A 57,671-nucleotide genomic window follows, 5' to 3' on the forward strand; every position below is an offset into this window, starting at 1 on the left:
CACGACGCCCGCCCGGCGCGTGGCTTCCCGCAAGACGATCGCGTCGGGGCCGCCTTCGCGCGCGAGTTCGATTCCCGCATCGATCAGCGCGCGTCGCAAATCGCCATGTCGATAGGTGCTGCGCGGCTTGCCATTTGTCATTTTGATTCGTGTGACTTCGATTATGTGGACACTGTTCATTATCTCTGCTACTTTTTGTGGACGGTGTACACAACACAAAAAATAGTTCTGCATCGGTGTTTGCCGTTGCATTGTCACGACGCGGCGGCATCGTATGCGAAAGGAGGTTCGCATGGCGAATACAAATGATCGTACGGATCCGCATGACGATATCGCGCGCATCCGCGAAATGATCGAGGCGTGGCGGCAGGCAGTGCTGGCGAAAGACGTCGATACGCTCGTCAGCCACTACGCGCCGGATGTCGTCGTGTTCGACGTCGTGCCGCCCGCGTCGATCAGGGGCATCGAGCACTATCGCGAGAACTGGCGGCGCTGGTTCGACAGCATGAAAGCCCCGCTCTCATTCGAAATGCGGGAAGTGGAAGTCGCCGCGAGCGGCGATCTGGCTTACGCGCACTCCGTCAACCGCGTCGCCGTGGGCGAACAGGAGGACATCGTGCGCGCGACCGTGTGCTTCAGAAAGATCGATGGCGACTGGCGTGTCGTGCACGAGCACGCATCGGTGCCGCTCATGATGGATATGGACCCTGACGAAACGTCATAACTCAAGGAGCAGTCATGCAAGTGCAACCCTATCTGTTTTTCGAAGGCCGCTGCGAGGAAGCGATCACGTTCTATCGCGAGAACCTGGGCGCGCAAGTCGTCATGATGATGCGCTTCAGCGAAAACCCCGACGCCGGCAAGGCCGAAGCCGCGAGCGGTTGCGGCGTGCCGTCGGGATCGGAAAACAAGATCATGCATGCGGCATTCACCATCGGCGATTCAATGGTGATGGGCTCCGACGGCATGTGCAGCGGCAACACCGAATTCAAGGGCGTATCGCTTTCGCTCACGGCCGATGACGAACAGCAGGCGGAAAAATACTTCAACGCGCTATCGAACGGCGGCCAGGTGCAGATGCCGATGACGCAAACCTTCTTCGCCAAGCGCTTCGGCATGGTGACGGACAAATTCGGCGTCAACTGGATGGTGCTCGGCGGCGTCGAAGGTCAGCCGCAATAAGCATGCGACGACCGTCCGGCTGGAACGCGGCTTGCGCGCCTTTCATCGCATCAATTCGAAAGGAGGCGCACCATGAGCAACTACGCCGGACGTTCTCAGGAAGACCGTATCGCGCAACGCAAGGGCAATAAGCAGACAGCGCAGGAACAGCCGGGCGGGAACATGGCCGAACCCGGCACGGAGCCGAACAAGGACCATAGCAGCGGCGTGCTGACGGAAGAAGGCAAGCAGGTGTGGCGCACGGGTTCGGGCATCGACGGTGGGGGAAAGACCTGACATCCGTATCGGCCTTCTGAAACGTGAAACAATGGCGGGGTGCCAAAAATATCGCATGTACTATTTGCACCTTGACTCATAGGAGCTTTCGATGAGCGCCCCGCGCAAAAACAATCTTTCAGGTTCGGACATGCCTGCTGATGGAGCCGATCGTCCGACCCGCGAGGAAGCCGAAGCCGCTGTCCGTGTTCTGTTGCGCTGGGCGGGCGACGATCCGCGCCGCGAAGGCCTGCTCGATACACCGGGCCGCGTCGTGCGCGCATATGAAGAGTTTTTTGCGGGCTATACGCAGAATCCGCATGACATCCTCGCTCGCACGTTCTCGGAAGTGCAAGGCTATGACGAAATGATCGTCCTGAAGGACATTCGTTTCGAGAGCTATTGCGAGCATCACATGGTCCCGATCATCGGCCGCGCGCATGTCGCTTATCTGCCGAACAAACGCGTCGTCGGCATTTCGAAGCTCGCGCGTCTCGTCGACGCCTTCGCGAAGCGTCTGCAGATTCAGGAGAAGATGACCGCGCAGATCGCCGATACGCTGAACGAAGTGCTGCAGCCGCTCGGCGTCGGTGTCATTCTGGAAGCCGCGCATCAATGCATGTCGACGCGAGGCGTGCACAAGGCGGGCGTGTCGATGGTCACCTCGCGCATGCTCGGCTCATTCCGCGACGATCCATCGACGCGTCGCGAGTTTCTTGCCATCGTCGGCAATCAGAATGCGTTCAGCGTGTCGAATACGTAAGGCCGCCGCAAGCAAAGCGCACGCGCGAACGCAAACGCAAACGCAAGCAAACAAAAAAGGGCCTCGCGGCCCTTTTTTCATGCGCCGAATCCGTTGCCCGGCGTGCCCGGTCCCGAACCTTCGCGAATCTTCCCCTGCGATACGTTGCTGCCCGACGGCACGCTATGCGTGAGCCACACATTGCCGCCGATGACCGAGCCTTTGCCGATGGTCACGCGGCCGAGAATTGTCGCGCCCGCGTAGATGACGACATCGTCCTCCACGATCGGATGCCGTGCGTTGCCTTTGACGAGCGCGCCATCGCTCGTCGAAGGAAAGCTCTTCGCGCCGAGCGTCACGGCTTGATAGACGCGCACATGCTGGCCGATCACCGCCGTCTCGCCGATCACGACGCCCGTGCCGTGATCGATGAAAAAGCTCGGCCCGATGGTCGCGCCCGGGTGAATGTCGATGCCCGTCAGCGAATGCGCGATCTCGTTGATGAAGCGCGCGAGCAAGGGCACGCCGAGCTTGTGCAACGCATGCGCGAGACGATGATGCGTCATCGCCCAGACGCCCGGATAACACAGCAGGATCTCGGTGATGTGCTGCGCCGCCGGATCGCCGGTGAAAGCAGCTTGTATGTCGCTTACGAGCAGCGCGCGGATATGCGGCAACTGCGCGCCGAACTCGCGCGCGATCGCGAAGGCTTGCGCGGAGAGATCGGCTTCGCTCGTATCGCGATGTTCGGGCAGGAAGCGCAGCGCGCGGCGAATCTGTTCGCGCAACAGACGCAAGTTGGTTTCGAGCGTTTGCCCGACATAGTAGTCGACGCTTTCGTCGGTCAGATCGGGCGCGCCGTAATGCGTGGGAAAGAGCGCCGAGCGCAGGCCGTTGACGATCCCGACGATGGCCTCGCGTGAAGGCAGTTCACGTATGCCGAGCGGATGCCGCGTGCGATGAAGCTCTTCGCGCGACTGGCGCAAGTCCGCGACGATGCGGGCGAGGCCCCATTCCTGAGGCGTGTCGAGCGCGGTGTCGCGGGATGTTTCGAGCGGCGGTACTGCGCCGAACGTGGGCATGTTCTGCATGTCGGGCAAGAAGCGAGGGACGGATTAAACGACAAGCGTAACCGGTTTTGCGAAAGCCTGCCGTCCGGCCGATCGCGCACCCGCGTCCCCGATGCTCGCGCGGAACATCGCTCAGGCTGTGACGTTGCTTGCGTCGATCCAGCGCACGGCCCAGTCGCGCGCGTGCGCGATGGCTTCGCCTTCGTTGCGGAATCGCAGCTCCGAAGGAAAGAATCGGTTCGCGACGAGCTCGCCATCGCTCGATCGCGAGATCACCACGTACGGCTGGTAGCTGCCATCTCCGGCCCGGGCGGGCGCGCAGTTTAGAAGGTAGCCTCGATGTGAAAAGGCTGCATCGTGTTGCATGAGTCACCTGTGTGAAAGTGCCCTGCTCGTTCGAATCGCATTGCTCTTTTTCGACGGCAAGGTAACGCGCCCTCCTGATTGCTCGAGTTTCGCGTATTGCGCTTTGCCGCCGACAGGTTCCAAATAATACTTGCAGGAAATCGGCTTGGGGTCGAAAAAAGGCCTGAAATTTTAAGTATCTCCGAAGGCGCTCTCCGGCAAGGCTCGCGGTTCCGTCGCCAAATATCCGGAACGAGTCTTGCGTGAGGGCTTGGTCAATTCAGGTCCAACTGCAACGGAGCAATGCGATGAACAACGCTGAATCAAACGATCCGCAGAACAAGCAGAAGGAGCAGGTCGCCGACAGTCCGATCAAGACGCCCGGCGCGGAAACCGCTCACGTGAAGATGAGCGATGCGAACAAGGCCGCAGCGGGCGGCGAAGCGCACGCGGGCGCGGGCGCCGGTGCGAAGACGGAGACGACGAAGGCAGGCATGCATGTCGGCCCGCAAGGTCTCTATGAGAAGCCGCCGCGCGGCGTCGATGTCGCCAACGACGACGGACTCGACGACACCGTCGATGCCGACGCGAAGAGCATTCATGCGCGACGCGAAGCGGAAATGCTCGCGCGCGAGCCGGATTCCGTCATCACTTCGAATGCGACGACCGTGAACTTCGTACCCGAACCGGGCGATGGTCTCGGCGGCTTCGACAGCCGTCCCGGCCGCAATGGCGTGTTGCTTGCGCTGGAGCGGGGCTATCGCCTGATCGATCGCGGCATGGTCGCGCCGACGGTCCCCGAGGTCGAAGACAAGGTGCGTTTCGAAGGACGCGATCCGCACGGCCACACCTTGCGCGGACGCAAGCACTACGCGCTGAATCATCTGCGTCCGTCGCGGCTCTTCGAGCTCGAACGGAAATGAGCACGACCGCCGTCGCGCATAAGCAAAGAGCCGCATGGACTATGCGGCTCTTTTTACTTGCGTGGGCTTCGCGCGTTACTTTTTTTCTTCCTTCTCGTCATCGGTTTCGATGCGGGTCACGCCGCCCGTTGCAGGCGGATCGCTCGCGGGAAACGTGTCTTCGACTGCCTTGTCGAGATCTTCGTCGTCACGTTCCGAATGCGGATTCTGTTCCTTCAGATTGCCCATCGTCTGCTCCTTTGCTCGTTGCTAATCGACGTAATGCGAAGCAACGCGCGTTCCTTGAGCGTGGCACGGCGTATGCTCAGGGACACGGCGAACGAAGCGCCGCAGCGCAACATACATCGCCGGCGCACGAGAGTCGATAAAGGGGAAACCACATGACGACCCACGCATACGACGGTTACACGCAAGAGACCGAAGAGACCACGCAACTTGAACCGGCTACGCGCCACGCCGTTACGCCCGAGCAGCGCTTTACATCGGCGATCGCGTGTCTCGGCGCGGCCTGGGCGCTGTCATGGGCCGAGTTCGCATTGACGCTCGCCATCGGGCTTCCAGGCGATGCATCGAGCCATCCGCTCGCCGCGATGGTCGCGTCGCGGGTGCTCGTCGGCCTGCTCTATGTGTGCGTTGCATCACGCCTGCAATGGGCGCGCTGGCTGACCGTCGTGCTCGGATTCGTGTCCGTCGCCCTCGTCGCGCCGACCCTTGCGCTGCAATGGCATATCTTTCCGGCGGCCGCGTTCGTCTGCGGCGTCGGACTCGTCTGCAAGTTCGCGGCGTCGCTCTATCTTCTTTCGCCGATGCCAGGACGCCTCGCGACGCACTAGCCATTCGTAACTCGCGGTTTGCAATCCTTGAAGCGGACGCGGCTTTTTCGCGCGTCCGTCCGCTCGCACAATGCATGACCACCTTCAACGTCATCCATGCGAGCCCGATCATGAAAATCGCTGTCATTGGTGCAACCGGCACGGTCGGCCAGGCGGTCGTCGCCGAATTGAAAGCCCGTCACGAAGTCATCGAAATCGGTGCGACGCGCGGGGCGCATCGCGTCGATCTGCTCGATCTCGACAGCATCAGAAAGCTCTTCGAAACCATCGGCAAAGTGGATGCGATCGTCGCGACCGCCGGTCACGTGCACTTCGGCCCGCTCGTGAAGATGACGCCGGAGCAATTCCGTCTCGGTCTCAACGACAAGCTGATGGGCCAGGTCAATCTCGTGCTCACCGCGCGCGATTACCTGAACGACGGCGGCTCGTTCACGTTGACGAGCGGCATCGTCGGCGCGGAGCCGATTCGCGAGGGCGCGAGCGCGGCGGCGGTCAACGGCGCGATCGAAGGCTTCGTGCGCGGCGCGGCGATCGAACTGCCTCGCGGCCTGCGCATCAACGTCGTGAGTCCGACGATGCTCGAAGAGGCGCGCGAAAGCTTCGGCCCGTATTTTCGCGGTTTCGAGGCCGCGAGCGGCGCGCGCGTGGCGCTGGCGTACAGCCGCAGTGTCGAGGGCGCGGAGACGGGGCGCATCTATACCGTCCACTGACACTTGCGCGCGCGAAGTGTGCATGGAGCGCGACGCATCGATCGCTTATGCTCGGCGCTTCGAAAAACTCATGGAGCGCGCGATGCAATGGACCCGGGACGGCTATCGGCTGAGCACGGACATCGACGAATTCGACTTCGATGTCGTGCATCGCTATTTGAGCGAAGTGGCGTACTGGTCGCCGGGCATCGCGCGAGAAAAGGTCGAGCGCGCCGCGCGTCATTCGCTCGCGTTCGGGCTCTTTCACGGCAACGCGCAGATCGGCTATGCGCGCATGATTACCGACACGACGACATTCGCCTATCTCGCGGATGTGTTCGTGCTGCCCGAGCATCAAGGCGCGGGCCTCGGCACATGGATGATGCAATGCGTGATGGCGCATCCCGATCTTCAGGGGCTGCGCCGCATGATGCTCGTCACGTCCGACGCGCACGGGCTCTACGCGCGCTTCGGCTTCGCGGCGAGCCAGCATCCCGAGCGCATCATGGAGAAGATCGGCAAGGCTTAACCGCCTTTCACGCCTTGCGTATTGACGTAAAGCGCATAGAGCCCGTGACTCGCCGCCATGAACAACCGGTTGCGATGCCGTCCGCCGAAGCACACGTTCGCGCAACGCTCGGGCAAGTCGATGTGGCCGATCGCTTCGCCTTGCGGCGTGAAGACGCGCACGCCGTCGAGTTCGGCGTCGCCCATGCCCCAGCCGCACCACAGGTTGCCGTGAATATCGACGCGAAAGCCATCGGGGGTGCCGGGGCCCGCATCGATGAGCGGGCGCGCCTCGCCTAGCCTGCGGCCGCCGTCGAGCACGTCGAACGCGTAAATCTTGCGCGGCGTCGCGCGCGATTCCACCACATACAGCACCGATTCGTCCGGCGAGAACGCGAGACCGTTCGGGCCCACGAAGGCGTCGATCATCATCGTGATTTCGCCGCTCTGGCCATCGACGCGATAGACGCAGGGCTTCAGTTGCGCCTCGTTCTTTTCGCCTTCGTAGAAACCGTCGATGCCGAAGGTCGGATCGGTGAACCAGATCGAGCCGTCCGACTTCACGACGACATCGTTCGGCGAATTGAGCGGCTTGCCGGCGTAGCGATCGGCGATGACGGTGATCGAGCCGTCGTATTCGGTGCGCGTCACGCGCCGCGTCAGATGCTCGCAGCTTACGAGCCGGCCTTCGCGATCGCGCGTGTTGCCGTTCGCGTTGTTCGACGGCTTGCGAAACACGCCGACTTCGCCGCTCTCTTCGTCCCAGCGCAGGATGCGATTGTTCGGGATGTCGCTCCAGAGCAGATAGCGGCCGTCGCCGAACCAGACCGGCCCTTCGGACCAGCGCGCGCCCTGATACAGACATTCCACCGACGCCGATGCGATGCGCAGTGCATTGAAACGCGGGTCCAGCACGCGCACGGCGGGGTCGGGATAGCGGCGGTCGGGGTGGGTCATCTTTCTTGTCTCCGGTTGGGGGTTGTCTTCACGGTTCGCCGGCGGCCACGCCGGTCAACTCGGCGATCGATCTGTTCAGCCCATCGAAGATACGCTCGGCGACCCGAGGCGGAAAATCGCCGGGCAATTGCGCTGTCACTTCGTCGATGACCGTCGGCGCGCGTTCGATGATGTGCCGGATGGTCGGCTCCGCGCTGTCGCCGAAACCGCATCTCTGCGCCATCGCGTCGAAGTGCCGGCGCTTGATCTCGCGAAACGCGTAGCGCCTGCTCGCACCGGGGATGGCCATCGCCAGCTTCGCCTTGTCCCACGACCATTGGTTGGCGCCGTCGCCTTCCACTGGCCGGATCGACATGACGTCATAGAGCGGCGTGAGGCGGTATTGTCCGCCCCTCGCCAGAAGAATGCTGAAGTTCTTCGCGTGACCGTCGGGCGCGGCCAGCAGCCAGAACAGGATCTGCGCGCTCACGAGCGTTTGCACGTCACGGCGCGCTTCGGTCGACTGTTGCAGCACGCGCGCGAGATCGCGTCGGCGTCGCGCCATGGGGCTTGAGCCATCGTCCGCCGTGCCGCAGCAGCGCGGTCTTTTCCTGCGCGCCCGCGAGCGAAATGCGGAAGTCGTGGTCATGGTCGGTGCCCAAGGGCATGCCGCCGGCCACCTGATTCAGCAGGCTTTCGACGTCATCGTCGCTGAACGGCGTTCCTTCGATGCTTTCGATGTCTTTCGGCGCTTCGTCGTCGGCAAGCAGTTGCACGGCACCGACACAATCGCGACCGATGGCCCGCAGCAAGTCGAACGCATCGGCGCTGTCGGTCTGGAAGCGCTGTGCGATGCGGCGGCGAATCGGCTCGCTGTCGGGCGGAAGATTGTCGAAGTAGTTGAGCACGGCGTCGCCTTTCAGCGGCGCGCCGTCGAGACCGATCGGCAGCGACAGCGAGAGCGGACGTGCCTCGTCCGAGCGAATCCACTCGGTGTCGTATATGAGTTCCGCCGGTCCGCGCGTAGGCAGATTCCACGTTGCCACGCGCTTTCCGTTGGCCCATTCGGACAACGCGCGGGAATGAAGCCGACGCCCGGCCATTACCAGTCGGCCTCGTTTGCTTCGATCAGCGACGTGTCGGGCCGGGCCTGCACCAGCAACTGGAGGCCGTAGACGCCGAACATCGCGAGGAGTTGATCGAGCGTCAGCGAGCTTGAATCGCGCTCCAGGGTAGAAAGCCGGCTTTGGCTGATGCCGAGGCGCGCCGCCGCCTGCGTCTGCGTCCGTCCGGCCTGCTTGCGGCCGGCCGCGAGCACATGGCCCATCTGCGCGACTGTCACGATAACTTGTTGCATGGCGCGAAATATCTGTGTGGCGAATAAAAGCAGTTTATTCGCCACACAGATAATCGGCCAACTACAAACCAGAGCGAGTATCTGCGAGAAGAATAAATACCGTTTATTCGTCCCGCAGATATTCGATGCCGGCGCTCAGTTCGGCCCCAGCTCTCCATCCCTCAGACGCCACAAGTTCAATGGATTGTCGTCCGCCAGCGCAGCCGGCAACAGCGCCGCCGGCAGATCCTGATAGCACACCGGGCGCAGGAAGCGCTCGATCGCCATCGCGCCGACCGACGTGGAACGGCTGTCCGATGTGGCCGGGAACGGCCCGCCGTGCACCATCGCGTAGGACACTTCGACGCCCGTCGGAAAACCGTTCGCGAGAATCCGGCCCGCCTTGCGCTCGAGCACCGGCAACAAGCGCCGCGCAAGCTCGACGTCGCCCTTTTCCATCAGCAGCGTCGCGGTGAGTTGGCCTTCGAGATGGCGCGCGACGGCGATCATCTCGTCCTCGTCGCGGCAAATGACGATCACCGACGTCGGTCCGAAAATCTCGCCCGACAGTTGCGGCTTGGCCAGAAATTCCTCCGCATTCACGCGATACAGCACCGGCAGCGCGCCGCTCGGTGCGTCGCCCTTCACGCCGGTCGCGATATTGCGCGCGCCGGACGCGTCGCGTTCCTGGATCCCGCTCGCGTAGGCCGCGGCGATCTGCGCGGTGAGCATTGTCTGCGTTTCCTTCTTCATGATCGCGGTGGCGGCCAGATCGATGAAGTCGTCGAGATCCGGCCCCTCCAGCGCGATCACGAGGCCCGGATTCGTGCAGAACTGGCCGACGCCGAGCGTCACCGAATCGATGTAAGCCGCCGCCAGCGTGTCGCCGCGCGCTTCCAGCGCGCCCGGCAACGCGAAAACCGGGTTCACGCTGCTCATTTCGGCGAAGACGGGAATCGGCACCGGGCGTTTCGCCGCGATATCGACGAGCGCGAGCCCGCCGCGCCGCGAGCCGGTAAAGCCGACGGCCTGAATCGCCGGATGCGCGACGAGCGCCTCGCCGATCGCATTGCCCGCGCCGACGACGAGCGAAAACGTGCCCTCGGGCAAGCCGTTGTCGGCGACCGCCTTCTGCACCGCGCGGCCGACGAGTTCGGATGTGCCGAGATGCGCCGGATGCGATTTCACGACCACCGGACAGCCCGCCGCGAACGCCGAGGCGGTATCGCCGCCCGCCACCGAAAACGCCAGCGGAAAATTGCTCGCGCCGAACACGGCGACCGGGCCGAGCGGAATCTTTTGCAAACGCAGGTCGGATCGCGGCAGCGGTTTTCTGTCCGGCTGCGCGGAATCGAGCGTCGCCGAGAGCCAGCGGCCCTCGCGCACGAGCGATGCGAAGAGCCGCAACTGCCCGACCGTGCGGGCGCGCTCGCCTTCGAGACGCGCCTTCGGCAGCGCGGATTCGGCCATCGCGCGCTCGATCAGCGTATCGCCGAGCGCGATGATGTTGTCCGCGATCGCTTCGAGAAACTGCGCGCGCGTTTCGAACGGCGCGTGGCGATAGTCGTCGAACGCCGCTTCGGCCAGCTCGCATGCGCGCGCGACTTCCGCCGCGCCGCCGCCGCCGAACTCGGGTTCGAGATCGGCGTTGCGCGCGGGGTCGAACGCGCGGAGCGTGGCATCGGTGCCCCGCACGGCCGATGCCCCGATCAGCATCTCTCCGGTGATCTTCATTTCAGCTCCTCATCTCTTGTTGGCGATGGGCGGCGAGCGCTAGGCGCGGCCGCCCGCTAAAGCGAGTGACCCGCGCCCCGCGCAAGCGTTCCGCGCGAGGCGTGCGAGTGGTCATCGAGAGCGGTGAAGCAAATGCGGTGCGCGGTCGAAGCCGAAGCGAAAACCGGTCTTGCGTTGACGCCAGAAACTATAGGCGCGACGCACCACTTGCGAAAGGAAGCGCCTCAGGTTTTGGCGACGGGCGTCGCGGACTTCCTGAACGTGATGTGCGCGATGCGCCGCACCAGCAGCGCCGCCACGAGCGCGGCGACGGCCGTCAGCAGCACGCCGATGTGGATCGACTGCACGAGCGCGTCGCGGGCGGCATCGAAGAGCGCGGGCCCGTCGAGACCGGCCGCGCCCAGTTCGGCGAGGATGCGCTCGCGCAACGCTTCATCGACGAGAATGCGCGGATCCGACAGCCGCGGCAGCCACTGCGCCGACACCGACGGCCCGAGCACGCTCACCGTGCGCGCCACGACGCTCGCATAGTGATGCGCGACGATCGTCCCGACGATGCTCGTGCCCATCATCCCGCCGACCATGCGCGTCGATTGCAGGAGCGCCGTCGTGATGCCGAAGCGCTCGCGGCCCGCGATCTCCTGCCCGAAGATATTCATGTTGTTGAGGATGAAGCCGAGGCCGATGCCGGTCGCGGCCATCGGCAATTCGATCCACACGTGCGGCGTCGATTCGCGCGCGAACGCGAGTCCGACCGACGCGATCAAAAGCAGCGTGAAGCCGATCGACAGGATATTCACCGGCTTCTTCATGTGAATCACGATGCGCGTGTTGATGAAGCTGCCGAGCGCGATGCACGCGGCGATGGGCGTCGCGAGCAGACCCGCGGCCTGCGGCGACAGGCCGAAGCCGCCTTGCAGCAGGAGCGGCGCGAAGAAGATCAGCGAGAACATCACGAAGCCCGCGAGAAACGAGAGCGTGAAGAGCGTGTTCATCTGCGCGTCGCGGAAAATGTCGAGCGGGATGATCGGATGCGTCGCGCGCCGCTCGCAGATCAGGAGCGCCACCGCGCACACCGCCACGCCGATGCCGAGCGCGACATTGGCGGCCGTCAGCCCGTCCTGCGGCAGCGCCTCGATCAGCGCCTGAAAGCCGCCGAGCACCAGCGCGACGAGCGCCGCGCCCGTCCAGTCGATCTTCACGCCGCCCTCGCGCGGCCGATGCAGGTTCGGCAGATGCGCCCAGATGAAATACAGCGCCGCCGCGCCGACCGGCAGATTGACGAGAAACGTCGAGCGCCAGCCCCAGTGCTGGCTCATCCAGCCGCCGAGCGACGGCCCGGCCGCCGTGCCGATGCCGTAAGCCGCCGCGAGCACGACCTGCCAACGCACGCGGGCGCGCGGATCGGGGAACAGATCGGGAATCGACGCGAACGCGGTGCCGACCATCATCCCGCCGCCGACGCCCTGCAGCCCGCGCGCGAGCACGAGGAACAACATGCTGGGCGCGAGGCCGCACAGCACCGACGCGACCGTGAACGTAATCACCGCGGCGATCACGAAGCGCCTGCGGCCGAAGTAGTCGCCGAGCCGCCCGAACACCGGCACCGTCACGACCGACGCCAGCAGATACGCGCTCGCGATCCACGCGTAGAACTCGAAGCCGTGCAGCTCCGCCACGATCGACGGCAGCGCGGTGCTGACCACCGTCTGATCGAGCGCGACGAGCATGTTGACGAGGCCGATGCCGAGCATCGCGTAGAGAGCGGTTCTGAACGGTAAAGCAGGCGGCGATTGAGTCACGGTCGGGCGGGCGGGATGGAGAAGTGCTAAAAAGAGATCGCGCCGCCGTTTGTTAAGCGGACGCTGATGTAGAAGAACCACGAATTGTACGGCCTGCCTTGCGCCAGATCGACCTATCGCAAAAAAGCATCGGCGCTGATTCCGTCGACCATTGGCGATCTCGGTAAAAAAGCAACCCAGTAAGGTAAAAAAGTTTGACCGATGCCGTGCCCGCGTCAATTTTTCACGCGGGCCAATGGTTGCCCTATGGGAGAATCGTTTTGTCATTCATCAACAAAACGAAGCCCAAAATGTCCGTCGTGTCCGAACTTTCCCGTGCGCGCCGCAATTCGGCGCACTGCTCCACGTGCGCGATGCGTCATCTGTGCATGCCCGAAGGCCTGTGCGCGAACGACATCGCCAAGCTGGAGAACATCATTTCGGTGACGCGCAAGGTCAAGCGCGGCGACGCGCTCTTTCGCGCGGGCGACCGCTTCGATGCCCTGTTCGCCGTGCGCTCCGGGTCGATCAAGACGGTCATCACGCACGACGGCGGCCGCGAGCAGGTGACGGGGCTGCTGCTCGCGGGCGATGCGCTCGGTTTCGAAGGCATCGAGGAAGGCGAGCATACGTGCGATGCGATCGCGCTCGAAGACAGCTCCGTCTGCGTCGTGCCGTATTCGCTTTTCGAGCGCATGTGCCGCGAAACCGACGCGCTGCAAAAGCGCCTGCATCGCATGATGAGTCACGCGGTGAACCGCGAGGCGAATCACGTCGTGCGGCTCGGCATGCTGCGGGCCGACGAGCGCGTCGCGCGGCTGCTGCTCGATCTTTCGTCGCGGCTGTCGAAGCGCGGTTACGCGTCGTCGGAATTCACGCTGCGTATGACGCGCGACGACATGGGCAGCTATCTCGGCATGACGCTCGAAACCGTGAGCCGCACCCTGTCGCGTTTCGACAAGGCGGGCCTCATCGAGACGCAGGGCAAGTTCATCCGCATTCGCGACTTCGACGCGCTGCGCGCCGTCTGACGGGACATCGTCTGCGATTATTGCGTCGGCCCGAATAATCGCCGCCTATTTTTCTGTTGGCATGCGCTTCGCTACGGTTTAGTCTTTTCGATTCGACCGACGCGCGCTACGGCGCGCGTTTTGGTCGATTGCGAAGCCACTGGCCAGCCACGGAGATTGGGCGACATGAACCGCGAACCTTCCCTGCGTCATCCGCTGCTCGAGCGCCTCGCCGAAGCGCGCCGCGTCACCGACGAGCTTTTCAATGTCGTCAAGCCCGAGCACCTTTACGACAGGCCGATCGCCGAGCGGCATCGCATCGTTTTCTATATCGGGCATCTCGAAGCCTTCGACCGCAATCTGCTCGATCAGCGGCTCTTCGATCTGCCGAGCCCGAATCCCGCCTACGACCAGCTTTTCGCTTTCGGGATCGATCCGGTGGACGGCGGCCTGCCGACCGATCAACCGTCCGACTGGCCTTCGCTCGACGAAGTGCGCGCGTATCGCGACACGGTTCGCGCCGAGATCGACGCGCATTTCGATCCGATCAGGATCGCCGCGGCGCCGCTTTCGGCAGACGAGCCGCCCGCGAAGCTGCTCGAAGTGGCGATCGAGCATCGGCTGATGCATGCGGAAACGCTCGCGTACATGCTGCATCAATTGCCGGTCGATAGAAAAATCGCGCCATCGAATGCGTTTTCGGAACGTTCGTCGGATCGCGATCTGTCACACGAAAGCGTGCGCGTGCCGGCGGGCAGCACGACGCTCGGGCTGACGCGGGAAAGCGGCCTGTTCGGCTGGGACAACGAGTTCGGCGAGGAACGCATCGAGGTGCCCGCGTTCGAGATAGACCGCCATATGGTCACGAACGGCGACTATCTGCGTTTCATCGATGCAGGCGGTTACTGGAATCGCGATTACTGGGACGACGCCGACTGGGCGTGGAAGGAAGAGCAGCGCATCGCGCACCCGGCGTTCTGGATTCCCGGCGACGACGCGAACGCATGGCAGCTACGCACGATGTTCGACGAAATCGCGCTGCCGCCCGACTGGCCCGTCTACGTGAGCTACGCCGAAGCGAAGGCGTACGCGCGCTGGGCGGGCAAGTCGTTGCCGACCGAGGCGCAATGGCAGCGCGCCGCATCGGGCGCGCCGCATGTCGCGGAAGGCAACTTCGATTTCCGCCGATGGGACCCGGCGCCGGTGCAGGCGCATCCGGAGAATCGCAGCGAGTTCGGCGTCGAAGGGCAATTCGGCAACGGCTGGGAATGGACGTCGACGGAATTCGGCCCGCTGAACGGCTTCGAGCCGTTTCCGTTTTATCTCGGCTATTCGGCGAATTTCTTCGACGGCAAGCACTTCGTGATAAAGGGCGGCTCGGCCCGCACGGCGGCGTGCATGTTGCGGCCGAGCTTCCGCAACTGGTTCCAGGGGCATTACCAGTACGTCTATGCGGGATTTCGCTGCGTGAAGAACATCGATTGAGCGATCACCGCGCGCAACTTATCGTGCGGTCACATCCTTGGCCGGGACGTCGATGGTCGCCGTTGCATTGGCGGCCGGCGTCGCACTTTCGCCCACGCCATCCTTGAAAGCCTTGACCGCGCCGCCGAGATCGGAACCGACGCTACGCAGCTTTTTGGTGCCGAAAACGAGCGCGACGATAGCCAAGACGATGAGCCAATGCCCGATGCTAAGACTTCCCATATCACCTAACCTCACAGAGATAAACGTTGAAACCGGGCGGAATGCGCAAGATTTACTCGACGCCCCGCTCGCACTTTGCGTATTCTGTCATAAAAATCAACAACTTATGTGACCCCGTTTTGAACTGCGCTCGGTAAACGGCCGGCTCCCGAGTATTTATTGCCTCGGCCCCCAAAATGGAAACGCCGCGCGTCCTCACGAACGCGCGGCGTTTTTCGCTTGCTATCGACGCGATCAGAAATCCGTCGTCACCGACAGCAGCACCGTGCGCGGCGCGCCTTGCGTCAGATAACCGCCGATCGTCGAAGCCCAATACGACTTGTTCGCGACGTTGAGCACGCTCGCGCGGAACGTCGTCGGCTTGCCATAGATCACGGTCGCGTAACGCGCGCCGAGGTCGAAGCGGTTCCAGTGCGGAATCGACAGCGTGTTGGTCGTGTTCAGATACTGCGACCCGGTATAGATCCAGCGGGCCGTCAGCGTGAGGCCGTTGAGCATCGGCACGTCGTACTCCGCGTTCACGTTGAACATGAACGTCGGCACGCCGATCGGCTTATTGCCGTCCAGGGAGGCGTCGCCGAGACCGTATTGCGTCGCGTGGATATACGTCGCGCCCGCGATCAGGCGCACGCCGCGCACCGGCTCGCCGAACACCGACGCCTCGATACCGCGATGGCGCTGCGTGCCGTCCGAGACAAAAACGTTCGACGTGTTCGTGTAGGTCAACGGCTTTTCGATCTGGAACGCCGCGATCGACGCGCCGTACTGGCCGTTGTCATATTTTGCGCCGACTTCCCATTGCTTCGACTTCTCCGGCGGCAGCAGTTGCCCGGTGTTGACCGCGGTTGACGGCGCCGCCTCGCCTATCGTCAGCGCTTCGCTATGGTTCGCGAAGAACGACACGTTCTGCCACGGCTTCACGACGAGACCGAACAGCGGCGTCGTCACCGAGTCGTTGTAGGCCTCGGTCTGAACGCCCGTGTAGTCGAAGTTGTTCGCGTGGATGTCCTGATGACGCACGCCGACCGTGAACAGCACGCGGTCGTTGAGGAAGCCGAGCGTGTCGGAGATCGAGACGCTGCGCAGCAGGCTGAGCGACGTGGTTTGCGGATCGGCGAGATTGCCCGCCTGCCCGATCGTCGCCGGATACGGCACCTGCGGCGTGTCGTAGATGCTCGACGCCCAAGAGCCGCTGTACGTGTACGCCGACCTCGAATCGACGCGCACGATCGACGCGCCCGCCGTCACGAAGTGCGACACCGGACCGGTGTTGAAGTGACCGCGCACGCCGGCTTCGGCGGAAGTGCCGTCTTCCTTGTGCGGCACGCCGAGACGCGATTGCGTGACGCCCGTCGTATTGATGCTCGGCGACGAATACTCGCCGTGCTCGTCCGTATGACGCGCGCCGCCCGTCACGTAAGCCGTCCAGCCGGGCAGGAAATCGTATTCGGCGCGCAGGATGCCGACCGTGTCTTCGATCGAACTGTAGTTCCACGACTGCCCGTAGTTGTACGACGCCGACGGCGGTTCGGGAATGTAGTTGGCGTAGTCGTAGACCGTCGAGCGGCCGCCGTTCACGCGCTGGCGCTGATACAGGAAATCGGCGTACAGACGCAGTTTGTCGCCGCGCCAGTCGAGCGCCACGGCGGTCGTGTTATCCCGCCGATGTTCGTTGTCGATCGACGTCTCGCCGTCGTGATTCGCCTGATTCACGCGGATGCCGAACTGCCCTTCGCTGCCAAATCTGCGGCCGACATCGACATGCGCGCCGATCGTACCGGACGTCTCGCCATCGATCGTCACGCGCGTGAGCGGCTTGTCGTCGGCGCGCTTGAGTTGCAGATTCAGCCCGCCGCCCACCGCCGAGCCGTTCGGCGATGCGCCGTTCAGAAACGCGTTCGCGCCCTTGAACACATCGACGCGTTCGAGCGCATCCGTCGAGACGAGCTGACGCGGCGTGATGCCGTAGAGACCGTTGAGCGAGACGTCATCGCCTTGCAGCTCGAACCCGCGAATGATGTACACCTCGGAGAAGTTGCCGAAGCCGAACGCCGTACGCACCGCCGGATCGTTCGCGAGCACGTCCGAAAGCGTGCGCGCCTGCTGGTCCTCGATCAGCTTCGACGTGTACGTCGTCATGCTGAACGGCACGTCGATCATCTTTTGCTGGCCGAGCACCCCGAAATCCGCGCCGCGCGCGACCTGGCCGCCAGCATAGGTCGGCGCGAGATCGCCGGGCAACTGTTCCTTCGACGCCTGAACCTTGACGGCGGGCAGCGTGCTCTCGGCGGGCGAATTCGCGCCTTCAGCGTTGCTTGCGCCGGACGATTGCGCGTGAGCGGACACGGAAAACACCGCCGCGACAGCCGCGACGATGGCTACGCTCGACGCGCGACGGACGAGCGCCTTCGCAGGCGTGGCCTGCAAGGTGGAAACACGGGAAACGGGCATGAATCAGAGGAGGAACGTCGATGTTGGTCGGTCTTCCGTCCCGGGGCGCGAATGGAATCCGGGCGGCATTGTTCTGAGCGTCGAAGCAAGCCGCGCAAGCGCGCGGCAGCCCGAGGCCGTTGTGCGCCGCATTATATTGCAAATAAGAGTCGTTATCATTCCGATAACGAGAGATTTGTCGGAACGCAACGTCTGACGCGCGTCAGGCTTTTGAATCGCGCTTTATGCGAGGGTCCTCGGATTTACGAAGTCATTGAACGTGCCGACCGCGCATCGGCGACGGCGGCCGAATGACGGCGCGCCGCGCGCTTCCTGAACCAGATGATGAGCCCCGTCGCGCTGAGCACCGCGACCGCGATGCCCACGGCGCTCACGAGAATCCGTCCGCCGACGCCGACGATGCGCCCCGAGTGCAGCGGAAACTGCGCCTGCATGAAGATGTCGCCGGCCGAGCCGCGGCCCGGAATCGTCGATCCCGCGAGCGCGCCCGTCTGGGCGTTGTAGTACAGCCAGGCGTTGCCGAGACCGACGTCGCCGTGATCGTGCCCCGGCGCGAAGAATCCGACGCCGTAAGCCTTGAACATCGGCGCGTAGTAGAGCGCGCCCGGCGGTTCGGTCAGGTTCTCGCGTTTCGCGTCGCGGGCGGCCATCTCCAGAATCTGCTCGCGCGTGGCTGGCGCCTTGCCCGGCGGGCCGGCGCGCACGAGTTCGGGGTTGTCGAGGAAAGAAGGCGAAAGCTTCGAGAACATCGATACGACCGGGCGCATCACGGGTTCGGAAAGATTCATCGAGATCGAGGTGAGCGCCATGACGAGCAGAAGGCCCCAGATCCACACGCCGCCCGAGCGATGCAGGTCGAACGTCAGCGCGTAGCCGCCGCGCTTCACGCGGAACGCGAACGACTTGCGCCACGCCTTCACGCTCGGAAACGACAGAATCAGCGCGATGCCGCTATCGAAGAACCAGAGAATGCCCACGATGCCGATGAGCCACGTGCCGATATCGAAGCCGCCGACGACCGGCAAATGCAGCGTGTAGTGCAGCTTGTAGAGGAACGGCATCAGATCGATGCGCGCGAGCGACACCGCGCCCCACATGCGCTGCGCCTGCACCTGCCCCGTCGCGGGATCGACGGCGATCTGGTTGTACGGCACGTCGAACGGCGCGTTCGTCGCCGGATTCGTGCGCGGCATCACCATCATCTGCGCGGTGTGCCCCGGCTCGATGCCGAGCGGCAGGTACGTCACCTCGACGCGCGGATCGGCCGCTTCGACGCGCCGCGCGAGTTCGAGCGGCGGAAGCGCGGGCGCATCGGTGCGCGCGTTGAAGAACGACGGATTCAGCAGCGCGTCGATCTCGTGATCCCACGCGATGATCGCGCCGGTCAGCCCCGAGACGAAGAGAAAGAGCGCGGTCGCGACGCCGAGCCAGCGATGCAGGCGAACCAGAACCGGCCTCATGCCCGCTCCTCGGAGCGATAGTCGTGCGCGACGGCGATCATCTTTTCGACGTGATGTAAATAGGAATTGTTCGCAATTCTATCGACGACTGACCGGCCACACAAGCTTCTCGTAAGCTGCTTACCGATTTTTTGTCACGAATCCGTGCCGACAGTGGAGCAAAAGTTTACAAGCTCGCGATGTTCAGGGCAGAATGCCGTCGCCCGATAATGCGAACGATTCGCATTTAAAACAACTTCAAACGACGACGGACAGACCATGAAATCAGCGACGCGCTCGCGCGCATTCCCGGCCACATCGACGATGCGGCCTTCGACCCTCGCCGCCCTGCTGCTCTTCGCGATGAGCCAGTCCGCGATGGCGCAAGGCAGCGACGGCGCGCAAGCCGCCGATCAACCCCACGAGGCGTCGCTGCCGGCGGTGTCCGTCACCGCGTCGCAGGACACGCTGCAGCATCTGCGCGACGACGTGTCGAGCGGCGCGCTCGGCTCGCGCACGCAACTGGAGACGCCCTTCTCGACGACGATCGTCACCGGCGAGGAGCTCGCCGACCGGCAGGCCAACAAGCTCGGCGACGTCTTCGCGCAGGACGCTTCCGTGTCGGACAACAGCAATCCGTACAACGCGTGGGCGAGCTACATCACCGTGCGCGGCATGCAGCTCGACTGGCAGAACGGCTTCAAGCTCGACGGCCAGCCGTACAACGGCTACGGCATCACGATGCCTTACGAGCAGCTCGAAAGCGTCGAACTGCTGAAAGGGCTGTCGGGCTTCATGTACGGCTTCGGCGCGCCGGGTGGCGTCGTGAACTACGTGACGAAAAAGCCGCCGGCGACCGACAGGCAGATCGCGAGCGTCGATGTCGGCTATCGCTCGACGTCGGTCTGGACCGAGCATCTGGATCTCGGCGGGCGCGTCGGCCCGGACAGCGTGGTCGGCTACCGCTTCAACGCGACGCACGAGGAAGGCAAGACGTACAACGACGGCAACGTGCGGCGCGATTCCTTCTCGCTCGCCGCCGACGCGCGCCTGACCCGCGATCTCACCGCGACCTTCGGCGCGCTGTATCAGGAGCGGCATGCGTCCGGCATCACGACGGCGATTTCGACCGCGCGATATACCGGCACGTCGCTGCCAGCGACGCTGTCCGGCGGCAGCAGCACGCTGCAGACGCCCGATCAGCATCTGAACACCAACCTGCAGATCTACACCGCCGGCCTGCATTACAACCTGAGCCCGGACTGGACGCTCTCGGCGACGTACAGCTTCAGCAAGAGCACGCGCTATCGCAACGAAGGCACCTGGTATCTGCTCGATCAGGCAGGCGATTACGACGACTATCGCTTCGAAGGCAAGGAAGGGCATCAGCTGAACACGTTCCGCGTGATGGCCGAAGGTCTCGTGAAGACGGGAGCGCTCAGGCATCAGCTCGTGTTCGGCGCTGATTACCAGAAGCAGACGACCGACTACGGCGCGAACTCCTTCTATGCGCAGCTCGGCACGGGCAATCTCTATCAGCCGAACGTGAATCGTTACGACAGCTCCGGCTTCTACACCTATCGCGCCGCCGACGTCACGCAGAAGGCGCTGTTCGCGAGCGACACGATCGCGCTGACCGAGCGCTGGTCCGTGCTCGGCGGCCTGCGCTACACGAACTACGAGCAGCACGGTTACGGCCTCGACGGCAGCACGTCGTCGACGTACACGCAAAACGGCGTGCTCACGCCAACCGTCGCGCTGATGTACAAACTCACGCCGGGCACGACGCTCTATGCGAGCTATGTCGAATCGCTCGAAGCGGGCAACGTCGTCGGCGACACCTATGCGAACGCCGGGCAATTGCTCAAGCCGCTGCGCAGCAAGCAATACGAAGTCGGCGTGAAGAGCCAGAACGCACGCTGGAGCGCGACGGCCGCGCTGTTCCGCATCGAGCGCGGCGCGCAGTATGCCAACAGCGACAACGTCTTCGTCGAGGACGGCGAGTCGATCTTTCAGGGTGCCGAAGCGGGCGCGGACGTGCGTCTCGGCCGGGACTGGACCGTCGGCGCCGATCTGATGTGGATCGCGACGCACTACGAGAAAGGCTCGACCAACAACGGCAATCGCGTCGCGGGCGCGCCGGGATTCGTCGCGGCGGCGCACGTGAATTACGCGGTGCCCGTCGTTCCGGGCCTGACGCTCGGCGCCGATGCGAAATTCACCGGCAACACGAGCCTCAGTCCGTCCGGCGACATCAAGGTGCCGGGCTATCTGGTGATGAACCTCGGCGCGACCTACAGGACGCGCATCGCCGGACATAACGTCGGGCTGCGCGCGGCTATCGACAATCTGACGAATCGCCGTTACTGGGAATTCCAGTATGCCGATTACATCCAGCCGGGCGAGCCGCGCACGCTCTCGCTCAACGCGCGCGTCGAATTCTGATCCTTGCCGCGCGACATGCCTTGAAATGACTGGTCCGAGAGGCCCGCCCCTTGTGCCGCAAGGCTTGGCGGGCGGGCCGTGACATTCCGTGAAATAGTTTGCGCGTGGTTTTTAACCGGGCCGATCGCCACAATGGGTTCATTCGCAACCACCCACCAAGGCGAACAATCATGGAACTGGAACTGCTCGGAAAAATCTCGATGTACGTGATGGGCATCGTCCTCACCGCGTCGCTGCTCGAGGCCGTCGTCCTGCATTTCAAGTACAAGGGCACCGACAAGGCGTTCGACTGGCACGAGACCTGGATCTCGCTCGTCGATCTCGTCGGCCGCAAGCTCCTCGCGTTCCTGCCGCTCTCGCTCGCGACGCCCGTCTTCAACTTCGCGTGGGAGCATCGCATCCACACGGTCACGACGAACACGGCGCTCACGCTGTTCCTGCTCTTCATCGGACAGGAGTTCTGCTACTACTGGTATCACCGCGCGTCGCACACGATCCGCTTCTTCTGGGCGAATCACGCGGTGCATCATTCGCCGAACCAGTTGACGCTGTCGTCGGCGTATCGATTGGGCTGGACCACCAAGATCGCGGGCTCGGCCATCTTCTTCACTCCGCTCGTGTGGTTCGGCGTGAAGCCCGACGTGGTGCTCGCGGTCGTGTCGATCAACCTCCTCTATCAGTTCTGGCTGCACGCAACGTGGATTCCGAAGCTCGGCTGGCTCGAATATGTGTTCAACACGCCGTCGGCGCATCGTGTGCACCATGCATCGAACGCGACATATCTCGATGCGAACTTCGGCGGCGTGCTCGTGATCTTCGATCGCCTGTTCGGAACGTACGTGGAAGAGCGCGCCGATGAGCCGTGTGTCTACGGCCTGACGACGCCGGTGACGTCGCATAACCCGATCGTCGTCGAGATGCAGCACTGGGTCAGCCTCGCGAAGGACATGTACAACGCGAAGAGCGTGTCGGATGCGGTCGGCTTCCTGCTGCGTCCTCCGGGCTGGCTGCCGAACGGCGAAGGCGACACCACCGAAGAATTGCAGAAGCGCGCCAAGTCGATCGAACAACAACCGGCCCACGCGGGCCGATAACGAAAGCCTCGCAGCGGTACTTTCGAATCCCGATGTCCGGTTCAGCGCCGGCATCGGGTTTTTTCATTTGCGGCGCTGGATCGTCGCAGCCGCCGCGCCCGCCGCCGCAAACGCGCACGCGGCGGAGAGCGCGGCGACGGCGCGCAACGCATCGGCGATGGCATCGGCTTGCGCGCGGGCGAGCGGCGCCGATGACGCTTCGGACTTCGGCTGGGCGTCCAGCGCGCGCATGCTGTCGCGCGGTACATGCAGCCGATCGAGCCGCGCCGACAAAGCCGCGTCGTGCGACCACACGAACACGATGCCGAGCACCGCGATCGCGAGCAGGCTCGCCACGCGCGCGACCGCGTTGTTGATGCCCGACGCGATGCCCGCGCGCTCGCTTCCCGCCGATGCCATCACGGTCGTCGTCAGCGGCGCGACGGTGATCGTCATGCCGAGCCCGAGCACGACGAGCGCTGGCAGAAAGCCCATCCAGTAGCTGCCCGCGACGAACGGCAGCGCGAGCATCGCGAAGCCCAGACCCGCCACGCACGGACCGGCGATCAGGAGCGCACGCGCGCCGAAGCGGCTCGTCAGCCCGCCCGTGAAACGCGACAGCAAACCGATGATGAGCGGCATCGGCAACACCGCCGCGCCCGCTTCCGTCGCGGTGAAACCGTATGCGCGAATCAGCGTGTACGGCAGGAAAAACAGCACGCCGCCGAGCCCGAAGTACAGCAGCAGCGTGACGATATTCGCGCCGCTGAAATCGCGCGAACGGAAGATGTCGAGCGGGACCATCGGATCGCGCGATTTGGCTTCGATCGCGATGAACGCGGCGAGCAGCACGATGCCCGCGCCGATCATCCCGAGCACGAGCGGATCGGCGAAACCGCGCGACGGCGCTTCCGTGAGACCGTAGGTCAGCATCGCGAGGCCCGCCGCCGTGCTCGCCGCGCCGGGCCAGTCGAGGGTTGGCGGCGCGTCGGCGTCGTGGCTGTCGGGCACGGAAGCCATCGCCAGCGCGATCGTCGCGGCCGCGAGCGGCACGTTGAGGAAAAAAATCGCGCGCCACGAAAATGCATCGACGAGCCAGCCGCCCGCCGCCGGACCGACCGACGACGTGATCGCGCCGACGCCCGCCCACGTGCCGATCGCGCGCCCGCGCGCCTCGCCGTCGAATATCGCGCCGATGATCGCAAGGCTGCCCGGCACGAGCAGCGCCGCGCCGATGCCCTGCAATGCGCGCGCCGCGATCAGCCAGCCCGTGCCCGGCGCGAAGCCGCACGCCGCCGACGCGACCGTGAAGATCGCGACGCCCGCGACGAACACCTTGCGCCGTCCGAGCTTGTCGCCCATCGCGCCGCCGACCAGCACGAGCGCGCCCAGAAACAGCAGATACGCGTTGACGACCCACTGCATCGCCGCAATGCTCGCGCCGAGCTCGCTCTGGATCGACGGCAGCGCGACGTTGACGACCGAGCCGTCGATGAACGCCATGCTCGATCCGAGAATCGTCGCGGACAGCGCGAGGCGCTTGCGATGGCACGGCTGATCGGCGGCGACGGGTTGCGCGCGGATCGCGAGTTCGTCGCAAGGACTCGCGGGCGAGGCGACGGCGTGCACGCGTTGCGGGTTGTTCAATGGCGCTCCTGGTCGACGAATCCGCGGATAGAAGAGGCTAACCGGTTCTGCATTTTCACGCCCGCGACGTGGTTGGCACGCTCGCGCGCACGCCCCGGCCCGGCGAGTTAAGCTTATTGCTTCACTCGCATCGAGATGCCGCCATGAGTCGAACAGACGGAGTCGCGCAAAGCCGATGGCTCGTGGATGCGCGCGAGGAAATCGCCGCCGCGCTTCGGACTTCCGATGAAGCCTGGCTTCACGACATGAGCATGCGCTGGGGTTGCCGTCTCGCGATGCTCGTCGCGGATTTCGGCGTGCGCGTGATGCTGCGTGAGGAAGGCGTCGTCATGAAGCTCGAGCCGCCGCCGGAGGTCGACAGCGCGCTCATCGAGTTCTGCGAAGGGAAGGCCGATTCGCTTGCGCGCGCCGCGTGGATCAAGCTGTCGAAGTTCGAAGAGCACGCGATCGCCGTGCTCGAAGCGAGCGCGCTCATTCAGGGCGATGCGCAATGCACCGCCTGCCGCGAAACCATTCTCGCGTGGCGTCAGATGCTCATCGCCGCGAACGAGTGGCCGCGCGAGGAAGCCGATCCGTACATCAGCCACGCCTGCCGGCCGATATTGAAGCAGTTCATGAATCTCGCGTCGTGCGCGACGGACGGGCATCAGTTCGAGCTCGCGCGCGCAGGCGATTACGAAGAGACATGGCGCGAGTTTGAGAACTTCTGTTCCGATGAAGTTGCGCCGCCCGTGACCAGCTGGGGCCGCAAGTATCGGCATCGGGCAAACGCATTGCCGATGCCTCGTGCGTTCGAAGTCAGAACCGGTGCCGCAAGCCGACCGTCGCTTCGACCTGATTGCTCGTCGACGATGGCGCCGTGAGGCCGTTGATCCAAGCCACACCCAATGGCGAATTGGCGCTGGCGCTCACGCCTTGCCATACGCCCTGGATGTAGACATCGGTGCGCCGCGAGAAGGCATAGCCGGCCATCGCGCTGACCTGATTCCAGTGCGGATTGCCCGCGCCCCCGAGCCCGCCCGCGCGCGAATACGTGTACGCGGCCGAAAGTTCGACGGCGGGCGTCAGCGCGTAGCGCACGTTGCCTTCGAAGTTCTGGACATGCGTCGAAGAGCCGGTCTGGAACAGCTCCGTCAGATTCGTCTGCGTATAGACGAGGCCCGCCACCGCCGGGCCGATCGCGTAGCTCACGCCCGCGCCCCACGTCTGCTGACGGCCCGCCAGCGCGCCTAGCGGAACGGCCGTCGTCGTGAGCACGCCCTGTAGCGAAGAGCCGGTCGTATCGGTGACGGCGCCGTTGGTGTTCAGCTGCCCCGGCGTCGCGGCGTCGCTGTTCAATTGCAGGAAGCCCGCGCCGAAACTAAGCGGTCCCCACATATACGACATGCCGAAGCTATACGCACGATTGTTCGAAAATCCGCCGGCCTGGTTCGAGAAACCATATAACGCACCGAGCTTGAATCCCGCGAAGTCCGGGCTCTGATACTTCACGGCGTTGTTGATCTGGAACGAATCGTTGAGGTTATCTATATCGAATGGATGTGCGAAATGCGTGCCGCCATACTCCGTGCCCGTCAATGATAGTGGCGCGACGAAATCGACCATGTCGTCGGTCTGACGGCCGAACGTGATAACGCCGTAATCGCGGCTCGACAAGCCGACATACGCCTGCCGGTTGAAGAGGCGGTTATTCACCGACGATTGTCCATTGTTCAGATTGAAGCCGCTTTCCAGATTGAAGATAGCTTTCAATCCCCCGCCGAGATCTTCAGCGCCGCGCAAGCCCCATCGGCTGTATTGGACTGGGCCGCTTTTCAGTTCCCAATTGCTGTGGCCGCCGCCGGTCGGCGTGATCTGATTGTTCGAATACGTGATGCCGGCGTCGATGAGGCCGTAGAGCGTCACGCTGCTTTGCGCGTGGGCCGCGCCCGCGCAAGCGATCATCGTGGCCGCACCGCTCATAAGCAACTTTTTCATTTGCCGAGGCTCCATCGATGTCGGGTAAAGACACGCATGCCTCATCCACTTTATGCGACCGAAACGATAACCGGCAACCTGAAAATATCGCGCGCGAGCACGGGCTCGGGCGTTCGCTTAAAAGTCGTGGCGCACCGAGAATGTCATGCCCTTTTCATGCTCGTGATTCACGCCGAGCTGCGGATTGGCAGAGAAATGCCAATCGTCCGTGTCGTTCGTGATGTCGTCGCGCGGCTGCACCCGAACGGGCGCCGAATTGGGCGATAGCGGCAAGGGATAAGCCCGCGCGAGCTGGCTCAGATCGGGATGAACATTTCTTTCGTACTTCGACAATGCGATGGCGTCGAGCGCGTCCATCGTGCCCTTGAATGCATATCGCGGATGACGAGGCCCGACGCGAGACACGCTTTCGGTCGAGACAATGGCTGGCGCGGGAAAGAACAGCACATTCGCCGCCACGCGCTGATTGGGGATCAGGCGAGCCTGTTCGCTGGCTGATGCGAAGCTGCCGACAACAAAAGCCATGATGCCGGCGACCCAATACCTTCGGATAAGACGTGTCATCGAATGCCCGAAAGACGCTACGGTCGAATGAAATTCAGCGCTCTTAAATCATTTTAATTCATTTGGCGGTGCGTTTCCTGACAATGACGCCATCGAATCGTAATCATGAATTGTGCAACGAATCGAAATGTGATTCTCGAATTGCATGACGGGTTTCACAACTCTGCACGCAGCATCTATCTTGAAGAGCGGATCGACTCCGATCACGCATCTTCCGGAGACCACATCATGTTTGCGCGCAAGCTCCGACTCATTGCCTTGTCCACTGCAATACTCGTCTGCGCCATACCGAATGCCTCTTTCGCAACGGAACAGGCACAACAACGCCGCGCGGGACGCGACGTCCGCCAGGACACGCGACAGCACGCACGCCATACGAAACAGGATTGCCGCGCGGCGAATCAGCAATCGAACGCGAGTTGCCGTCACGACAAACGCGACACGAAGCAACAGGGACGACAGGCAGCACGCAATATCAAGTATTGATGTGCAGGACAGGTTGTTTCCTGTCTATCGCATTCCCGCAATCGCCGGTGAACGTTCAATGAAAGGAGACCTCGTGATGAGCAAGCACTCCAGAAATGGCGCGTCGCATTCTTCTGCTCTCGAAGGCGATGAACTTCGCCTCGTCGATGCGTGGTGGCGCGCGTGCAATTATCTTTCGGCAGGCATGATCTTTCTCGCCGATAACCCGCTGCTGCGCGAACCGCTGAAGGCCGAACACGTCAAGCACCGGCTGCTCGGGCACTGGGGCGCGAGTCCCGCACTGTCGTTCGTATGGGCGCATCTGAACCGCGTCATCAGGCGCGACGACATCGACGTGATCTTCATGGCCGGACCCGGTCACGGCGCGCCCGGCGTGCTCGGTCCCGCGTATCTCGAAGGCACGTATTCGGAGGTCTATCCGGACAAGAGCGAAGATGCCGAAGGCATGCAGAAGTTCTTCAAGCAGTTTTCCTTTCCGGGGCATATCGGCTCGCATGTGACGCCCGAAACGCCGGGATCGATCCATGAAGGCGGCGAACTCGGCTATAGCCTTTCGCACGCTTATGGCGCGGCACTGGACAATCCGGAGTTGATCGTCGCGTGCGTCGTCGGCGACGGCGAAGCGGAAACCGGTCCGCTCGCAACGGCGTGGCACTCGAACAAGTTCATCAATCCCGCGCGCGATGGCGCGGTGCTGCCGATCCTCAATCTCAACGGCTATAAGATCGCGAATCCGACGATCCTCGCGCGCATCGGTCATGACGAGCTGGAGGCCTTGTTCGTCGGTTATGGTTATCGGCCTTATTTCGTCGAGGGATCGGATCACAACGAAATGCATAAGAAGATGGCGGAAACGCTCGATGCCGCGACCGCCGACATCCGCGCGATCTGGGACAAGGCACGCAACGATGGCCATGTGAAACGGCCGCGCTGGCCGATGATCGTTTTGCGCACGCCGAAAGGCTGGACCGGTCCGAAGGAAATCAACGGACATAAGGTCGAAGGTTCATGGCGCGCCCATCAGGTGCCGTTCTCCGACGTGCATAACAATCCCGCGAATCTCGCCGTGCTCGAACGCTGGATGCAAAGCTATAAGCCCGAAGAACTCTTCGATGAAACCGGCCGCCTGCGTGAAGAGATCAGATCGATCGCGCCCGTTGGCGCACGGCGCATGAGCGCGAATCCGCATGCGAATGGCGGCACGTTGCGCAAGGAACTCAAGCTGCCCGATTTCCGCGACTATGCCGTCGATGTCGGTCAGGCCGGCAAGCTCCTGCACGAAAATACCCGTCCGCTCGGCGCATTCCTGCGCGACGTCATGCGCTGCAACATGGACCGGTTCCGCGTGTTCGGCCCCGATGAAACGGCCTCGAATCGGCTTCAGGCGATCTATGAAGTCAGCAAGAAAGTCTGGATGGCCGACCTTCTACCCGAAGACGAAGACGGCGGCGAGTTGTCCCGCGACGGCCGCGTGATGGAAATGCTTTCCGAGCACACATTGCTCGGCTGGCTCGAAGGTTATCTGCTTTCAGGGCGGCACGGTTTCTTCCACACGTACGAAGCGTTCGCGCATGTCATCGATTCGATGTTCAATCAACATGCGAAATGGCTCGACATCTGCAAGAACCATGTGCCCTGGCGCGCATCGGTTTCGTCGGAAACGATTCTGCTTTCATCGACGGTATGGCGGCAGGATCACAACGGCTTCTCGCATCAGGACCCGGGCTTCATCGATCTCGTCACGAACAAGAGCCCTTCGGTCACGCGCGTGTATCTGCCGCCCGATGCCAACACACTGCTCGTCGTGGCCGATCAATGTCTGCGCTCGACCGACTGCATCAACATCATCGTCGCGGACAAGCAGAAGCATCTGCAATTCGCGACCATCGACGAAGCGATCGTTCATTGCGCCAAAGGCATCGGCATATGGCGGCGCGCGAGCACCGATGAAGGCGAGGAGCCCGACGTCGTGCTCGCCTCTTGCGGCGATGTCGCGACGCAAGAAGCGCTAGCCGCCGCGGCGATCCTGCGCGAGCAGTTGCCCGAATTGAAATTGCGCTTCGTGAACGTAGTCGATCTCTTCAAGATGCAGCCCGACACCGAGCATCCGCACGGATCGAGCGCGCGTGAATTCGATAGCCTCTTCACGCTCGACAAGCCTGTGATCTTCAACTTCCACGGTTATCCGTGGCTGATTCACAAGCTCGCTTATCGCTTTCACAATCACGAGAATCTGCACGTTCGCGGCTATAAGGAAAAAGGCAACATCAACACGCCGCTTGAACTGGCGATACTCAATCAGGTCGATCGTTTCAATCTCGTCATCGATGTGCTCGATCGCGTGCCGCGCCTGCAGGCAAGGACCGCGCACTTGAGGGAGGACATGAAGAACGCGATCATCCGTCACCTCGATTACGCGCATACGCACGGCACCGACAAGCCGGAAATCGCCGACTGGGTATGGCCCTTCTGAATCACGGAGATTCCTTGAGCACGCGAAGATCCGGCTGCACGGCGCCATCCGCTGCATGCCGGGTCTGAGCCTGCGAGCGTTCGTCGCTCTCCTTCGATGTCTGGATGTGCATCTGCGGCAACATCATCTCGATGCCCGCTTCATCCATCTTGAGTTTGAGCCTCGCATTGAAGGCGCGCGCGACGCTCCATTGCTGGAGCGGTTTCGTCTTGATCTGCCCTTTCACGACGATGCAGTTCGACTCGAAGCGATCGAGTCCCCACACTTCGACCGGCCCGATTATTTCGTTGCGAAAGCGAAAGTCGGCCATCATGTCGGCGCCCACTTCGTTGATCATGCGCGTGATGTCGTCGAGCTTCGCCGAGAACGGCACGCGCACTTCGAACACGGCATTCGCGAAATCGCGCGACAGGTTCTTCACGATCTTGATCTGCGAAAACGGAATCGTGTGAACCGCGCCTTGTCCGTCGCGCAGGCGCACCGTGCGGATCGTCAGGTCCATCACGGTGCCCGCGTGTCCGCCGTCGATGTCGATCCAGTCGCCGACCGAAATCGTCTCCTCGACGATGATGAACAGCCCCGTGATCAGATCGGTGACGAGCGATTTCGCGCCGAAGCCGACCGCCAGGCCGATCACGCCGGCGCCCGCGAGCAGCGGCGTCAGGTTGATGCCGAGACTCGCGCACGCGACGATGGCCGCGAGGCTCGCGACCGTCACGAAGATGCCATTGCGCACGAGCGGCAACATCGTGCGGGCGCGCACGCCGGGACTCAGTGCCTTGTTGCGCGAACTGTTCTGGCCGAGCGCTTCGAGTATCACGGTATCGAGCACGATCCAGATGAACCACGCGCCGAACACCGTCGCGACGACCGCGATCAGCGCGTGCCTGAAGCCGGGCGTCATCGCGCTGTGCCTGATGAGCCGCGCGATCGGTCCGCTCCATAGCTCGAGCTCGAAGCGCAGATAAGCCAGCCAGATCAACAATACGATCAGCGTGCATCCGAAGCGCAACAGGCGCGTGAGATGCGGCGCGCGGCGCTGCGCGCGCGTGTCGCGCCGGCGCGTCAAATGCAGCAGCAGCGCGGACGCGAACAGCGTAAGCACGAGCAGCGCCGCGCTCAATAACGACGGCCGCAGCACGTCGCCTTCCGCGCCGCGCCCGTCGATGATCGCGACGACCGATGCCACCGCGATCAGCAGTATCGGGATATGCCATAGCGACGCGAGGATATCGAGCGCTTCCGTCGCGAACTGATGATCGCGCCTGCGCGCATACGGCCGATTGCGGATCAGATGCGTCACGGGCCGCCGGTAAGCGAGCGCGAAATAGCCGCACAGCAACGCGGCGGCGAGCCCCGCGAAGGTCGAGATGATGCCCGCGAGATTGGGGCCGAGCTGCCGTGTGACATCGGCGTTGGCGGTGGCATCGCCGAGCGCGCCGCATGCGCCGATCGCAAAGAGCGGCCAGAGCGTGCGCGTCAGCAGTTGCTGCACGGCCACGCGCCGATGCGCCGTGCTGAACACCGAAAACACGATCATGCAGATGGCAGAGAAGATCGAGCCCGCGACAATCGCATAAGCAATGACGAGCCCGAGCGTGCGGCCTAGCGCATCGGGCATCGCGCGCACGAAGAGCAGCACCGCGATGAACGCGACGACCCACGGCCCCGTCTGACGCAGCGCGAACGCGAGCAATTGCGTCGATGTCGGATTCGGCGCGAGCGCGACGTCGCGGCCATAGCGCGCGAAGATGCGCCGCTGCACGCGGATCAGCAAGAACGCGCACAGGCCCCATCCCGCGAGCGTCGCGCCCATGCCGCTGACGATCCTGCCGAACGATTCGCCTTTCGCGCCCGTGACGACGGCCTGCAATTCGCCCGCGGCCGCACTGCCGCGCGCGGTCCAAAAACGCATCGGCGTGAGCCCTTCGCTGAGATTCGTTTCGACGGATGCAATGCCCGATGCGATCGCGCCTAGAAGATCGGCATTGGCGGGCGCTGGCGTGGCGGGCGCGGCGCTCTGCGTCGCATCGCGTAACGCTTTCAATTGCGTGACGAGCGCGCTGCGTTGCGCGTCGTTGTCGAGCGTGCCGATGAGGCTGTTCAGCGAACGCACCATTTCGGCCTGACTCGCGGACGACGGCGCGGACGCCGCGGTCGCATCGGCGGGCGTCTGCGGCGCGATGAACTTCTGCATCGCACCGGTCAGCGGCGCGGCCATCGCCGGAAACACGCACGCACATCCGATCAAGACACCGAGTGCCATCAGGACACGCCTCGCATCGATGCGCCGCGTGAATGCGCTCATGGAGTCGCCCTCCAGGATCATCGCCGTTGCGCGAGATCGCGAACGGCTCTCGCGCAAAGATTAGCGTATCGAATTCAGGCGTGCCATCAGGCTGTCCTATTCGGCGGCGCCGCTCAGCACGACACGCCGGAAGAATTGCGCGAGGACGTCCTCGGCGAATTGCGCCGGCACCGACTGCGGGTCCGACGAATAGAAGAACTGCACGCCGTCGCACAGCGCGATGAGGCCGAGCGCCATCTGTTCGGGCGGCATGGTGAGCGGCGTGCCCACGCGTTCGGAAAAAGCGCGGATGTAATCGGTCGTGGTCTGACGCAGTTCGCGCATCAGCGCATTGAAGCTCGCGCGGAACCTCGCGTCGCGGCTCGCGTGCAGCTTCGCTTCGACCCACAGAAGAAAGCACGCGTTGTTCTGATAGCACTCGCTGTAGTACTGCAGCACGCGCGCTTCCATGTCGGCGCGCGACGCCTCGCCATCTTCGAAAATCGTGGAGAGGCGCTGCATGATCGTGTCGTGATCGCGCTTGAGCACTTCGAGCAGCAACTCGGCCTTGCTAGAAAAGTTCGAATAGAACGCACCGCGCGTGTAGCCCGCGTCGGCGGCTACATCTTCGACGCTCGATGCGCCGAATCCTTTCTTCGTGAAAACCGCTTGCGCAGCGTCGAGCAGACGCTGGCGCGTCTGGTCACGGCTCTGCTCGCGGGTGAGACGGACTGGTTTCATGCGCGCAGTGTAGCACCGCAGGGCTTACGAATCCGTCTTTGCATTCAGATACAAGTGTGTATTAGAATTCACTTCGTATTTGCGTCCGGGTCGTCGAAACCCTTGCCGGACGGGGCTTTCAGGTCGATGCATCAATCCGCCCCATTCAGGCTCGTTTCTCGAAATTGCTGCCGGACAGCCCCGGACAACCCATTTCCCCTGCTTTGCCCACGAGCGGCGCGTCACGTCTTCGCGGCGCGCGGCACCATGCCCTTGCGGGCGCCGAGGTTCCTGTGAAGCTCTTGCACTCACCCGCGTCGGTCGTGGCGCGCGCGGCATTCGTCCCGATCGTCTGTGTTGCGCTCGTCGCCTGCAAGCGGCATGAAGCGCCTGCGCCCGCACCGCGTCCGGTCGTCGCCGTCGCGGCACAAGCCGACGGCCACGCGACCGCGTCGAGCCTGCCCGGTCAGGTGCAATCGCGTTATTCGACGCCGCTCTCGTTTCGCATCAACGGCAAGATTCTCGAACGGCGCGTGCGCCTCGGCGATAGCGTGAAGGCGGGGCAAGTCGTCGCCCGGCTCGATCCCGCCGATGCCGAGAAGAACAGCGCCAGCGCCCGCGCGCAGCTCGATGCGGCCGAGCATCAGCTCGTCTATGCAAAGCAGCAACTCGATCGCGATCGCGCGCAGGCCGCCGAAAATCTCATCGCGCCCGCGCAGCTCGAACAGACGCAGAACGCGTATGCGTCGGCGCTCGCGCAGCGCAATCAGGCGCAGCAGCAAGCGGGGCTCTCCGCCGATCAACTGCGCTACGCGACGCTCGCCGCCGATCACGCGGGCGTCATCACCGCAGAGCAAGCCGACACCGGCCAGAACGTCACGGCAGGCCAGGCCGTTTATACGCTTGCATGGAGCGGCGATATCGACGTGATCTGCGACGTGCCCGAAGCCGCGCTCGCCGCGTTCGCCGTCGGACGCGAAGCGAACGTGAAGCTCGCGGCACTGCCCGGCAAGACCTTCAAGGCGCGCGTGCGCGAACTGTCGCCCGCCGCCGACACGCAAAGCCGCACCTGGCGCGCGAAGCTCACGCTCGAAGCGCCGACGCCCGATGTGCGGCTCGGCATGACGGCGGACATCGCGTTCGCGGCAGCCAGCGACGCGAAAGGCGCGTTCACGATTCCATCGACGGCGCTCTTTCACGACAACGGCCATCCCGCCGTGTGGATCGTGAAGCAACCGGGCGATGCGCTCGAACTGCGGCGCGTCGAAGTCGCGCGCTATGGCGAGCGCACGGTGACGCTCGCGGGCGGCATCGCGGCGGGCGAGCGCATCGTGTGGCAAGGCGTGCATACGGTGTCCGCGGGCGAGAAAGTGCGCGTCGTCGCGCCGCTGCATCCCGAGGACTTCGCGTCATGAGCGATACACGCGAAGACAACGACGCCTATCGCCACGAAGAAGGCCGCTTCAATCTCTCCGCGTGGGCGCTGCGGCATCGCGCGCTCGTCGTGTTTCTCATCGCGATGGCGACGATCTTCGGCATCCTCGCGTACACGCGGCTCGCGCAGTCGGAAGACCCGCCTTTCACGTTCCGCGTGATGGTGATCCGCACGTTCTGGCCCGGCGCGACCGCGCGACAGGTGCAGGAGGAAGTGACCGACCGCATCGCGCGCAAGCTGCAGGAAACGCCCTACACGGATTTCATGCGCAGCTATTCGCGTCCCGGCGAATCGCTGATCTTCTTTCAGATGAAAGATTCCGCGCCCGCGAAAGACGTGCCCGAGGAGTGGTATCAGATCCGCAAGAAAGTGGGCGATATCGCCGCGACCTTGCCGCCCGGCACCCAAGGCCCTTTCTTCAACGACGAGTTCGGCGATGTCTACACCAACATCTACGCGCTCGAAGGCGACGGCTTCTCGCCCGCGCAACTGCACGATTACGCCGATTCGCTGCGCACGGTTCTGTTGCGCGTGCCGGGCGTCGCGAAAGTCGATTACTTCAGCGATCAGGAAGAGCGCATCTATGTCGAGATCCCCAATACGACGCTCACGCGTCTGAACATCTCGCCGCAGCAGATCGCGCAGGCCATCGACGGACAGAACGCCGTGTCGAGCGCGGGCGTGCTGACCACGCCGAACGATCGCGTATTCGTGCGTCCGAGCGGCCAGTTCAAGAGCGTGGACGCGCTCGCCGATACGCTCATCAACGTGAACGGGCGTTCGTTCCGGCTCGGCGATATCGCGACGGTCAAGCGCGGCTACATCGATCCGCCCGTCACGCAGATGCGTTCGGCGGGCGTGCCCGTGCTCGGCATCGGCATCACGATGCAGCCGGGCGAAGACGTCGTGCGTCTCGGCAAATCGCTCGATGAAACGATGATCAAGTTGCGTGCGCAACTACCCGCGGGTTTGAAGCTGACGGAGGTGTCGAGCATGCCGCGAGCGGTCTCGCATTCCGTCGACGACTTTCTCGAAGCGGTCGCCGAAGCGGTCGTCATCGTGCTGATCGTGAGCCTCGTATCGCTCGGCGTGCGAACGGGCATGGTCGTCGTGATCTCGATTCCCATCGTGCTCGCCGTCACCGCGCTCTTCATGTATTTCTTCGATATCGGCTTGCACAAGGTTTCGCTCGGCACGCTGATTCTCGCATTGGGTCTGCTCGTCGACGACGCGATCATCGCCGTCGAGATGATGGCCGTGAAGCTCGAACAAGGCTGGAACCGCACGCGCGCCGCCGCGTTCGCCTACACGAGCACGGCGTTTCCCATGCTGACCGGCACGCTTGTCACCGTCGCGGGCTTTCTGCCGATCGCGCTCGCGAAGTCGAGTACCGGCGAGTACACGCGTTCGATCTTCGAAGTATCGGCGATCGCGTTGATCGCATCGTGGCTCGCGGCGGTCGTGCTGATTCCGCTGCTCGGCTACAAGCTGCTTCCCGAGCGCAAGAAAGAAGCGCATCTGCCCGACGATCACGAACACGATATCTACGACACGAAGTTCTACGGACGCCTGCGCCGATGGGTCGGCTGGTGCGTGAAGCGGCGCTTCGTCGTGCTCGCAGTCACGGTCGTGCTCTTCGTCATCGCGATGGCCGGCTTCACGCTCGTGCCGCAGCAGTTCTTCCCCAGCTCGGATCGACCCGAACTTCTGATCGACGTGAGATTGCAGGAAGGCGCATCGTTCGAAGCGACCTTGCGCGAAGCGAAGCGTCTCGAAGAAGCGTTGAAGGGCCGCGATGAAATCGATCATGTGGTGAGCTTCGTCGGCACCGGCGCGCCGCGTTTTTATCTGCCGCTCGATCAGCAATTGCCGACGCCCAACTTCGCGCAGTTCGTCGTCACCGCGAAGTCGGTCGAAGCGCGCGAGCAGCTCGCGCGCTGGCTCGATCCGATGTTGCGCGAGCGCTTCCCCGCCGTGCGTACGCGCCTGTCGCGTCTGGAGAATGGTCCGCCTGTCGGCTATCCGGTGCAGTTTCGCGTGAGCGGCGACGATATCGGCACGGTGCGTCATATCGCGGAACAAGTAGCCGCCGACATGCGCGCCGACTCCCGCACGACGAATGTGCAGTTCGACTGGGACGAGCCATCGGAGCGCTCGGTGCGCTTCGAGATCGATCAACAGAAGGCGCGCGATGCGGGCGTCACGTCGCAGGACATATCGAGCTTTCTCGCGATGACGCTGACCGGCACGACCGTCACGCAGTATCGCGAGCGCGACAAGCTCATCAGCGTCGACTTGCGCGCGCCGCGCGCCGAGCGTGTGGATCCTTCGCGGCTCGCGACGATCGCGATGCCGACGCCGCACGGACCGGTGCCGCTGGGGGCGCTCGGCCGCGTCGTCGATACGCTCGAATACGGCGTGATCTGGGAACGCGACCGCCAGCCGACCATCACCGTGCAATCGGATGTGAAGGGCGACGCGCAAGGCATCGACGTGACGCACGCCATCGACGAGAAGCTCGACGAGATTCGCCGCGCATTGCCCGTGGGTTATCGCGTGGAAGTGGGCGGATCGGTGGAGGAAAGCGGCAAGGGTCAGGCGTCGATCAACGCGCAGATGCCGGTGATGGTGATCGTGGTGCTCACGCTGCTGATGATTCAATTGCAGAGCTTCTCGCGCGTGATGATGGTCGTGCTCACCGCGCCGCTCGGACTCATCGGCGTGGTCGTCACGCTGCTCGCATTCGGCAAGCCGTTCGGCTTCGTCGCGATGCTCGGCGTCATAGCGATGTTCGGCATCATCATGCGCAACTCGGTGATTCTCGTCGATCAGATCGAGCAGGACATCGCGTCGGGGCACAAGCGATTCGATGCGATAATCGGCGCGACGGTGCGGCGCTTCCGCCCTATCACGCTGACCGCAGCCGCCGCCGTGCTCGCGCTGATTCCGCTTCTGCGCAGCAACTTCTTCGGCCCGATGGCCACCGCGCTCATGGGCGGCATCACGAGCGCGACCGTGCTCACGCTTTTCTATCTGCCCGCGCTCTATGCCGCGTGGTTTCGCGTGAAGCTCGACGAACGCGAAGGAGCATCGTCATGAATCGCCGGCTATTGATGACTTGCGCGTGCGTCGCGTTGAATGCGTGCGCGCTCGGCCCCGATGGCAAGCCGCCCGCGATGCCGCAGCCCGCGCATTACGGCGCCGAAACGCAAGTGCAGGCGAGCGTGAGCGCAGAAGGCGCGTCGCAACGTTTCGATGTGGGCGCGAAGCCCGTGCCCGAATGGTGGAAGCGCTATCGGTCGGATACGCTGAATGCACTCGTCGATGAAGGCTTGCGCGCGAGCCCGAATCTCGCGGCAGCCGACAAGAGCCTCGTCGCGGCGCGCGAACAGTTGCGCGCGCAAGTGGGTTCGTCGCTGTTGCCGCAGATCGATGCGGGCGGACAAGCGACGCGGCAACGCGGCTTCGGCATTCCGCAGGGCGGCCCGCCGACCGTGCTCTACAACCTCTTCGTCGGGCAGATTCAGGCGCAATACACGTTCGATCTCTTCGGCGCGGCGCGCTATGCGAATGCATCGCTTGCCGCGCAGGTCGACCAACAGGCCTTTCAACTCGATGCCGCGCGCCGTGCGCTTGCTGCGAACATCGTGACGGGTGCGATCGGCGCGGCCGCGTTGCATGCGCAGATCGACGTGACGACGCGTCTCGTCGCGCTAGCCAACGACGACGCGCACGATGCCGAACGCCGCTACGCGCTCGGCTCCGCATCGCGCGCCGACATGCTCGCCGCACAGCAGAACGCGGCGTCGCTCGCATCGCAATTGCCGGGCTTGCGCGCGCAATGGCTTGCGACCCGCCACGCGCTCGCCGTCCTGCTCGGACGCACGCCCGATCAGGCGCCCGACGATCTCGATCTCGCGAGCCTCGCCGTGCCGTCCGATGTGCCGGTCGTGCTGCCGTCGGAATTGCTGCAGACGCGCCCCGACATCCAGGCCGCCGATTCGGCGTTGAAGGCGTCGGCGGCGCAAGTCGGCGTCGCGACGGCGCAGTTGTTTCCGAGCTTGTCGATATCGGCATCGATGGGCAAAGGCGGCTTCGACTGGCCGACCGCGCTCTCGGGCGCGGGCGCGTTGTGGAGCGTGGGCGCATCGCTGTCGCAGCCGATCTTTCATGGCGGCGCGCTGCTCGCGCAACGGCGCGCGGCCATCGCCACGTATGAGGCCGCCGTCGCGCAGTACAAGCAGACCGTGCTCGCGGCGTTTCAGAACGTCGCGAACACGCTGGCGTCGCTCGAAACGGACAGCGAAACGCTCGCCTTCGCCGATCGCGCGAGCAACGCGGCACGCGATGCATCGGCGGATGCGGCTGCGCGCGTGCGTCTCGGCGCGATCCCGCCTCGCGCGGCGCGCGGCAGCGAGCAGCAGTATCTCAACGCGCGGCTTGCGACGATCCGCGCGAGCAGCGCGCGTCTGAGCGATACCGCCGCGCTCTTTCAGGCGATGGGTTCGCCGGTTGCGCCGGAAGCATCGGTCGTGCAAACGCGATGTTCGGACGATCAGTCGGAGAGACCTCGCAACGTTTGCTGCGGCGCGGCCGAAGGCGCGGGCGAACGTTGCGCGAGCCAGCGATAGGTGAGCGTCGCGCCCGCTATCGCAATCGCCGACGGAATCAGGAAGTCGTGATCGAAACGCGTGAATTCGAGCATCAGCACGAGCGCGGTCAGCGGCATCTGCATCGCCGCGCCGAGAAACGCACCCGCGCCGATGACCGCGAACGCGCCGAGCGGCGTGCCCGGCCAGATGCCGTTCCACAGACTGCCGAGCACGATGGCGAGCAGCGCGCCGTTGGTGAGGCCCGGCGTGAGCAGGCCGCCTTGCGCGCCCGCGCGCAGCGAGCTCACTTCGATCGTTACCTTCAGCACGAGCAGCACGCCCGCGAGCGCGAAGCTCACGTGATCTTCGAAGGAAAGACCGGCCGGACCTTTGCCGTTTCCCGCGAGCTGCGGGTAATACATGACCAGCGCGCCGACTAGCGCGAAATTCGCGATCGTCAGCACAGGCAACGTCTTGCCGCGTGGCGCGTTTTCGCGTGCGGCGCTCGTGAGCTTCGCGAAAAGACGCGCGGCCGCCCCGAAAACCGGCGCCATGACAACGGCCCACGCGAGCAGTTGCGCGTTCAGCGTGAAGTCCGGCAGATGATACTGATGCCCGTCGCCGAGCCCGATCCACGCGACCATTGCCGCGATCGACGACGTCACGAACGCCGCCGCGATGATCGCGCCATCGAACGTGCAGAGCAGCACTTCCAGCACGAACACGGCGCCGCCGAGCGGCACGTTATAGACGGCGGCAAGCCCCGCGCCCGCGCCGCACGCGACCATGATGCGCGATTGCGCGGGCGTGAGTCCCGCGTAGTGCGCGAGCCAGCCGGACCATAACGCGCCGATTTCGCGCGGCGCGACTTCGCGGCCGAGCGGCGAGCCCATCGCGACCGTGACGATCTGCAGGAGCGCATGCGCGATCGTGCTGCCGGGCGGCATGCGCGGATCGTCGGCCTTGACGGCCTTCGCGATGCTGACGAGCGGTTTGCCGAAGCGATGCACGCACCACCAGCCGACGCCCGCGACGACACCGCAAAGCGTCAGCACGATGAAGCGCCGCGCGGGCGACGCAGCCGAAATGCCTTCGAGAAAGCTTTCGCCGCTGGTGAACGCATCGAGGCTGTAGCCGAACGCGACGTGCTGGATCAGATGCAGCAAGAGCGCCAGCGACATTCCGCCGAGACCCGCGCCCAGACCGACGAGCACGGTAACGACGATGAGCTTCGCGCTTGCGTTCGACGAGGGCATCGCAGTCACCGTTGGGGGAAAACGTACAGCTTAATCCCAAGTCCCCCCGTTGCTCTTCGCGCTGCGCACGCAGTTTCGAATACGAACGATGCTAGTTCTTGTCCGCCACGACCTGATCGAACGTGCCGCCATCGGCGAAATGCGTCTGCTGCGCCTTCTGCCAGCTTCCGAACATCTGCTCGACGGTGAAGGTTTTCAGCGGCTTGAACTCGCTCGCGTGTTTTGCAAGCACGTCGGCGTTGCGCGGACGCAGATGATGCTGCGCGATGATTTCCTGCGCGGCAGGCGTGAACAGAAAGTCGAGATACGCCTGCGCTTCCTTGCGCGTGCCGCGCTTGTCCACGACCTTGTCGACGATCGACACAGGCGGTTCCGCGAGCAGACTCACCGACGGATACACCGCCTCGAAGTCCTTCGCGCCCGGTCCCGCGCTCATCAGGCCGACTTCGTTTTCGAAGGTGACGAGCACATCGCCGATGCCGCGCTGCGTGAAGGTCGTCGTCGCGCCGCGCCCGCCCGTATCGAGCACGGGCACGTTCCTGAAGACGGCTTTCTCGAAGTCTTGCGCCTGCGCGTCGCTTGCGCCTTGCTGCTTCTTGAAGCCCCATGCCGCGAGATACGCATAGCGTCCGTTGCCCGATGTCTTCGGATTCGCTATCACCACTTGCACGCCGGGCCGCGCGAGATCGCTCCAGTCCTTGATGTTCTTCGGATTGCCCTTGTGGACGAGGAAAACCATCGTCGTCGTGTAGGGCGCGCTCGCGTCCGGCAGACGGCTGCGCCAGTTCGCGGGCACGAGCTGACCGCGCTCCGCGAGCAAGTCGATGTCGTTGGGTTGATTCATCGTGACGACATCGGCCTGCAAACCTTGCGTCACCGACAACGCCTGCGCGCTCGATGCGCCGTGCGACTGCCGCACCGATACCGTCTCGCCCGACTTCTTTTTGTAGTCAGCGACGAAGGCCGCGTCGATATCCTTGTACAGCTCGCGCGTCACGTCATACGAGACGTTGAGCAGCGTCGTGTCCGCATGCGCGAAGCTCGCCGCGATGCCGAGTGCAACCGTAACGATCAACTTCTTGTGAACTGCCATTTTCTCTCCAGAGACAAGGGGTTTGTCTACCGCACAACAGACAAAGGCCGCCCGAGGGCGGCCATGCATACATTGAACGAATTCAGACGGCGGGGTCAACCATACGCGCGCTGTTCCTCCTCTTCGTATTCGGGCGACGCGCGGCGGGCGAGCGTTTCGACGAAATGCTTCGCGAGCGGCCACGGCCCGAATCCCGCCGATGTATTGATATGCCCCGCATCGCCGAGATTGACGAACGCGCTGTTCCAGCGCTGCGCGAGCGTGCGCGCGTCGTCGAGCGGCATCCACGGATCGGTCTCGCTGCCGACGACGAGCGACAGCGTATCGAGCCTGCGCGCATTGAACGCGCCCGCGAAACGGAACTTCGCCGGGCTCGCGGGCGCGACGAACAGCACGCCCTTCACGTTCGGCAAGTATGCGTGACTCAGCGCATGTCCTGCCGCAAGACAGCCGAAGCTATGCGCCGCGATGACGACAGGACCGTCGATGCCCGCGAGGACGTCGAGGACGGCATCGCTCCAGATCGCGAGATTCGGCGTGCTCCAGTCGCGTTGCTCGACGCGCCGCGTGCCGGGCATCTCGCGTTCGAGCCAACTCTGCCAGTGCGCGTCCTCGCTGCCGTGCAAGCCGGGCACCGTGACGAGCGTGACCGCGTTTCCTGCGTTTCGTGCATCGGGCGCGTTACGATGATTCATCTTCGATCCTCGCTGGACTCGAACTGGACAGGTTCCATTCTCGTGCAGCGCGCAGCGGGCGCTAACCAATATTTCGTCATTTGTTTATGGCGATGCCGCCGGGGCGCGCCGCTATAATCGCAGCTCGAAGCGCCCGCCTTCCTTCCCCTTCCCGCTCTCATGCCGACCCGTCGCCCTTCCGTTTCGCTCGATTCGCACGTACCGCTCTACACGCAGATCAAGGACGTGCTGCGCTCCGGCATTCTCGATGGCCGCTATCCGCCGATGAGCCGCATGCCCTCGGAAAGCGAGCTGATGACGATGTTCGACGTGAGCCGCATCACGATCCGCCAGGCGCTCGGCGACCTGCAAAAGGAAGGGTTGATCTTCAAGGTCCACGGCAAGGGCTCGTTCGTATCGCAACCGAAGGCGTTTCAGAACGTGACGTCGCTGCAGGGTTTCGCCGAGGCGATGTCGGAGAGCGGACACGAGATCATCAATCGCGTCGTGCAGATGCGCGTCGTGGCCGCGCCGCCCGAAGTCGCCGCGCAACTCGCGCTTGCCGAAGGCAGCAGCGTCGCCGAGATTCATCGCGTGCGCCTGCTCAATCGCGCGCCCGTTTCGTACGAAGTGACGTTCCTGCCCGAAGCCATCGGCAAACGCCTGAAGCGCGCGGAGCTCGCCACGCGCGATATCTTCCTGATGCTCGAAAACGACTGCGCCGTGCCGCTCGGTCACGCCGATCTGGCGATCGACGCCATCGCCGCCGCGCCCGACATCGCGGATGCGCTCGACGTGAAAAAAGGCGCACCGCTTCTGCGCATCGAGCGCCTCACGCACGATGCCGGCGGCAAGCCCATCGACTTCGAATACCTCTATTTCCGAGGCGATACGTTCCAGTATCGGCTGCGCATCGATCGCGAACGGACCTCGCCCGCCGCATCGCGCGTTATTCGAAGCAGGCACAAGCAAAGCAAAAACAATTGATTCCCTCGCGGTTCGCGCACTTCTAGAATCTGGTCCTGACTTGTCATAACAAGCGGCGAAACCAGATCATGCAGACCCACGAACTCGAATACGACATCGTCGTCGTTGGCGGCGGCACGGCTGGGCCGATGGCCGCCGTCAAGGCGAAACAGCGCGACCCGAATCTGCGCGTGCTGCTCATCGACAAGGCGCACGTGAAACGCAGCGGCGCGATCTCGATGGGCATGGACGGCCTGAACAACGCGATCATTCCCGGCCACGCGACGCCCGAGCAGTACACGAAGGAAATCACCGTGGCCAACGACGGCATCGTCAATCAGGCCACGATTTATGCGTATGCGCGCCACAGCTTCACGACCATCGAGGAGCTCGATCGCTGGGGCGTGAAGTTCGAGAAGGACCATACCGGCGACTATGCCGTGCGCAAGGTGCATCACATGGGCGCGTATGTCTTGCCGATGCCCGAAGGTCACGACGTAAAGAAGGTGCTGTACCGGCAATTGAAGCGTGCGCGCGTGGAGATCACGAATCGCGTCGTCGCCACGCGTCTTTTGAATGGCCCGAATGGCGAGATCGCGGGCGTCATGGGCTTCGATTGCCGCACCGCCGACTTCTACGTGATCCGCGCGAAAGCGGTCATTCTCTGCTGCGGCGCGGCCGGCAGATTGGGCCTGCCCGCATCGGGCTATCTGATGGGCACGTACGAGAATCCGACGAACGCCGGCGACGGTTACGCGATGGCGTACCACGCAGGCGCGGAACTCGCCAATCTCGAATGCTTCCAGATCAATCCGCTCATCAAGGATTACAACGGCCCGGCATGCGCGTATGTGACGGGACCGCTCGGCGGTTATACGGCGAACGGCAAGGGCGAGCGCTTCATCGAATGCGATTACTGGAGCGGGCAAATGATGTGGGAGTTCTATCAGGAACTCCAGAGCGGCAACGGGCCGGTGTTTCTCAAGCTCGATCATCTCGCGGAAGAAACGATTCAAACGATCGAAACGATCCTGCACACCAACGAGCGGCCGAGCCGTGGGCGCTTTCATGCGCGGCGCGGTAACGACTATCGCTCGCGCATGATCGAGATGCACATCTCGGAGATCGGCCTGTGCAGCGGACACAGCGCATCGGGCGTATGGGTCGACGAGCACGCGCGCACTTCGGTGCAAGGGCTTTACGCGGCGGGCGACATGGCCGCCGTGCCGCACAACTACATGCTCGGCGCGTTCACTTACGGATGGTTCGCCGGTGAAGATGCCGCCGCGCATGTCGCCGGCCGCGCGCTGCCCGCGCTCGACGCATCGCAGATCGAACATGAGCGTGCCCGCATCTTTGCGCCGCTGTCGCGCGAACATGGCCTGCCGCCCGCGCAAGTCGAATACAAGCTGCGCCGCTTCGTGAACGACTATCTACAGCCGCCGAAAGTCACGCGTCGCATGGAGATCGGCCTGCAACGCTTCGCGGAGATTCGCGAGGACGTCGAGCGTCTCGGCGCCGCCGATCCGCACGAGCTGATGCGCGCCGCTGAAGTCGCCGCGATCCTCGATTGCGCGGAAATGGCCGCGCGCGCGTCGCTGTATCGCACGGAGAGCCGCTGGGGCCTTTATCACCATCGCGTCGATTTTCCTGAGCGCAACGATGACGAATGGTTCTGCCACGCGCATCTGAAGAAGGATGCATCGGGACGCATGACGTCCTTCAAGAAACCCGTGGAACCGTACGTGGTTCCCGTCGACGAGTCCGAGCGCGGCGCGTATTCGCGTCTGCGCGTGGCTCGCACGTCGCAGCCTGTCGCTGCATAGGAGAGAGAACATGGCACTCGTGCCCCGCGAAGCGCGCCAGCGCTCGAGTCTTCCCGTGATGATCGACGAAGACAAGTGCATCGCCGACAAGGGTTGCACGGTCTGCATCGATGTCTGTCCGATGGACCTGCTCGCAATCGATCCCGACACCGGCAAAGCCTTCATGAAGTTCGACGAATGCTGGTACTGCATGCCCTGCGAACGCGATTGCCCGACCAATGCCGTGCATGTCGACATTCCCTATCTTCTTCGATGATGACGAGGACTCGCTTCATGAAACGAACGCTATCCATCGCGCTTGCAGTCGCCTTGTTCGCGGGCGCTGCGCATGCGGAAACGATCCGCGTCGCTATCGGCACGCAGGACACGACGATCAATACCGCAGCCGGCGGCGCATTGATCCGCGAACTGCATCTGCTCGAAAAGTACTTGCCGCACGATGGCAAATACAAGGACGCGCAATACGACGTTCAATGGAAGAACTTCACGAGCGGCGCGCCGATCACGAACGAGATGGTCGCGGGCAAGCTCGATTTCGGCTCGATGGCGGATTTCCCCGGCGTGCTGAACGGCGTCGCGAATCAGAAGGCCGGCAAGAGCAGCATCTTCATCAGCGTGTTGTCGGGCAGCGTGCGCGGCAGCGGCAACGGCATCGTCGTGCCGACGGATTCGCCCGCGCAGTCCATCGCCGATCTGAAGGGCAAGACGATCACCGTTCCGTTCGCATCGACCGCGCACGGCATGTTGCTGCGCGCGGTCGCGGCGCAAGGATGGGACCCGGAGCGCGATGTGAATATCGTCACGCAGGCGCCCGAAGTCGCCGGACCCGCATTGCAGACGCGCAAGATCGACGCGCACGCGGACTTCGTGCCCTTCGCGGAGCTGTTTCCGTATCGCGGCTTCGCGCGCAAGATCTACGACGGCTCGCAGGCGGGATCGCCTACGCTGCACGGCACGCTCGTCGAAAAGGACTATGCGCAGAAGTATCCGGAGATTGTCGTCGCGTACTTGCGTGCCGCGATCGAAGCGAATCGTCTGCTCACGGCGGAACCCGAGAAGTACAGCGAGCTGATTGCGAAGGTGACGGGCATCGAGCCTGAAGTCGACTATCTCTTTCACGGTCCGCTCGGCTTGCAGACGCGCGATCTCACATGGAAGCCCGAGTATCGCAAGGCCGTGCAGACATCGTTCGATACGCTCAAGCTGCTCAAGCGTGCCGACGGCGATCTGAACGCCAATAGCTTCATCGACGATAGTTACTTGCGCGCCGCATTCAAGGCCGAGCATCTCGACTACGAAGCGGCACTGAAGAACTATGCGCCGGCGCCGCTCGTCGCGAACGATGCGCTGACGGGCAAGCCCATCGCAAAGACGGATCGCGTCGCGCAGATCTGGGTGCGCGGCGAGCCGAAGGTGCGCAGCTATGCGTCGCCGGAAGAAGCGGTGCGCGAGCTCGGCACGCTCGAACGCGATGGCAAACAGGTGCGCGCGTTCTATGCGCAGGATCGTGAGAGCGGCATCAAGCTGCTCGGCAATCAGGCATGGTTCGCGAAGAACGGCGACGGCCAGTTGAACGCGTTCCTGCTGAAGGATCGCGCCGAGGCCTGGGCGAACGCGCACGGCGGACAAGTGCTCGACTTCGCCGCCGCGCGCCAGCCGACCGCGCTCGCCAACCGATGAGGCCATGATGGCGACGCTCGCATACTCCGCTCCTTCGTTGCTGCGTTCACGCGGCGCGCGCGCCGGCGTGCAGTGGGCGTCGCTCGCGCTGTGCATCGCGTTATGGCATCTGGCGACGACGCATCGCTGGAACCTCGGCATCGTCACGTTCGAGAATGTGCCGACGCCCGCCGATACGCTCGCGGCCATCATCGATCTCGCGCATTCGCCCAAGCTCGTGGCCCATCTCACGAGCAGCGTGAGACGCATCGCGGCGGGTTATGTCGCGGCGGCGGCGAGCGGCGTGGTGCTCGGAATCGCCATCGGCCGCTCGCAATGGTCGCGCCTCGCGTTGCTCACGCCGCTCGAAGTATTGCGGCCGATTCCCGCCGTCGCGTGGATTCCGCTCGCGATCCTGATGTTTCCTTCCTCCGAAATGTCGATGATCTTCATCACCTTCACCGGCGCGTTCTTTCCGATCCTGCTCGGCACGATACACGGCGTCGAAGGCGTGGAGCCACGGCTCGTGTCGTCGGCGCGCAGTCTCGGCGCGGGCAATCGCGTGATCCTGCGCGAAGTGATCCTGCCGGGCGCGGCGCCCGCGATCGTCACCGGCCTTGCCATCGGCATGGGCACGTCGTGGTTCTGCCTCGTCACCGCCGAGATGATCTCGGGGCAATACGGCATCGGCTATTACACATGGCAGTCGTACACGGTGCAGCGTTATCCCGATGTCGTCGTCGGCATGTTGCTGATCGGCCTGCTCGGCATGGGCAGCAGCGCGCTCGTGCGCGTCGCGGGCACGCGGCTCACGCCGTGGCTCGCCGCAGGGAGGATTCGATGAGCGCGGGCCGCATCCAACTCGAAGCGCTCGGCATTGCGTTGGGCGACGGCGCGAGCGCATTCACCGCCGTGCGCGATGTGAACGCGGTCATCGAGCCGGGCGAATTCGTCTGCATACTCGGGCCGTCGGGCTGCGGCAAGTCGACCTTGCTTGCCGCGCTCGCGGGACATGTCGCGCCGAACGCGGGCCGCGCGACGCTCGATGGCAAGCTCATCGAAGGACCGCATCCCGAGCGCGGCATGGTGTTTCAGCAACACACGCTGCTGCCGTGGCGCAAGACGCTCGATAACGTCGCGTTCGGACTGAAGATGCGCGGCGTGAAGAAACGCGAGCGGCATCTGCGCGCGCGGGCGTTGCTCGATCGCGTCGGGCTGGGCGCGTTCGCGGAGCGCTATCCCGCGCAGCTTTCGGGCGGCATGCAGCAACGCGCGGAGATCGCGCGCGCGATGCTCAACGAGCCGCGCGTGCTGCTGATGGACGAACCCTTCGGCGCGCTCGATGCACAAACGCGCGCATCGATGCAGGCGCTTCTGCTCGATGTATGGAGCGAGCGCCGTCCGACGGTCATGTTCGTCACGCACGACATCGACGAAGCGCTCCTTCTCGCTGATCGCGTTCTCGTGATGAGCCATAGCCCGGGCACGGTGCTCGAAGAACTGCGCGTGCCGTTTGCGCGTCCGCGTGAACGCGAGCTCGTCACGGAAGCCGGATTCGTCGCGTTGAAGCGTCGTTGTCTCGCGTTGCTTCGTTATCCGCTTGCGAGTCCGATGGCCGCATCGAACGACGCGCCCGCGCGCATCGACATATCACACTCCGTTCTCTCATGACGCACACCAATCCACTTTTCGATACCGTCACCGACGCCGCCCTCGCCGCGCGCTTCAACGATGCCGATGCCGCCGTGCGCCGTCTCGCCGTGCTCGAAGCCGCCGACCTCGAAGACGAAGCCTGGCTGCCCCTGCTCGCCGATGCCTTGCGCCACGACACGGATGCCGACGTGCGTCGCACCGCGGCGCAACGTCTCGGCGCGTGGGAAACGGACGAAGCAGTCGATGCGCTATGCGCCGCGCTCGACGACGCCGATACCGATACGCGCGAAGCCGCCGCCGACAGTCTCGCTGCGTTGAAAGATCCCGTCGCGGGCGAACGCCTGCTGCCGCATCTCGCCGATGCCGATACCGATGCCGACGCGTTCAAGCGCGCGGCCCTTTTGCGCGCGTTGCGCGAATTGCGCTTGCCGAGCGCGGCCGGACCTGCGCTTGCGGCGCTAGCGAATGCGTCGCCGTTCGTGAGGCGCGAGGCCATCGGCGTGCTGGGCTGGCTGCGTCATGTGGATGCGCTGCCGCAGTTGAAGCACATCGCGCGCACCGATGCATCGACGGAAGTGCGTCACGCTGCCGTCGGCGCATTGGGCTTCGCCACCGACGACGGCGTGATCGAAACGTTGATCCACGCGCTCTCCGATCGAGCGTGGCGCGTGCGTGAGGAAGCCGCCGCGACGCTCGGCAAGCTGCGTCTCGTCGCCGCGCGCAATGCATTGGAAAACGCCCTCTCCGACGACTATTGGCAAGTCACGTTGCAGGCGACACGCGCGCTCGGACGTTTGCGCGATGTCGCAAGCACGCATGCCGTGTCGGAACTGCTGACGTTTCCGATCAGCAACGTGCGCAAGGAGGCCGCGCTTTCACTGGGCGAACTCGGCGATACGCATGCGCTCGCCGTGCTCGAAGCCGCACTCGACGACGGCGATCCGGAAGTGCGCAAGGCCGCGCGCATCGCGATTGCGCAAATCAGCGAGCGGCACGCTTCACGTAGCGCGCGATGAAGGTGCGCGTCTCGTCATCGGGAAAGCGCACGGCGACGCGCTCGCCGCTGATCATTTCGACAATGCCTTCGCCATAACGACGCACTTTCACGCGCTCGCCCGGCGCGAACGCCTTCGTCTTGCGATCGGCTTGCTCTTCTTCTTTCGCGCGCATCTGTTCGCGCACTTCGCGCGGGCTCTCGATCACCTCCGGCGGATGCACGCAGTTATCGCACACGCCGCAGTGGCCGCCGTCGAGTTCGTCGTCGGGCGCGCGGTAATGCACATCGCTCGCGCGCAGCGGCGCGGACGTGCGCGCGTCGTTCATGTCGTCGGCGAAGTAGTCGAGCAGCATGCGCCAGCGGCACTGCGCGCTCTGCGCATACGCGATCATGCGCTCGAGCACCGCGCGATCGCGTTCGCTGCGCGCCGCGTATTCCTGCGACGCCCCTTCGAGCTTCGCGATGGCCGCTTCGTCGTCGACGAGCTTCATGCCGCCGCGCCGCGTGCGACGCGTCACGCCGAGATCGTTGAGCAGCGCCGCCGCCACGCGCAGCTTGTTCGCGCCGATGTTCGGCAACGCTTCGCGCAGACGCGCAAGCGGCTTGTCGAGCGTGCGGGCGGCATCGTCGCTCGCGAGTTCGCGCACTTTCTCCGCGACGCGCGCAATCATCTCCGCGCTCGGATATCGGCCGCTCATGAAGAACTGCTGCACCTGCTTGTCCTTCATTTCGAACAACAGCGTGCAACGCGCGGTCTCGCCGTCGCGGCCGGCGCGCCCCGCTTCCTGATAGTACGCATCGAGACTGCCGGGCATCTGCGCGTGAATGACGAAGCGGATGTCGGGCTTGTCGATGCCCATGCCGAACGCATTGGTCGCGACCATCACGCGCGCGCGGTTCTCCATGAACGCGTCCTGCGATGACGAGCGCGCGCCCGACGACAGCTTGCCGTGATAGCGCTCGGCCTCGACACCCGCATCGACGAGCGCGGCATGCAGCGCCTCGCATTCCGCGACCGTCGCGCAATAGACGATGCCGCTCCCCGCTTCGCCCGTCGCGATCTCGATCGCGCGCCGGCGCCGGTCATCCGGGTTCGTGAGTTGTTCGACGCTGAAATGCAGGTTGTCGCGAAAGACGCCCGTATGGATGACGTTCGCGCGCTTCATCTCCAGTTCGCGCACGATATCGACGATGACGGCGGGCGTCGCCGTCGCGGTGAGCGCGAGCACGGGCGGACGGCCGAGCGTCTTGATCGCGTGGATCAGTTCGACATATGCCGGCCGGAAATCGTGGCCCCATTGCGAGATGCAATGCGCCTCGTCGATGACGGCAAGCGCGATCGGCGGCATGTCCTTCGCGGTGAGTTCGGCGGTGAATTCGGCATCGACGAGACGCTCGGGCGTGACGAAGAGCATGCGGATTTCGTGTCGCGCGATGGCCTGCATCGCGTCGCGCTGTTCACTCGCGGAGAGCGTGCTGTTGAGCATGGCGGTCGCAATGCCCGCTTCGACCAGCTTCGTGAGCTGATCGCGCATCAGCGAAATCAGCGGCGATACGATGACCGTCATGCCATCGAATTGCAGCGCGGGCAATTGATAGCACAGCGACTTGCCCGCGCCGGTGGGCATGACGGCGAGCGTGTCGTTGCCGTCGAGCACGCTGCGAATCACGTCTTCTTGTCCGGGACGCAAGTGCGGAAAGCCGAAGACTTTGCGCAGCGCGGTTTCGAGTTCGCGATCGAGCGGCTTGCGCGATTGCGTGTGGATGTCGGCTCTGTCGTTCATTCGAAGGTAACGCGGATCGTGGATGCGCAATGACATCCGCAATTGGCGTTCCTTGCGAGACAGGCTTACTTGGCGGAAGGCAGCCGGAGTCGAACCGACCTGGGAATGTCTGACATCCCCAACCGGGTTTGAAGCCCGGCCGCACCACCGGATACGGATGCCTTCCTTTGAAAACCACGGCGCTGCACGTCCGATCGAATTTCGACCGGGCGTCCGATTATAACGGCGCGTTCTCAGCCGTTGCCATCGCGCGAGCGCGGCTGTCGCCGCCGCATCAGCCGATAAACGCAATAGACGAGCGCCGCCGCGACGAGCACATCCACCACCGTCGCGCCATGCGATTCCAGTTCGAGCACGGCGACATGCAGTTGCCGCTCGAAAAGCGCGCCGCCCAATACCCAGAACGACGCCCACGCGGCAATTCCAGCCGTATCCCAGAAGAAGAACGCGAGCGCGGCGATGTGCGTCGTGCCCATCAGCGGCGGCGTGACGAGACCGAGACCCGGCACGAACTTCGATACCGCGACGATCGGCGCGCCATGACGCTCGAACAGTTCGCCGGTCGTACGCATCCCGCTGTCGACCGCATACGATCTGCGCGAGAGCGCCGCGACGAGCCGACGTCCGTAGATGCGCCCCGCCGAGAACCACACGCTGTCGCCGAGCAACGCGCCGCACAGCGCCGCGAACAGCACATGCGCGAACGAGAGGCGTCCGCTCGCCACGGCCGAGCCCGCGAACACGAGCAAAGGCGCGGACGGCAGCGGCACGCCGAGGCGCGTCAGCAGAACGTTCGCGAAGACGGCAGCGCCGCCCCATTGCACGATCGCCGACGGAGGAATCTGGATCAACCGGCACCTCTCGATCGCAACATCATTCGGACCTCGACTCGACGAGCATCACCGGCACGTTGCCGCACCCCGCGCTGCTCGCAATTTCGATACCGCGCCAGGGCGTGCCCTCGCCATGATCGAAGGCCATCGGATCGACGCGCCGGTCCGGGCGCAGCACGTTGAACGGCCACGACGGACGGCGCAGGCGCTCGTGCACGACCGAGCCGAGCCAGATCGGCGCGGGCGGCGCGCCTGCGTCCTGGCGCACTTCGTAATGCGTGGGCCAGAAGCGCAGCACGTCGCGCTCGTCGGCGCCGCGCACGGAACGCGCGAACACGAGCTTCGACGGCTCGCCGTTGTTCAGGCGCGGCAACGCGGGCAACGCGATGGCGGGCGCATTCGGCAACACCACCGACATCACGCTCTTCAGGCTCACGTGCGACACCTCCGTCCAGCCGCGCGATGCCAGTTGCGCGCGAATCTGCTCGGGCGTCGCCGCCCATTGCACGGTGATCGGCTCGCGACGATCGCCCTCCATGCTCGCTCGATAACAGGAAAACGTGCGCCATACCGAATCGGTCCACTGAATCGGCGTAATGACGACGGTCGATGGCACGACGCTGTGCGCCTCCGTTTCATCGCTCGTTTGCAGCGCGACGCTCGCGCAGATCACGGCAAGCACGGCGACCGGCATCAGCGGCCGCGGCGGCGGCTTGCCGGGATTGCGCCATACCGCCGTGAGCGCGATCAGGAAGACCCAGACGGCGGCGAGCGCCGCGCTGCCGAGCGCATCGGAGATGGTGAAGCGGCCAAAGTACAGCCCCGCCAGACCGACCGCCGTCACGATGGCCGAGGTCGCCGTCGCGATGAACACGCCCGTCAGGATGCCCACGCGCCGCAGCAGCAGGAACGCGAGAAAGCCGTAGATCACGACCGTCGCCGCGACGTCGCTGTTCGGAAAGCGATGCTCCGACGGCGCGAACGAAACGAGCGCCGGCTCGTGCGCGGTGAAGCGGATCGCCGCGACGAGCAATTGCGAAAACGCCACGGCCACGACCCAGTACGTGACCGTGCGCCAACGCCGTTCGAAGCTCATCCACACGATGACCGTCGCGCCGAGCGCGAGCAGCGTCTGCGTGCTGCCGAGCGTCGCGGCGACATCGAGGATCGAATCGGTCCAGGTCGACTGGAACGATTGCAGCAGCCGGTAAATCGACACATCGACCTGAACGATCGACGCGCCGCGCGCCACGTTCGCGAGCACCGAGAAAAAGAGGATCGCGGACGCGAGCAGCAGCACCGAGATCATGACGATGAGGCCCGTCGCCGGATTGCCCGGATCGAGCGCGCGCGAGACGAGCCGCGCGGGCAGGCCGTTGCCCTTCCGCGCCCAGGAGAGCAGCGCGTCGCGCGACGCGATGGTCCAGCGCATCGCGTGCGAAACGATCACGCGCGCGAGATTGAACACGATCCACGCTAGCGCCGCGACGAGAATCAGAATCACGACGAGCCGGATCGACACCGCGCCCGCCAGTTCGATCGACGCGCCGAACACGACGCCCGGCAGGATATGCGTCGGCGCCCAGATGAGCGCGCTCAGTATGTTGACGACGAGAAAGCGCGCCGGCGTCATGCCGGTCACGCCCGCGACGACCGGCACGACCGCGCGCATCGGCGCGACGAAGCGCGCGAGCACGACGCTCTTCGCGCCGTGCTTGTCGAAATACTTCTTGCCGGCGACGAGCGCGCCCGGATGCGAGCGGAACGGCCACATCTGCGCGACGCGGTCCGCGTAGTGCTGGCCGAACCAGAAGCTCGCGGCGTCTCCGGCAATGGCGCCCGCGATCGCGCAGACGAATACCCAGCCGAGATTCAGCGCGCCCGCGCCGACGAGCGCGCCCGCGATGAACATGGCCGTGCTGCCCGGCACGAACGTGCCGATGAACGCGACCGATTCGAGAAACGACGCGAGCAGCACGACCGCGAGCGCCCACTCGGGGTGGCTCGACATGACATGCAGCAGCCTGAAGTAGAGATGCTCCATCGTGATGGAAGGACGAGCGCGCAATCGTCAGACGGACTCGTGCCAGCGGCTATCGGCGCGCAAGAGGTGCAGGTCGCGGTGGAATCGAGTGTACCCAACCCGGTCGAAGAACTCCAAAATCTGTATCGCGCGCTTGCGGCCGAGCGCGCTCGCATCGCGGAAAGCGGCCGCACCGACCGCGCCGCCCTGCGTTTGCGCCGATTGCGCGACGAGTTGCGCCAGCGCGCCAATCGACGCGCGGCAATAAAACAGATCGCGCACCACCTGATACACGTCGCCGCGGCGCGCGAGCTTCCTGAGCAGCCTGCGCATCTCGTCCTCGCCGACGCCCTGCGCCTTCGCCAGATCGCGCACCCAGGGCGGATCGAAACGCCCTTCTTCGAGCGATGCGAGCACCGCGCGAGCGAGCGCTTCCTCGTTGTCGTCGAGCGTCACCGCATGCGACGGCAGATGCAGCCACGGCCCGCTCTTCGCGATCGCGCAGCTCGTCACCGCATCGTCGACGAGCGCGCGCCACAGCGCGTCCGGCGCCAGCGGCGCGGCCATGCGGCGCAGACGCGCGGCGTCGGGGCCTTGTTCGTCGGGAAAGCGTTCGTGGAAAGCGGCTAGCGCATCGAGCAGGCGCGCCTTGAGCGCATCCCAGTGACGCGCCGCGATGTAGAGCATGTCATCGTGCGTGGGCACGGCGCGCACGCCTTCGGGCGACAGGCCGCGCCCGTACAAATGCTCGACAAGCGAGCGCGGCAAGCCATACGGCGCTTCGTCGAAAAGCGCATCGGCGCGACCGGTATCCAGCATCGCGACGAGCGCATCGAGCCACGCGCGGCGCTGCGGCGTGCGGCGCTTGCGCGCGGGCGCGAACGGATCGAGCACGCGCCCGCCGCCGACCGTCCGGTTCGCCTGCGCGTTGCGCACGATGAAGCGATCGCCGGGCAGCGCGCAAACGGGTTGATCGAAGACGAGCTGCACGCGCGCCGTGTTTCCCCCAGCGAGCGTATCCGCTTCGAGCAGCGCCACATGCGCGACGCGATGCGTCGTGCCGAGATGCACATGCAGGGGCGCCCAATGCGTGAGCGTGAGTTGCGCATCGCCGAGCAAGCTCAGTTCGACATCGAGCCGTTCGGATGCCCGCGCGAGCCGCGCATCCACGATCCAGTCGCCGCGTGCGAGCGCATCCTTGTCGATGCCCGCGAGATTGAGCGCGCAGCGCTCGCCCGCACGGCCCGTCTCTGCTGCGCGATTCTGCGCGTGAATGCTGCGCGCGCGCACGGGCTCGCCGCCGGATTCGCGCGGCGCGAGCGCCAGCATGTCGCCGACGTTCACGCGGCCCGCGAACACCGTGCCCGTCGCGATCGTGCCCTGCCCCGTCAGCGTGAACACGCGATCGACCGCGAGCCGGAAAAAGCCATCGTCGCGGCGCGTGCGCCAGTGCGCGGCGGCATCGTGAAGATACGCTCGCAACGAAGCGACGCCCGCGTCACCGTCTTGAGTGGCATCGGTGTCGAACAAGGGCGCACCGTGCAACGGGCCGCGCGCGAGCAACGCCGCGATTTCGGCATGCACGTCGCGCACGCGCGATGCCTCCACGCGATCGCACTTCGTCACCGCGACCGCGCCGCGCGTCACGCCGAGCAGTTCGAGGATCGCGAGATGTTCGCGCGTTTGCGGCATCACGCCGTCGTCGGCGGCGATCACGAGCAAGGCAAAGTCGATGCCGCACGCGCCCGCCGCCATCGTGTGCACGAGTTTCTCGTGTCCGGGCACGTCGATGAAGCCAAGCACGCCGCCGTCGTCCAAAGGCACGTACGCGTAGCCGAGTTCGATCGAGATGCCGCGCGCCTTCTCTTCCTTCAGCCGGTCGGTGTCCACGCGCGAGAGCGCGCGCACGAGCGTCGTCTTGCCATGATCGATATGCCCCGCCGTGCCGACGATCATTCGCGTGCGTCCTCGCCTGCATCCAACTGCGCGATGAACGCGGCTTCATCGGCTTCTTCGAGACAGCGCAGATCGAGACGCAGCGCGCCATCCGCGATGCGCCCGATGACCGGACGCGGCAACGCGCGCAGCCGCTTCTCGATGCGATTGAGTTGCCCGCCCGCGCGTTTGCCGCTCGCGAGGCGCACCGCGAGGCCGTAGCTCGGCAGCACGTCGACGGGCAATGCGCCGCTGCCGATCTGGCTGAACATCGGTTCGGCGCTGACAGTGAAGGCATCGCCGATCATGCGCTGCAACGCAGGTTCGATGCGTTCGGCGGCGAGGCGCATTGCGTCGGCGGGACGCGTGAGCAGACGCAATGTCGTGAGACGCTCGGCCAGCGTTTCAGGCGCGCGATAGAGACGCAGCACGGCTTCGAGCGCCGCGAGCGTGAGCTTGCCGACGCGCAATGCGCGCTTGAGCGGATGCTTCTTGATCTTCGCGATGAGATCCGCGCGCCCGACGATCAGGCCCGCTTGCGGCCCGCCCAACAGCTTGTCGCCGCTGAACGTGACGAGATCCGCGCCTGCCGCGACCGTCTCGCGCACGGTCGCTTCGCGCGGCAAGCCCCATTGCGCGAGATCGACGAGCGTGCCGCTGCCGAGATCGACCGCGACCGGCAAGTTCCGCGCTTTCGCGAGCGGCGCGAGTTCGGCGAGGGTGACTTCCTTCGTGAAGCCGCTCACGGCGTAGTTGCTGCAATGCACCTTCATCAGGAGCGCGGTCTTCGCGTTGATCGCTTCGTCGTAGTCTTTCAGATGCGTGCGATTCGTCGTGCCGACTTCGCGCAGCTTCGCGCCCGCACGATTCATGATGTCGGGAATGCGGAACGCGCCGCCGATCTCGACGAGTTCGCCGCGCGACACGATCACTTCCTTGCGCGAAGCGAGCGCGGAAAGCGTCAGCAGCACAGCGGCCGCGTTGTTGTTGACGACGGTCGCGGCTTCGGCGCCCGTCAGCTCGCAGATGAGGCCGTTGATGAGATCGTCGCGATCGCCGCGCGCGCCGGTGTCGAGATCGAACTCGAGATTCGCCGGACGCGTGAGCACTTCGGCGACCGCGCGCACCGCTTCGTCGGGCAGCAGCGCGCGGCCGAGATTCGTATGCAGCACCGTGCCCGTCAGGTTGAAGACGCTGCGCACGTTGCTGCGCGCGCGTTTCGCGAGCCGCGCGTCGACGGCGAGCGCGAGTTGCGCATCGCTCAGTGCATCGACGGACGCGCGGCCCGCTTGCGCATCGGCGCGCCATGCATCGAGCGTCGCGCGCAATGCGGCGAGCGCCTGCGTGCGGCCGTACGTGGCGATCACCGCCTCGAATTCCGCCGACGCCAGCACGCGCTCGACCGATGGCACGCGAGCCATCAATGCGCGCAGCTCGCCGCCGTCGCCTGTGACATCGCTCATCGATCGCCTTCCTGTTGTTCGGGCCAGAGCCACGGATGCGGCGCCGCGCGCCGAAAACCCGCATCGCCCATCAGGAGATCGAGCGTGAGGCTCGCGAGATCGTCGGCGTAAGGTTCGAAGTCGTAAGCCTTCTCCTGATAGCCGATCTTGCGATACGTGCCGCATTCGTCGCACGATTCCGCCTTGAGCGGCGCGCTTGTCGCCTTCGCCGTTTTTTCTTCCTCGGGTTCGTCGCCCGTACCCATCACGTGATACGCGATGCCTTTGGTCGAATCGCAGTTCGTGCATTTCGCGCGGACCACGTGAAGCTCCGTCGCGCACAGTCCGCATTGCACGTAGCGATAACCTTCATACGCGCCGCCCACGCGCACGATGCTCGCGACCGGCACCGAGCCGCAGACGGGACATACGCCGGGCGTGTCGAGATACGGCACGTCCCGCATGTCGATGCGGCTGGCGAGATCGGTCCACACGACTTGCAGCGCGGCCGCGATGAGGGGCGCGGCGGCCGGATCGATTTCGGCGAAGCGCAGCGCGAGGATCGCGTCGGCTTGGTCGTCGAGCGCGGCGGCGTCGAGCGCGCGCAGACGGGCGACGAGTTGCGCGAGCGCGGGCGTTAGCGCGCCGGCGGCTTCGATGCCGTCGAGCAGCATGAAGAGTACGTCGCGCCACGCGGGATCGCGGTCATCCGTGAGCGCGGGAACGATCGGCATCGAATGACGCTGATTCAGTTCGATGGACTCGCGCGAGGGCATCGGCGCATTGAAATGCGCGAGCACGCGCTGCTGGGCGTCGGCGAGCGCGGCCATCAGGCGCAGATAACCGGAGATGGGATTGCTTGCGTCGGCGAGTTGCCGAAGACGTGCGGCG

The 57,671-nt window shown here is 64.3% G+C and carries 50 protein-coding genes, 1 tRNA gene and 1 pseudogene (2 of these 52 only partly in view); 25 read left to right on the forward strand and 27 right to left on the reverse strand.

Features of this window, described 5'->3' with window-relative positions; translation table 11 throughout:
- Positions 1-141, reverse strand: the beginning of a protein-coding gene (locus tag QCE49_RS30715; RefSeq protein ID WP_008352896.1) for a TetR/AcrR family transcriptional regulator. Its footprint begins 495 nt before the window's first position; only the first 141 of its 636 coding nucleotides appear in the window; it begins with the start codon at positions 139-141; the stop codon falls past the left edge of the window.
- 151 nt (positions 142-292) lie between these two features.
- On the opposite strand from QCE49_RS30715, the gene QCE49_RS30720 reads away from it, so the two are divergent.
- The 4 genes from QCE49_RS30720 (at position 293) to folE (ending at position 2,200) form a co-directional block, all read left to right on the forward strand.
- Entirely contained in the window at positions 293-724 is a 432-nt protein-coding gene (locus QCE49_RS30720) for a nuclear transport factor 2 family protein (RefSeq protein ID WP_008352894.1), read from the forward strand.
- A 14-nt stretch (positions 725-738) separates the two neighbouring features.
- Positions 739-1,182, forward strand: a complete 444-nt coding sequence (locus QCE49_RS30725) for a VOC family protein (RefSeq protein ID WP_008352892.1) — start codon at positions 739-741, stop codon at positions 1,180-1,182.
- Positions 1,183-1,254: 72 nt separating this feature from the next.
- The gene (locus tag QCE49_RS30730) at positions 1,255-1,458 is read left to right on the forward strand and encodes a hypothetical protein (RefSeq protein ID WP_008352891.1); all 204 of its coding nucleotides are present in this window, start codon (positions 1,255-1,257) and stop codon (positions 1,456-1,458) included.
- A gap of 91 nt (positions 1,459-1,549) precedes the next feature.
- Entirely contained in the window at positions 1,550-2,200 is a 651-nt protein-coding gene (gene folE / locus QCE49_RS30735) for a GTP cyclohydrolase I FolE (protein ID WP_008352890.1), read from the forward strand.
- Between the two features lie 77 nt (positions 2,201-2,277).
- Here folE and epsC read toward each other — a convergent pair whose 3' ends face one another.
- Together epsC and QCE49_RS30745 are read right to left on the reverse strand one after the other, a co-directional pair.
- Positions 2,278-3,270, reverse strand: coding sequence for a serine O-acetyltransferase EpsC (epsC, locus tag QCE49_RS30740; RefSeq protein WP_250458015.1), 993 nt, complete (start codon positions 3,268-3,270; stop codon positions 2,278-2,280).
- 111 nt (positions 3,271-3,381) lie between these two features.
- Positions 3,382-3,615 (reverse strand): hypothetical protein, encoded by a 234-nt coding sequence (locus QCE49_RS30745; RefSeq protein ID WP_008352888.1) that lies wholly within the window; start codon positions 3,613-3,615, stop codon positions 3,382-3,384.
- A 287-nt stretch (positions 3,616-3,902) separates the two neighbouring features.
- On the opposite strand from QCE49_RS30745, the gene QCE49_RS30750 reads away from it, so the two are divergent.
- Positions 3,903-4,517 (forward strand): DUF3005 domain-containing protein, encoded by a 615-nt coding sequence (locus tag QCE49_RS30750; RefSeq protein WP_175979519.1) that lies wholly within the window; start codon positions 3,903-3,905, stop codon positions 4,515-4,517.
- Between the two features lie 75 nt (positions 4,518-4,592).
- Here QCE49_RS30750 and QCE49_RS30755 read toward each other — a convergent pair whose 3' ends face one another.
- Positions 4,593-4,745 (reverse strand): hypothetical protein, encoded by a 153-nt coding sequence (locus QCE49_RS30755; protein WP_008352886.1) that lies wholly within the window; start codon positions 4,743-4,745, stop codon positions 4,593-4,595.
- A gap of 152 nt (positions 4,746-4,897) precedes the next feature.
- Here QCE49_RS30755 and QCE49_RS30760 point away from each other — a divergent pair, with 152 nt between their 5' ends.
- The 3 genes from QCE49_RS30760 to QCE49_RS30770 all read left to right on the forward strand — a co-directional run bounded on the left by QCE49_RS30760 (position 4,898) and on the right by QCE49_RS30770 (position 6,568).
- A complete protein-coding gene (locus QCE49_RS30760; RefSeq protein ID WP_175979520.1) occupies positions 4,898-5,350 on the forward strand; it encodes a hypothetical protein in 453 nt (150 codons plus the stop codon).
- A 107-nt stretch (positions 5,351-5,457) separates the two neighbouring features.
- Positions 5,458-6,060: a short chain dehydrogenase gene (locus tag QCE49_RS30765; RefSeq protein WP_175979582.1), complete on the forward strand. Its 603-nt coding sequence runs from the start codon at positions 5,458-5,460 to the stop codon at positions 6,058-6,060.
- Between the two features lie 82 nt (positions 6,061-6,142).
- Positions 6,143-6,568, forward strand: coding sequence for a GNAT family N-acetyltransferase (locus QCE49_RS30770; RefSeq protein WP_250458016.1), 426 nt, complete (start codon positions 6,143-6,145; stop codon positions 6,566-6,568).
- Here the strand turns inward: QCE49_RS30770 and QCE49_RS30775 are convergent.
- The 5 genes and pseudogenes from QCE49_RS30775 to QCE49_RS30795 all read right to left on the reverse strand — a co-directional run bounded on the left by QCE49_RS30775 (position 6,565) and on the right by QCE49_RS30795 (position 12,306).
- Positions 6,565-7,503, reverse strand: coding sequence for an SMP-30/gluconolactonase/LRE family protein (locus tag QCE49_RS30775; protein ID WP_250440726.1), 939 nt, complete (start codon positions 7,501-7,503; stop codon positions 6,565-6,567). The genes QCE49_RS30770 and QCE49_RS30775 overlap by 4 nt on opposite strands.
- Before the next feature lie 28 nt (positions 7,504-7,531).
- Positions 7,532-8,585 (reverse strand): annotated as a pseudogene (locus tag QCE49_RS30780) (HipA domain-containing protein).
- Positions 8,585-8,884: a helix-turn-helix domain-containing protein gene (locus tag QCE49_RS30785; protein WP_409017593.1), complete on the reverse strand. Its 300-nt coding sequence runs from the start codon at positions 8,882-8,884 to the stop codon at positions 8,585-8,587. Before QCE49_RS30785 ends, QCE49_RS30780 begins: the two are co-directional and overlap by 1 nt.
- Positions 8,885-8,974: 90 nt before the next feature.
- Positions 8,975-10,552 carry an aldehyde dehydrogenase (NADP(+)) gene (locus tag QCE49_RS30790; RefSeq protein WP_250440728.1) on the reverse strand — a complete coding sequence of 526 codons (1,578 nt, stop codon included), beginning with the start codon at positions 10,550-10,552 and terminating at the stop codon, positions 8,975-8,977.
- A gap of 224 nt (positions 10,553-10,776) precedes the next feature.
- Positions 10,777-12,306: an MFS transporter gene (locus QCE49_RS30795; protein WP_250458046.1), complete on the reverse strand. Its 1,530-nt coding sequence runs from the start codon at positions 12,304-12,306 to the stop codon at positions 10,777-10,779.
- Positions 12,307-12,644: 338 nt separating this feature from the next.
- On the opposite strand from QCE49_RS30795, the gene QCE49_RS30800 reads away from it, so the two are divergent.
- Positions 12,645-13,364, forward strand: a complete 720-nt coding sequence (locus QCE49_RS30800; protein WP_008352872.1) for a helix-turn-helix domain-containing protein — start codon at positions 12,645-12,647, stop codon at positions 13,362-13,364.
- A gap of 165 nt (positions 13,365-13,529) precedes the next feature.
- Positions 13,530-14,828, forward strand: coding sequence for an SUMF1/EgtB/PvdO family nonheme iron enzyme (locus tag QCE49_RS30805; RefSeq protein WP_008352871.1), 1,299 nt, complete (start codon positions 13,530-13,532; stop codon positions 14,826-14,828).
- An 18-nt stretch (positions 14,829-14,846) separates the two neighbouring features.
- On the opposite strand, the gene tatA is transcribed toward QCE49_RS30805, so the two are convergent.
- The 3 genes from tatA to QCE49_RS30820 all read right to left on the reverse strand — a co-directional run bounded on the left by tatA (position 14,847) and on the right by QCE49_RS30820 (position 18,961).
- Positions 14,847-15,050: a Sec-independent protein translocase subunit TatA gene (gene tatA / locus QCE49_RS30810; protein WP_008352869.1), complete on the reverse strand. Its 204-nt coding sequence runs from the start codon at positions 15,048-15,050 to the stop codon at positions 14,847-14,849.
- 234 nt (positions 15,051-15,284) lie between these two features.
- Complete coding sequence (locus tag QCE49_RS30815; protein ID WP_250458018.1) at positions 15,285-17,501, reverse strand: TonB-dependent siderophore receptor; 2,217 nt, start codon at positions 17,499-17,501, stop codon at positions 15,285-15,287.
- Positions 17,502-17,743: 242 nt separating this feature from the next.
- A complete protein-coding gene (locus QCE49_RS30820; protein ID WP_250458019.1) occupies positions 17,744-18,961 on the reverse strand; it encodes a PepSY domain-containing protein in 1,218 nt (405 codons plus the stop codon).
- Between the two features lie 258 nt (positions 18,962-19,219).
- Between QCE49_RS30820 and QCE49_RS30825 the strand changes: the two genes are divergently transcribed.
- Both QCE49_RS30825 and QCE49_RS30830 read left to right on the forward strand, forming a co-directional pair.
- Entirely contained in the window at positions 19,220-21,385 is a 2,166-nt protein-coding gene (locus QCE49_RS30825) for a TonB-dependent siderophore receptor (protein ID WP_409017595.1), read from the forward strand.
- A gap of 170 nt (positions 21,386-21,555) precedes the next feature.
- Complete coding sequence (locus QCE49_RS30830; protein WP_008352862.1) at positions 21,556-22,479, forward strand: sterol desaturase family protein; 924 nt, start codon at positions 21,556-21,558, stop codon at positions 22,477-22,479.
- 63 nt (positions 22,480-22,542) lie between these two features.
- On the opposite strand, the gene QCE49_RS30835 is transcribed toward QCE49_RS30830, so the two are convergent.
- Positions 22,543-24,105: an MFS transporter gene (locus tag QCE49_RS30835; RefSeq protein WP_250458020.1), complete on the reverse strand. Its 1,563-nt coding sequence runs from the start codon at positions 24,103-24,105 to the stop codon at positions 22,543-22,545.
- A gap of 143 nt (positions 24,106-24,248) precedes the next feature.
- Between QCE49_RS30835 and QCE49_RS30840 the strand changes: the two genes are divergently transcribed.
- On the forward strand, positions 24,249-24,968 hold the full coding sequence (locus tag QCE49_RS30840; protein ID WP_250458021.1) for a hypothetical protein: 720 nt from the start codon (positions 24,249-24,251) through the stop codon (positions 24,966-24,968).
- Here the strand turns inward: QCE49_RS30840 and QCE49_RS30845 are convergent.
- Both QCE49_RS30845 and QCE49_RS30850 read right to left on the reverse strand, forming a co-directional pair.
- Entirely contained in the window at positions 24,904-26,082 is a 1,179-nt protein-coding gene (locus QCE49_RS30845; protein WP_250458022.1) for a porin, read from the reverse strand. The genes QCE49_RS30840 and QCE49_RS30845 overlap by 65 nt on opposite strands.
- Before the next feature lie 117 nt (positions 26,083-26,199).
- Entirely contained in the window at positions 26,200-26,607 is a 408-nt protein-coding gene (locus QCE49_RS30850) for a hypothetical protein (protein ID WP_008352859.1), read from the reverse strand.
- A 267-nt stretch (positions 26,608-26,874) separates the two neighbouring features.
- On the opposite strand from QCE49_RS30850, the gene QCE49_RS30855 reads away from it, so the two are divergent.
- Entirely contained in the window at positions 26,875-27,132 is a 258-nt protein-coding gene (locus tag QCE49_RS30855) for a hypothetical protein (protein WP_033536715.1), read from the forward strand.
- 76 nt (positions 27,133-27,208) lie between these two features.
- The gene (locus QCE49_RS30860; RefSeq protein WP_250458023.1) at positions 27,209-29,605 is read left to right on the forward strand and encodes a phosphoketolase; all 2,397 of its coding nucleotides are present in this window, start codon (positions 27,209-27,211) and stop codon (positions 29,603-29,605) included.
- Between the two features lies 1 nt (position 29,606).
- Here QCE49_RS30860 and QCE49_RS30865 read toward each other — a convergent pair whose 3' ends face one another.
- Entirely contained in the window at positions 29,607-31,913 is a 2,307-nt protein-coding gene (locus tag QCE49_RS30865; protein WP_250458024.1) for a mechanosensitive ion channel family protein, read from the reverse strand.
- Positions 31,914-32,009: 96 nt separating this feature from the next.
- Positions 32,010-32,633 carry a TetR/AcrR family transcriptional regulator gene (locus QCE49_RS30870; protein WP_008352853.1) on the reverse strand — a complete coding sequence of 208 codons (624 nt, stop codon included), beginning with the start codon at positions 32,631-32,633 and terminating at the stop codon, positions 32,010-32,012.
- Between the two features lie 272 nt (positions 32,634-32,905).
- Here QCE49_RS30870 and QCE49_RS30875 point away from each other — a divergent pair, with 272 nt between their 5' ends.
- Genes QCE49_RS30875 through QCE49_RS30885 form a run of 3 tightly spaced genes read left to right on the forward strand, consistent with a single transcriptional unit; the run spans position 32,906 to position 38,678 of the window.
- Entirely contained in the window at positions 32,906-34,027 is a 1,122-nt protein-coding gene (locus QCE49_RS30875; RefSeq protein ID WP_175979529.1) for an efflux RND transporter periplasmic adaptor subunit, read from the forward strand.
- Positions 34,024-37,146 (forward strand): efflux RND transporter permease subunit, encoded by a 3,123-nt coding sequence (locus tag QCE49_RS30880; protein WP_250458025.1) that lies wholly within the window; start codon positions 34,024-34,026, stop codon positions 37,144-37,146. Before QCE49_RS30875 ends, QCE49_RS30880 begins: the two co-directional genes overlap by 4 nt.
- Positions 37,143-38,678, forward strand: coding sequence for an efflux transporter outer membrane subunit (locus tag QCE49_RS30885; protein WP_250458026.1), 1,536 nt, complete (start codon positions 37,143-37,145; stop codon positions 38,676-38,678). The genes QCE49_RS30880 and QCE49_RS30885 overlap by 4 nt, the downstream gene beginning before the upstream one ends.
- On the opposite strand, the gene QCE49_RS30890 is transcribed toward QCE49_RS30885, so the two are convergent.
- The 3 genes from QCE49_RS30890 to QCE49_RS30900 all read right to left on the reverse strand — a co-directional run bounded on the left by QCE49_RS30890 (position 38,603) and on the right by QCE49_RS30900 (position 41,683).
- Complete coding sequence (locus QCE49_RS30890) at positions 38,603-39,895, reverse strand: chloride channel protein (protein WP_175979532.1); 1,293 nt, start codon at positions 39,893-39,895, stop codon at positions 38,603-38,605. The genes QCE49_RS30885 and QCE49_RS30890 overlap by 76 nt on opposite strands.
- A 91-nt stretch (positions 39,896-39,986) precedes the next feature.
- Complete coding sequence (locus QCE49_RS30895) at positions 39,987-40,988, reverse strand: sulfate ABC transporter substrate-binding protein (protein WP_250458027.1); 1,002 nt, start codon at positions 40,986-40,988, stop codon at positions 39,987-39,989.
- Positions 40,989-41,083: 95 nt separating this feature from the next.
- Positions 41,084-41,683, reverse strand: coding sequence for an alpha/beta hydrolase (locus QCE49_RS30900; RefSeq protein ID WP_008352843.1), 600 nt, complete (start codon positions 41,681-41,683; stop codon positions 41,084-41,086).
- Positions 41,684-41,842: 159 nt separating this feature from the next.
- On the opposite strand from QCE49_RS30900, the gene QCE49_RS30905 reads away from it, so the two are divergent.
- The 7 genes from QCE49_RS30905 (at position 41,843) to QCE49_RS30935 (ending at position 48,782) form a co-directional block, all read left to right on the forward strand.
- Entirely contained in the window at positions 41,843-42,649 is an 807-nt protein-coding gene (locus QCE49_RS30905) for a GntR family transcriptional regulator (RefSeq protein WP_250436068.1), read from the forward strand.
- A 68-nt stretch (positions 42,650-42,717) separates the two neighbouring features.
- On the forward strand, positions 42,718-44,454 hold the full coding sequence (locus QCE49_RS30910) for a fumarate reductase/succinate dehydrogenase flavoprotein subunit (protein ID WP_250458028.1): 1,737 nt from the start codon (positions 42,718-42,720) through the stop codon (positions 44,452-44,454).
- Between the two features lie 10 nt (positions 44,455-44,464).
- Positions 44,465-44,710, forward strand: a complete 246-nt coding sequence (locus QCE49_RS30915; protein ID WP_008352838.1) for a ferredoxin family protein — start codon at positions 44,465-44,467, stop codon at positions 44,708-44,710.
- A 17-nt stretch (positions 44,711-44,727) separates the two neighbouring features.
- Entirely contained in the window at positions 44,728-46,134 is a 1,407-nt protein-coding gene (locus tag QCE49_RS30920; protein ID WP_250458029.1) for an ABC transporter substrate-binding protein, read from the forward strand.
- Positions 46,135-46,138: 4 nt separating this feature from the next.
- Positions 46,139-46,957 carry an ABC transporter permease gene (locus QCE49_RS30925; protein WP_250458030.1) on the forward strand — a complete coding sequence of 273 codons (819 nt, stop codon included), beginning with the start codon at positions 46,139-46,141 and terminating at the stop codon, positions 46,955-46,957.
- Positions 46,954-47,784, forward strand: a complete 831-nt coding sequence (locus QCE49_RS30930; RefSeq protein WP_250458031.1) for an ABC transporter ATP-binding protein — start codon at positions 46,954-46,956, stop codon at positions 47,782-47,784. The genes QCE49_RS30925 and QCE49_RS30930 overlap by 4 nt, the downstream gene beginning before the upstream one ends.
- Positions 47,781-48,782 (forward strand): HEAT repeat domain-containing protein, encoded by a 1,002-nt coding sequence (locus QCE49_RS30935; protein WP_250458032.1) that lies wholly within the window; start codon positions 47,781-47,783, stop codon positions 48,780-48,782. The genes QCE49_RS30930 and QCE49_RS30935 overlap by 4 nt, the downstream gene beginning before the upstream one ends.
- Here the strand turns inward: QCE49_RS30935 and QCE49_RS30940 are convergent.
- The 7 genes from QCE49_RS30940 to fdhE form a co-directional block, all read right to left on the reverse strand.
- A complete protein-coding gene (locus QCE49_RS30940) occupies positions 48,748-50,547 on the reverse strand; it encodes an ATP-dependent DNA helicase RecQ (protein WP_250458033.1) in 1,800 nt (599 codons plus the stop codon). The genes QCE49_RS30935 and QCE49_RS30940 overlap by 35 nt on opposite strands.
- Before the next feature lie 70 nt (positions 50,548-50,617).
- Positions 50,618-50,713, reverse strand: a tRNA-Sec gene (locus QCE49_RS30945).
- Positions 50,714-50,780: 67 nt separating this feature from the next.
- Positions 50,781-51,398: a DedA family protein gene (locus QCE49_RS30950; protein WP_008352832.1), complete on the reverse strand. Its 618-nt coding sequence runs from the start codon at positions 51,396-51,398 to the stop codon at positions 50,781-50,783.
- Between the two features lie 22 nt (positions 51,399-51,420).
- Positions 51,421-53,424, reverse strand: coding sequence for a VTT domain-containing protein (locus QCE49_RS30955; protein WP_250458048.1), 2,004 nt, complete (start codon positions 53,422-53,424; stop codon positions 51,421-51,423).
- Between the two features lie 27 nt (positions 53,425-53,451).
- Positions 53,452-55,359 (reverse strand): selenocysteine-specific translation elongation factor, encoded by a 1,908-nt coding sequence (gene selB / locus QCE49_RS30960; protein WP_250458034.1) that lies wholly within the window; start codon positions 55,357-55,359, stop codon positions 53,452-53,454.
- On the reverse strand, positions 55,356-56,801 hold the full coding sequence (gene selA / locus QCE49_RS30965; protein WP_309806702.1) for an L-seryl-tRNA(Sec) selenium transferase: 1,446 nt from the start codon (positions 56,799-56,801) through the stop codon (positions 55,356-55,358). The genes selB and selA overlap by 4 nt, the downstream gene beginning before the upstream one ends.
- Positions 56,798-57,671, reverse strand: the 3' portion of a protein-coding gene (gene fdhE / locus QCE49_RS30970; RefSeq protein ID WP_250436075.1) for a formate dehydrogenase accessory protein FdhE. 101 nt of this gene lie beyond the right edge of the window; the window shows 874 of its 975 coding nt (coding positions 102-975); the start codon falls outside the window, past its right edge — the gene reads right to left on this strand; it ends in the stop codon at positions 56,798-56,800. The genes selA and fdhE overlap by 4 nt, the downstream gene beginning before the upstream one ends.

The sequence above is a fragment of the Caballeronia sp. LZ008 genome, assembly GCF_031451435.1.
In the GTDB taxonomy this organism is placed as follows: Bacteria; Pseudomonadota; Gammaproteobacteria; order Burkholderiales; family Burkholderiaceae; genus Caballeronia; species Caballeronia zhejiangensis.

Coding starts and splice junctions, on each gene's coding strand:
- QCE49_RS30800 (WP_008352872.1), top strand. CDS start 12,645: ATGTCCGTCGTGTCCGAACTTTCCCGTGCGCGCCGCAATTCGGCGCAC.
- QCE49_RS30900 (WP_008352843.1), bottom strand. CDS start 41,683: ATGAATCATCGTAACGCGCCCGATGCACGAAACGCAGGAAACGCGGTC.
- QCE49_RS30905 (WP_250436068.1), top strand. CDS start 41,843: ATGCCGACCCGTCGCCCTTCCGTTTCGCTCGATTCGCACGTACCGCTC.
- QCE49_RS30930 (WP_250458031.1), top strand. CDS start 46,954: ATGAGCGCGGGCCGCATCCAACTCGAAGCGCTCGGCATTGCGTTGGGC.
- QCE49_RS30885 (WP_250458026.1), top strand. CDS start 37,143: ATGAATCGCCGGCTATTGATGACTTGCGCGTGCGTCGCGTTGAATGCG.
- folE (WP_008352890.1), top strand. CDS start 1,550: ATGAGCGCCCCGCGCAAAAACAATCTTTCAGGTTCGGACATGCCTGCT.
- QCE49_RS30755 (WP_008352886.1), bottom strand. CDS start 4,745: ATGGGCAATCTGAAGGAACAGAATCCGCATTCGGAACGTGACGACGAA.
- QCE49_RS30770 (WP_250458016.1), top strand. CDS start 6,143: ATGCAATGGACCCGGGACGGCTATCGGCTGAGCACGGACATCGACGAA.
- QCE49_RS30910 (WP_250458028.1), top strand. CDS start 42,718: ATGCAGACCCACGAACTCGAATACGACATCGTCGTCGTTGGCGGCGGC.
- QCE49_RS30750 (WP_175979519.1), top strand. CDS start 3,903: ATGAACAACGCTGAATCAAACGATCCGCAGAACAAGCAGAAGGAGCAG.
- QCE49_RS30865 (WP_250458024.1), bottom strand. CDS start 31,913: ATGAGCGCATTCACGCGGCGCATCGATGCGAGGCGTGTCCTGATGGCA.
- QCE49_RS30790 (WP_250440728.1), bottom strand. CDS start 10,552: ATGAAGATCACCGGAGAGATGCTGATCGGGGCATCGGCCGTGCGGGGC.
- QCE49_RS30940 (WP_250458033.1), bottom strand. CDS start 50,547: ATGAACGACAGAGCCGACATCCACACGCAATCGCGCAAGCCGCTCGAT.
- QCE49_RS30720 (WP_008352894.1), top strand. CDS start 293: ATGGCGAATACAAATGATCGTACGGATCCGCATGACGATATCGCGCGC.
- QCE49_RS30795 (WP_250458046.1), bottom strand. CDS start 12,306: ATGCTCGGCATCGGCCTCGTCAACATGCTCGTCGCGCTCGATCAGACG.
- QCE49_RS30845 (WP_250458022.1), bottom strand. CDS start 26,082: ATGAAAAAGTTGCTTATGAGCGGTGCGGCCACGATGATCGCTTGCGCG.
- selB (WP_250458034.1), bottom strand. CDS start 55,359: ATGATCGTCGGCACGGCGGGGCATATCGATCATGGCAAGACGACGCTC.
- QCE49_RS30775 (WP_250440726.1), bottom strand. CDS start 7,503: ATGACCCACCCCGACCGCCGCTATCCCGACCCCGCCGTGCGCGTGCTG.
- QCE49_RS30955 (WP_250458048.1), bottom strand. CDS start 53,424: ATGGAGCATCTCTACTTCAGGCTGCTGCATGTCATGTCGAGCCACCCC.
- QCE49_RS30860 (WP_250458023.1), top strand. CDS start 27,209: ATGAGCAAGCACTCCAGAAATGGCGCGTCGCATTCTTCTGCTCTCGAA.
- QCE49_RS30815 (WP_250458018.1), bottom strand. CDS start 17,501: ATGCCCGTTTCCCGTGTTTCCACCTTGCAGGCCACGCCTGCGAAGGCG.
- QCE49_RS30880 (WP_250458025.1), top strand. CDS start 34,024: ATGAGCGATACACGCGAAGACAACGACGCCTATCGCCACGAAGAAGGC.
- QCE49_RS30730 (WP_008352891.1), top strand. CDS start 1,255: ATGAGCAACTACGCCGGACGTTCTCAGGAAGACCGTATCGCGCAACGC.
- QCE49_RS30855 (WP_033536715.1), top strand. CDS start 26,875: ATGTTTGCGCGCAAGCTCCGACTCATTGCCTTGTCCACTGCAATACTC.
- QCE49_RS30725 (WP_008352892.1), top strand. CDS start 739: ATGCAAGTGCAACCCTATCTGTTTTTCGAAGGCCGCTGCGAGGAAGCG.
- QCE49_RS30850 (WP_008352859.1), bottom strand. CDS start 26,607: ATGGCTTTTGTTGTCGGCAGCTTCGCATCAGCCAGCGAACAGGCTCGC.
- epsC (WP_250458015.1), bottom strand. CDS start 3,270: ATGCAGAACATGCCCACGTTCGGCGCAGTACCGCCGCTCGAAACATCC.
- QCE49_RS30920 (WP_250458029.1), top strand. CDS start 44,728: ATGAAACGAACGCTATCCATCGCGCTTGCAGTCGCCTTGTTCGCGGGC.
- QCE49_RS30915 (WP_008352838.1), top strand. CDS start 44,465: ATGGCACTCGTGCCCCGCGAAGCGCGCCAGCGCTCGAGTCTTCCCGTG.
- tatA (WP_008352869.1), bottom strand. CDS start 15,050: ATGGGAAGTCTTAGCATCGGGCATTGGCTCATCGTCTTGGCTATCGTC.
- QCE49_RS30805 (WP_008352871.1), top strand. CDS start 13,530: ATGAACCGCGAACCTTCCCTGCGTCATCCGCTGCTCGAGCGCCTCGCC.
- QCE49_RS30870 (WP_008352853.1), bottom strand. CDS start 32,633: ATGAAACCAGTCCGTCTCACCCGCGAGCAGAGCCGTGACCAGACGCGC.
- QCE49_RS30760 (WP_175979520.1), top strand. CDS start 4,898: ATGACGACCCACGCATACGACGGTTACACGCAAGAGACCGAAGAGACC.
- selA (WP_309806702.1), bottom strand. CDS start 56,801: ATGAGCGATGTCACAGGCGACGGCGGCGAGCTGCGCGCATTGATGGCT.
- QCE49_RS30895 (WP_250458027.1), bottom strand. CDS start 40,988: ATGGCAGTTCACAAGAAGTTGATCGTTACGGTTGCACTCGGCATCGCG.
- QCE49_RS30820 (WP_250458019.1), bottom strand. CDS start 18,961: ATGAGGCCGGTTCTGGTTCGCCTGCATCGCTGGCTCGGCGTCGCGACC.
- QCE49_RS30830 (WP_008352862.1), top strand. CDS start 21,556: ATGGAACTGGAACTGCTCGGAAAAATCTCGATGTACGTGATGGGCATC.
- QCE49_RS30890 (WP_175979532.1), bottom strand. CDS start 39,895: ATGCCCTCGTCGAACGCAAGCGCGAAGCTCATCGTCGTTACCGTGCTC.
- QCE49_RS30925 (WP_250458030.1), top strand. CDS start 46,139: ATGATGGCGACGCTCGCATACTCCGCTCCTTCGTTGCTGCGTTCACGC.
- QCE49_RS30825 (WP_409017595.1), top strand. CDS start 19,220: ATGAAATCAGCGACGCGCTCGCGCGCATTCCCGGCCACATCGACGATG.
- QCE49_RS30840 (WP_250458021.1), top strand. CDS start 24,249: ATGAGTCGAACAGACGGAGTCGCGCAAAGCCGATGGCTCGTGGATGCG.
- QCE49_RS30935 (WP_250458032.1), top strand. CDS start 47,781: ATGACGCACACCAATCCACTTTTCGATACCGTCACCGACGCCGCCCTC.
- QCE49_RS30745 (WP_008352888.1), bottom strand. CDS start 3,615: ATGCAACACGATGCAGCCTTTTCACATCGAGGCTACCTTCTAAACTGC.